A 53,695-nucleotide genomic window follows, 5' to 3' on the forward strand; every position below is an offset into this window, starting at 1 on the left:
TGACCCCGCTCCCGAACCCGCACCCGCTCCCAACCAGCAGCGCCAAAAACAGCACCCGCGAAATAGGCAACTGACATGGCCCATCTCTCCTACGTCAACGTATTCGCAAAAGACGTCGTCGCCCTCAGCGGCTTCTACCAGCGCGTGTTCGGCTTCCCCGAAATCGAGGCCATCCGCTCGCCCATTTTTCGCGGACTCGACACCGGCAAATCGAGCCTCGGCTTCAACGCGCTCGATGCCTACGAGCTGCTGCAGCTTGCCGAGTATTCAGACACGCGCGGCGTCAAGTTCCTGCTCAACATCGATGTCGACAGCCAGGCCGATGTCGACCGCATGGTGCCCGTGGCGCTCGAGGCCGGCGCCACGCTCGTCAAGTCGCCCTACGTCACTTACTACAACTGGTACCAGTCCGTGCTGCTCGACCCGGAGGGCAATGTGTTCCGCATCAACTTCATGATGAAGTGACGCGCGCACACGGCACCCGGCCCCGCTCGTTTCCTTCATCCCGCATTTCCTTCCTTCTCATGCCTCTCACGAAAGGTTGCTTCACCATGTCGCTGCGCACTCTCACTCCCGGCTTCGGCCTTGCCTTGACGCTTGCAGCGGGCGGCGCGTCGTTCGCGCTGCCGGCCATGGCGGCCGATGGGTTCACGCTCAAGGACAAGCCGAAGATCGCGATGCTCTACTTCGGACCGAAGAACGACGGCGGCTGGACACAGGCCTTCGACGAGGCCCGCATCAAGATCGAGAAAGAAATCGGCCAGAAGATCCAGTTCGTCGAGAACGTGCCCGAAGACGCCTCGGCCATCAAGCCCGCGGCCGAGAAGTTCATCCAGCGTGGCGCCAACATCGTCATCGGCACCGCCTTCGGCTACTCCGACAGCTTCAAGGACCTGGCCGCCAAGTACCCCGACGTGGCCTTCCTGAACGGCTCGGGCACCACAAACGGCAGCAACCTCGAATCGTTCTACGGCCGCACCTACGAGAGCCAGTACCTGTGCGGCATGGCCGCCGGCGCGGCATCGAAGACCGGCAAGCTCGGCTTCGTCGCGGCCAACCCCTTCGGCGTGGTGAACTGGACCATCAACGCCTTTGCGCTGGGGGCGCAAAAAGTGAACCCCAACGCCACCGTCAACGTGATCTACACCGGCGCATGGAACGACCCCATCAAGGAACGCGCCGCCGCCGCCGCGCTGATCGACCAGGGCGCCGACGTCATCGGCCAGCACGTCGACAGCCCGACGCCGCAGATCGTGGCGCAGGAGCGCGGCGTGTACGGCACCGGCCACCACCGCGACCTGCGCCAGTTCGCGCCCAAGGCCACGCTGTGCTCGTCGGTGTGGGTGTGGGACCGCTTCCTGGCTCCCGAGCTGAAGAAGATCATGGCCGGCGGCTGGAAGCCCTCGCAATACGGCGCCTTCATCGAGATGAAGGACGGCGGCACCGACATCGCGGGCTTCGGCCCCGCGGTGCCCAAGGACAAGGCCACGCTGATCACGGCCGAACGCGAAGCGATCCTCAAGGGCAGGCAGATCTATGCCGGCCCGCTGGCCGACCGCGACGGCAAGGAGCGCGTGGCCAAGGGCGCGGTGCTGTCCGATGCCGACCTCTGGAAGATGGACTGGTTCGTCAAGGGCGTGGTCACGCAGAAATAAGCAAAGTCTCCATGCCCAACGCGCTCGAACTCACCGGCATCCGCAAGTCCTTCGACGGCTTCGCGGCACTGACCGACGCCCACTTTGCCGCGCGCTGGGGCGAGGTGCATGCGCTGCTCGGCGAGAACGGCGCCGGCAAGTCGTCGCTGATGAACATCGCGGCCGGGCTCTATGCGCCGGAGGCGGGGCAACTGCTGGTGGACGACAACGCGGTGCGCTTCAGCGGGCCGCGCGATGCGGCGCGGCACCGCATCGGCATGGTCCACCAGCACTTCAAGCTGGTGCGGCCGTTCACGGTGGCGCAGAACATATTGCTCACCGCGCCGCCGCCGGCCGAGTTCCAGAGCCATGGCGAACGGCTGCGCGAGATCGAACGCGACATCCGCAACAAGGCCTCGGAGCTGGGCTTCGAGATCGATCCGTCGAAGCGCATCGACGCCCTTTCCATCGCCGAGCAGCAGCGCGTGGAAATCCTCAAGGTGCTGCTGGCGGGCGCGCGCATCCTGATCCTCGACGAGCCCACCGCCGTGCTGACCGACCAGGAGGCCGCGCGCCTGCTGCAAACCGTGCAGGGCCTGGCGCGCGCGGGCGCCGCCGTGGTGCTGGTCACCCACAAGATGGCCGACGTGAAAACCTATGCCGACCGCGTGACGGTGATGCGCGGCGGGCGCACGGTGGCCACGCTGGAGCCTGGCGCCACATCGGTGAGCGAACTGGTGAAGCTGACGGTGGGCGAATCGGTCGCGGCCGCATCGGGCTTCCAGCCCGCGAAGGCCGCGCGCGGCCCGGTGCGCCTGTCGGTGCGCGGGCTGCGCTCGCCGGCTTCGCCGCAAGGCCGGCGCGTGCTCGATGGTGTCGACCTCGAACTGCACGCCGGCGAAATCTACGGCCTTGCCGGCGTCGGCGGCAACGGACAGGGCGAACTGGCCGGCGCCATCATGGGCCTGCCGGGCGAAGCCACCGAAGGCGAGATCCGGCTCGAAGGCCATGGCGACCTGAAGACGATGCCCGCACCGGCGCGGCGCGGGCTCGGCATTGCCGCGATTCCGGCCGACCGCTACGGGCTCGCGCTGGCAGGCGGGCTGTCGGTGGCCGAGAACTACGCCATCGGGCAGGTGCACAGCGGGCGCTATGGCCCGGTGTGGCATCTGCGCCGTGGCCGCATCCAGAGCGAGACGCAAGAGGCCGTGCGCGCCTTCGATGTGCTGGGCGTGCGCTCGGTCGCACAGAAGGCCGCGCTGCTGTCGGGCGGCAACGCGCAGAAGCTGGTGCTGGCGCGGGAGTTCGGCAAGTCGCCCACGCTGGTGCTGGCACACAGCCCCAGCCGCGGGCTCGACGTGCGTGCCAGTGCCGAGGTGCATGCGCGGCTGCGCGCCGCGCGCGACGGCGGCGCCGCGGTGCTGCTCATCAGCGAAGACCTCGACGAAGTATTGCAACTGGCCGACCGCGTGGGCGTGATGACGCGCGGGCGCATTGCCGGCGAGTTCGCGCAGCCCGCCGACCGTCAGGCCATCGGACAGGCGATGGTGGACCATGGCTGACGCATCGCTGGCCGCCGACATGGCCCCCTCCCCTCAGGCAAAGCCCGCCATGCATGACGGCACCCGAACGGCCCAGCCGCTGGCCGGCCGCCGCTACGCGCTGGAGATTCGCCAGCACATGGCCTGGCGCTGGCAGGCGCTGATCCTTGCCGCCGCGCTGGCGCTCGGCTTCGCGATCTCCGCGGCCATCCTCGTGGCCGCGGGCGTGCCCGCCGACGAGCTTGCCAACGAGTTCGTGACGCAGACCTTCTTCGACGGCCAGAACTTTCGCGCCGTGCTGTTCCAGGCCGCGCCGATGATCCTCGTGGGCCTGGCGGGCTCGATGGCGTTTCGCGCACGCTTCTGGAACCTCGGCCTCGAAGGCCAGATGGTGTGGGGCGCCATCGGCGCGACCGCCGTCTCGATGTGGCAGATCGGCCCCGAGAACCTGCGCCTGCCGCTGATGTTCGTGGCCGCCGTGGGCTGCGGCCTGCTCTGGGTGCTGGGCCCGGCGTGGCTCAAGCTGAAGCTGGGCGTGAACGAGATCATCTCGACGCTGATGCTCAACTACATGGCGGCCAACTTCCTGCTGCACCTGGTGTACGGCAGCTGGAAAGACCCGAAGGACAACTTTCCCTACTCGCCGCAGTTCCGCGCTTTCGAGCGGCTGCCCGAACTGGGCGCCGGCGTGGGCAGCGCGATCCTGCTGGCGGGCATCGTGGCGCTGCTGGCGTGGTGGCTGGTGGGCGTGAGCCGCGTGGGCCTGTACCTGCGCTTCGTCGATGCCAACCCGCGCGTGGCGCATGCCAACGGCGTGCCGGTGCGGCGCACCATCTACGGCGCTGTGCTGCTGTCGGGCGCGATGGCCGGGCTCGCGGGCTTTGCGGTGGCCGCGGGGCAGGAAGGGCGGCTCACGCAGGCCTTCTACCAGGGCTATGGCTTCTCGGGCATCCTCATCGCCTTTCTCGCGCGCAACAACCCGCTGGCGGCCACCGTGGTGGCGCTGCTGGTGGCGGCGCTGTTCGTCACCGGGCGCAGCCTGCAGGTGTTCTACCAGGTGCCGTTCTCGATGGTTCAGCTGATCCAGGCGGTGATCGTGGTGTGCGTGGCGGCCAGCGACTTCTTCATTCGACACCGGCTGCGCCGCGTGGGTGGGGAGGCTGCGCAATGAGCGGCGGCGTCATCCTGAACTGGCTGGCCAGCACGCCCGACTTCGCGGTGCCTTATGCATTGGCAGCGCTCGGCCTCATCATCTGCGAGCGCGCGGGCGTGCTCTCGCTCGGCGCCGAAGGGCTGATGCTGGTCGGCGCGCTGGCCGGCATCGGCGCGCAACTGGCGCTCGGCCAGCCGGCGGTGTCGCTGGTGCTGGCGATGCTCGCGGCCAGCCTGGTCTCGGTGCTGTTCGCGGTCATGGTGATCTGGCTGCGCGTGAACCAGGTGATCGCCGGGCTCGCGCTGGTGTTCTTCTGCCAGGGGCTCACGTCGCTGGTCGGCACCATGGCCGACTGGACCAACCACGCCACCGAAGGCATCGGCGCCATGGCGCTGTGGCCGCTGTCGCTGCTGCCGGGCGTGGGCAGGTTGTTCGAGCAGAACCCGATGGTGTGGCTCACGCTGCCGATCTTCGGTGCCGTCGCCTGGTTCTTCGCGCGCACCTCCACCGGCCTGCGGCTGCGCGCCGTGGGCGAGAACCCGCAGGCGGCCGACGCCGCCGGCATTCGGGTCACGGCATGGCGCTTCGCGGCGGTGCTCGCGGGCTCGGCGCTGGTGGGGCTGGCGGGTGCGTACATCTCGGTGGTCAGCACCAAGCTGTGGATCGCGGGCATGACCGGCGGGCGCGGCTGGATCGCGGTGGGCCTGGTGATCTTCGCGCGCTGGTCGCCGTGGAAGGCACTGGTGGGCGCACTGCTGTTCGGCTGCATCGAGGCGCTCATTCCGCAACTGGCCGCCGCCGGTGTGCAACTGCCGCAGTACTTCGTGATGATGACGCCCTATGCGGTAACGCTGGGCGTGATGGTCTGGGTCGCGCTCTCGCGGCGCGGTGCCGACGAAGAGCCCGGCGCGCTGGGCCAGCCCTATGTGCGGGAGGAACGGCGATGAAGGCCTGGGTCTATGGCGAGCAACGCGCGCTCGACAACGCGCAGTTTGCCGACTACCTCGATCCGGCCACCACCGCCGTGCTGTCGATCGACATGCACCGCGGCCACCTGGACGACAGCCCCGATTGCCCCTGCCCCGCGCCGCGCGCACGGGACGTGGTGGCGCCCATCGACGGCTTCCATGACCAGGCCCGCGGGCTGGGCGTGCGCATCGTGCACATCAAGTCGGTGCTGCGGCCCGATGGCGTGGACGACATCCACGGTATTCCCGCCGCCTGGCGCCGCACGTTCCCGCTGCACGTGGGTGCCATTCCGAATGCCGATGCGCATGCGCTCGAAGGCTCGCGCTGGACCGAGTGGGTGACGCGCGTCGCGCCCGGCGACATGCGCGTGGAAAACAAGCGCCGGCTGTCGGCCTTCTACCCGACCGACCTCGACTTTTTGCTGCGCAACCAGCGCATACAGACGGTGGTGCTGAACGGCGGCTTCACCGATTGCTGCGTGCTGAACACGGCCTTCGATGCCAACAACCACAACTACCGCGTGATCGTGCTGCGCGACCTGGTGCGCGGCACCGATGCGCACCTGGAAGGCGCGGCGCTGGCGATGGTGTCGCTGCACCTCGGGCTGGTGGTCGACTCGGCGGAGCTGCTGCGCCAGTGGCGCGACTGAACTGAAAAGGTCAGCCCGGCAGGCCGAGCCAGCGCTGCGCCACCGAGCGCATTTCCGTGCCCTGCGCGGCCTGCCACACCAGCTCCGGTGCGGCCACGTGCACGCCTTCCGGCGCGATGCGCAGCGCCAGGTCGACCAGCTCCGCCACCTTCGACGCGCGCACCGGCTGCTCGCTGCTGGGCACCATGAAGCGCACCACGGACAGCATCCACGCGGCCAGCCGCTCGGCCGGGTTCGCGAACTTCGCGTTCAGCGGCTTGCGCGCCGAGCGCACGAGAACCACGCGCTCGAAGCCATTGGCCACCACCGCCTGCTCGTCGAGGCTGGCAAGGCCGCGCTTCAGCGCCTCTGGCAGCCGGCCCTGGTCGTGCGGCTGCACGATGGCCAGCGTGCGCACGCCGCAGGCCCGCAGCCAGCGCGCGAGCTCCGGCAGGTCGGACGGCTCGGGCACCCACAGCGCGCGCTCGCGGTCGTGGTAGAGCCGGGGCGGGTCGAAGGCGATGACGGCGGTGTCGGCCGAAGTGAGCGGCCATTGCGCAATGGGCAGGCCGGGGCTCAGGTAGGTCTCTACACCGCGCAGCCCGTCGCGAATGGGCTCGCGCGCCAGCACGCGGGCGTGCGCAAAACGGTGGCTGCCCGCCAGCCGGCGCAGCAGTTCCTGCCCCAGGGCGCCGGTGGCGCCGGCAATGAGCAGCGTGCCGTCGGTGGTTGCGGCGGCGGGCGGCGCCGCGCTGTTGGCGGCTTGCAGAGCCTGCAGGGGATCGAGGGGCATGGTGCCACCTATGCTACCTTCCGCATCTTCTGCGGAGGTAATGCAAATGATGATGAAGCGTTGGCTATTGATTCTCGTGGCGGTCGTGTCCCTGAGCGGCTGCGGCTACAACCAGTTCCAGGCCCTCGACGAGGCCAGCAAGTCGGCATGGAGCGAAGTGCTCAACCAATACCAGCGGCGCGCCGACCTCGTGCCCAACATCGTCGCCACCGTGAAGGGCGAAGCCAGCTTCGAGCAGGACACGCTCACCAAGGTGATCGAGGCACGCGCCAAGGCCACCTCGATCCAGGTGACGCCCGAGACGCTCAACAACCCCGAGGCCTTCAACAAGTTCCAGCAGGCGCAGGGCGAGCTCTCGTCGGCGCTGTCGCGGCTGATGGTGGTGTCGGAACGCTACCCCGACCTGAAGGCCAACCAGGCCTTCAAGGACCTGCGCGTGACGCTCGAGGGCACCGAGAACCGCATCACCGTGGCGCGCAACCGCTACATCGAGAGCGTGCAGGAGTACAACGTGCTGGCGCGCAGCTTCCCGACCAACCTCACCGCCAAGATCTTCAGCTACGCGCCGAAGCCCAACTTCTCGGTGCAGAACGAGGCGCAGATTTCGGCGCCGCCTACCGTCGACTTCAGCGCTCCCAAGAAGTAAGCCGCGCCCGATGGCCATTGCTGTTGCACTGTTCCGTCGCGCGCTGGCCGCGGTCTTCTTCCTGACGGCCCTGGCCTGGGCCGGGCTGCCGGTGCAGGCCATGGCGCAGCAAGGCCTGGTGCCGGTGCCCGCGCTCACGGCGCGGGTGATCGACCAGACCGGCACGCTCGACGCCGCGCAGCGCAACGGCCTCGACACCAAGCTCGCGGCCTTCGAGCAGCGCAAGGGCTCGCAGATCGTGGTGCTGATGGTGCCGACCACCGGGCCCGAGGACATCGCGGCCTACACCCAGCGCGTGGGCGATGCCTGGAAGATCGGCCGCAAGAACGTCGGCGACGGCCTGCTGGTGGTGGTGGCCAAGGACGATCGCAAGATGCGCATCGCGCCGGCCAAGACGCTCGAGGGCGTGGTGCCCGACCTTGCGGCTATCCGCATCATCGACCAGGAGATGAAGCCGCGCTTTCGCAGCAACGACTTCGCGGGCGGACTGAACGCGGCGGTCGACCGGCTGATCGGCCTGGTCGATGGCGAGCCGTTGCCCGAGCCCTCGCGCGACAACGGGGGCTCTGGCGGCTCCGGTGGCGGCAACGGTGGCTTCGACTGGGAGAACCTTGTGATCTTCCTGTTCGTCGGCGTCTTCATCGGCGCGCCGGTCGCGCGCGCCGTGCTGGGCAAGAAGCTCGGCACGATGGTGGTGGGCGGCGGCGTGGGCGTGGTCGTGTTCTTCCTGACTACCAGCATCGCCATCGCGGTGATCGCCGGGCTGGTCGCGCTCGTCATCTCGCTCGTCGCGGGCGCCGGCCGGATGGGCGGCTTCGGCGGCGGCGGTGGTGGCGGATGGAGCTCCGGCGGTGGCGGCTGGGGCGGCGGCGGTGGGGGTGGGGGTGGCGGAGGCGGATTCAGCTCCGGCGGTGGTGGCAATTTCGGCGGCGGCGGCGCGTCGGGGGACTGGTGAACACGATGACGACCGAAGCGACATTCTTCTCGAAGCTGGGCCGCATCTGGCGCCACCGCTGGATCGACGAAGCCGAGGTGCGGCGCGCGCTGCCCGCATCGGCGATGGAGCGCCTTGCGGGCCGCGTGGCCGCCAGCGAGCGCCGGCACAGCGGCGAGATCCGCATCTGCGTCGAAGCCGGCCTGCCGATGTCCTACCTGTGGCGCCATGCGCCGGCTCGTGAGCGCGCCGTGATGCTGTTCGGCAAGCTGCGCGTGTGGGACACCGAGCACAACAACGGCGTGCTGGTCTATTTGCTGCTGGCCGAGCACGCCATCGAGATCGTGGCCGACCGCGGCATCGATTCGCGCGTCGATGCCGCCGAGTGGGCCGCGATGACGCAACGCATGAGCACCGCGTTCCGCGAAGGCCATTTCGAGGACGGGATCACGCAGGCGCTGGAAGAGATTTCGGCATTGCTGGTCGAGCACTTTCCGTTGGGTGAAGGCGAAGCCGATGCCAACGAACTGCCAGACGAGCCGGTAGTGCTCTGAGCCCGGACTTTTTCTCTTTTCTTTCTCCCTCCCCTCCCGGGGGAGGGTCGGGGTGGGGGCCAGCGGCGTCACCATGGGGCACGCTCTGCCCGCACCCATCCCAGCCTTCCCCCGAAGGGGAAGGAGCAAGACTCCTCAATCCGGTGAAGGCACGGCCCACACCGACGCGCCGCCCACCGCATGGAAGCGCCGCTCCGGCGCCTGCGGCACCAGCCACCCGCCCGTGAATTCGCCAAAGGCCGGCAGTACGGCCTGCCGCGCCTCGCTCACGAAGCAGGGCAGGCGCACGCTGTCGCGCCCCGGTCCGTAGAGCCGGCATACCGGATGCAAATGGCCCGCGAGCACGAAGTGCGTCGCATGCGATTGCGGATGGTGGCAACAGGCGAACGGGCCGAGCAGAAAGGGCTCATCGACCACCTCGATGCCTAGCGTGTCCGGCGGATCGCCCGCGCGGCTGTCGTGGTTGCCGCGCACCAGCGTCATCGCAAGGCCCGGATGGCGTGCACGCCAGTTCTCCACGGTGTCGAGCACCGTGCGCGCCTGCGCCGCATGCAGGAAGTCGCCCAGGAACACGATGCGCCGCGGCGCGTGCCGCTCGATCAGCGCATCGAGCCGCGCCAGGTTTTCTCCCGTGGTGCCGCCCGGCACCGGCTGGCCCAGCGCGCGATAGGTTGCGGCCTTGCCCAGGTGCAGGTCGGCCACGAAGAGCACGCGCGCCTCGGGCCACCAGAGCGCGCGCTCGGGCAGCAGGTGCAGCGATTCGCCGGCCCAGCGGACCGGGAACTGCGATGCGGAAGAAGGCGCGAAGGTCACAAGCTCGAAGTGTCGCAAAAGACGCGCGTGGCGGCGGCCGACTTGCAATTGGCCCCGGCGGCCCCCAGTTCTTGCGCATGACCGAATCGCCCCCGCTGCACATCGTCTGTCCGCACTGCCACACGACCAACCGCGTGCGCGCGGCACAGCTGGGCAGCGCGCCCGACTGCGGCAGCTGCCACCGCCCGCTGTTCGCCGGCCACTCGACCGCGCTGCCCGACGAAGCCACCTTCAACCGCCACATTTCGCGCAACGAGATCCCGGTGCTGGTCGACTTCTGGGCGCCCTGGTGCGGCCCCTGCCGCCAGATGGCGCCGGGCTACGAGCAGGCCGCCGCCCAGCTCGAACCGCATGTGCGGCTGGCCAAGGTCGACACCGAAGCCGTGCAGTCGCTGGGGGCGCGCTTCAACATCCGCAGCATCCCCACGCTGGCATTGTTCCGAGGTGGCCGCGAGGTGGCACGGCAGGCCGGTGCCATGGGCGCGGCGGACATCGTGCGATGGGTGAAGGCGCACGGCGCCGGCTGAAGCAACACGGCTCACAGCGGCGGCAAGGGCCGTGACGGCCGCCGACGTTCGCGCCGTGGCCTCGCAGGCCTGGGTGGCTTGCCCGGCCCTTCCTGGCCAAACGCCAGCGTGCCCTTCACGCGCTCCACGCCACCGGCCGTGAGCACGCCGCCCGTGGCTTTTTCGAGCTGCTCGACCATGCGCGCGATGCGGTCGGCCACGTTCTCGTTCGACAGCTTCTCGCGGAACAACTCGACCATCAGCGGGAACGAAAACGGCGTCGGCCGTGCGAGCGGCTTCAGCACCAACTGCTGCGTGGCCATGCGCGCGAGGCTGGTACGCAGGCGCCCAATTTCCAGCTCCTGCGCCAGCAACTCCTGCTCGGCCTGCTGCAGCAGCCTGTTGCCCGGGTCGTACTTGCGGAACACCTCCCAGAAGAGCGACGACGAGGCTTGCAGCTGCTTGCTGCTGCGCTTCTCGCCCGGATAGCCCTGGAAGATCAGCCCCGACACGCGGGCGATTTCGCGGAAGCGGCGTTGCGCCAGTTCGCCCGCGTTGAGCGAGGCCAGCACTTCATGCAGCAGTGCTTCATGCGCGCCGTCGCCGCCGCCGTCGCCGTCGCCGTCGCTTTTGCTCTTGCTTTCGGGCAGGCCCAGCACCTGAGGCAACAGCACCGCCCAATCGACCTCGGTGGCGCTGAGCAGTTCGAAGCCATAGTCGTTGACCGCGATCGAGAAGGTGCGTGCCTCGTGCTGCGCAATGCGCCAGGCCAGCAGGCTCGCCAGGCCCAGGTGCACATGCCGGCCCGCGAACGGATACAGGAACAGGTGCGAGCCCTCGCGCGTGCTCAGCGTTTCGGCCAGCAGCGTCTGCGGCGTCGGCAGCGCGGACCATTGCTGCTGGATTTCGAGCAGCGGCCGCACGCACCGCAGCTCGGGCGAGTCGTAGCGCCCTTCGCCCGCCAGCGCCAGCTGCTGCACCACCGCATCGGCCAGCGTGTTCGACAGCGGCATGCGCCCGCCGCTCCAGCGCGGCACCGCCGGCCGCTTGCCGGTGGCGCGCCGCACCCAGGCCGTCATGTCGTGGATGCGCACCAGCTCGAGCAGCCGGCCGCCGAACAGGAAGCAGTCGCCGGGCTTCATGCGCGCGACGAAACTCTCTTCGACGTTGCCGATCTTCGAGCCGCCCAGGTACTGCACCGCCATGCTCGCGTCGCTCACGATGGTGCCGATGTTCATGCGATGCCGCCGCGCAAGCCGCGCATCGGGCACGCGCCACACGCCGTCCGCGTCGGGCACGGCGCGCCTGTAGTCCGGGTAGGCCGAGAGCGAAGGGCCGCCCTGCGAAACGAAGTCCAGGCACCACTGCCAGCTCTCGCGCGCAAGGCCTTCGTAGGCTGCCGTGCCGCGCACTTCGTCGTACAGGTCGTCGGGCACGAAGCCGCCGCCGAGCGCCACCGTCACCAGGTGCTGCACCAGCACGTCGAGCGGCTGGTCGGGTGAATGACGCGCCTCGATGTGGCCCGCCGCAATGGCCGTGCGCGCGGCGGAACCTTCGACCATCTCGATGCTGTGCGTGGGCACGAGCGTGATGCGCGACGGCCGCCCCGGCGCATGGCCCGAACGCCCCGCGCGTTGCAGCAGCCGCGCCACGCCCTTGGGCGAGCCGATCTGCAGCACGCGCTCGACCGGCAAAAAATCAACGCCGAGGTCGAGGCTCGACGTGCACACCACCGCTTTCAGCTCGCCGCTCTTCAAGCCCCGCTCGACCCACTCGCGCACTTCGCGGTCGAGCGAGCCGTGGTGCAGCGCGATGACGCCCGCCCATTCGGGCCTGGCCTCCAGCATCGCCTGGTACCAGATCTCCGACTGCGAACGCGTGTTGGTGAACACCAGCGTGGTCTTGCTCGCGGCGATCTCGTCGATCACCTGCGGCAGCATCGTGAGGCCGAGGTGGCCACCCCACGGAAAGCGCTCGGCACGGCCGGGCAGCAGCGAATCGATGACCAGCTTCTTGGGCACCTGGCCCTGCACGAGTACGCCGTCTTCGTGGCCCAGCAGCGCGTGCATCGCCTCGTGCAGGTTGCCCAGCGTGGCCGACATGCCCCAGATGGCGAGGTCTGCATTCCAACGCCTGAGCCGCGCCAACGCGAGTTGCACCTGCACGCCGCGCTTGTTGCCGAGCAGCTCGTGCCATTCGTCGACCACCGCCATCTGGACGTGGCCGAGCACGTCGCGCGCATCGGCACGGGCCAGCAGCAGCGAGAGGCTTTCGGGCGTGGTGACCAGCACGCTCGGCAGCCGCGTGTTCTGCGCGCTGCGCTCGGCCGACGAGGTGTCGCCGCTGCGTGCGCCGGCGCTCCACGGGTGGACTTCGGCGCCGAGGATTTCGAGCGGCTGCTGCAGGGCGCGCAAGGTGTCGGCCGCCAGTGCGCGCATGGGCGTGAGCCAGAGCACGGTGAGCGGCATCGGTGTCGGCATCTGTGCCGATTTGATCGCGCTCTGCTTGCGTGCCCTGGAGAAAGCCAGCAACGCGCCGAGCCACACCGCATAGGTCTTGCCCGCGCCTGTGGTGGCATGCAGCAGGCCGGACTGCCCCTGCGCGATGGCCTTCCAGACCTCGCGCTGGAACTTGAAGGGCTTCCAGCCGCGCGAGGCGAACCACGCGTCGAGCGCCGCCTTGACTCCCTTGACTCTGGATTGGCTCCTTCCCCTCCCGGGGGAAGGCTGGGATGGGGGCAGGCGGCCTTCGACAAGCGGCTGGCTCCGCATACGCCGCCGGCCCCCACCCCGGCCCTCCCCCGGGAGGGGAGGGAGAAATTCGGGAGGCGGCGACGTGCTCATGCGGGCAGCAACGCAGCGAGCGTCTGCAAGGTGTCGGCCTCTTCCACCGGCTTGTCTTCCCGCCACCGCAGCATGCGCGGAAAACGCACCGCGATGCCGCTCTTGTGCCGCGTGCTGCGCGCAATGCCTTCGAATCCCAGCTCGAACACCAGCGTGGGCTTGACGCTCTTCACCGGTCCGAAGCTCTCGATGGTGGTCTTGCGGATGACGGCGTCCACGCGCGCCATCTCGGCATCGGTCAGGCCCGAGTAGGCCTTGGCGAAGGGCACGAGCTTGCGGTCTTCCTGCCCTGGCGGTCCGTCCCACACGGCGAAGGTGTAGTCGCTGAAGAGGCTCGCCCTGCGGCCATGCCCGCGCTGTGCGTAGATCAGCACCGCATCGATGCTGAGCGGATCGATCTTCCACTTCCACCACACGCCCACGTCCTTGGTGCGGCCCACGCCGTACTGCGCGTCGCGGCGCTTGAGCATCATTCCTTCGACGCCCATGGTGCGCGCGGCTTCGCGCTGGCGTGCAAGATCGGTCCAGTCGGTGCCGGTGAGCATCGGGCTGGGCAGCAGCGACGGGTGCCGCATGCGCGTGACGAGTTCATCGAGCAGCACGCGGCGTTCCGATTGCGGCAGCGCGCGCAGGTCTTGTCCTTCCCACTCGAGGATGTCGTAGGCCAGCAGCACCACCGGAATGTCGCGCAGCAATTTGGCGCCGAGCGTCTTGCGGCCGATGCGTTTCTGCAGCTCGGCAAAGGGCTGTACCTTGCCTTCGCCGTCCGGTGAGGCCTCGTCCTTGCGCCATACGGCAATCTCGCCATCGAGCACCGTGCCGTCGGGCAGCGCCTCGCCCAGCACAGCGAGTTCGGGGAATCGCTCGGTCACCAGCTCTTCGCCGCGCGACCACACCCACACCACGCCCGCGCGCTTCACCAGCTGCGCGCGAATGCCGTCCCACTTCCACTCGACGATCCAGTCGGCTGGAGTGCCCAGCACCGCATCGAACTGTTCGAGCGGAGTGTTGAAGGGATGCGCGAGGAAGAACGGATACGGCTGCCCGCTGGTCTTCTGCACCTGCTCGGCACCCGACTCCGGCGCGATGAGCAACTGGTAGTCACCAGGCTGGGGCCGCGCGCCGATGTGGGTGTAGCCCATGAGCCGCTGCGCGACGCGCTTGGCATCGATGCCGCCCACGGCCGCGAGCGCCTGCGTCACCTGCAGCTTCGACACGCCCACGCGGAATGCGCCGGTGATGAGCTTGAAGTACACCAGCCGTTCTTCTGCCGCGAGTTGCTGCCACTGCGCGCGCAACCGGTCGGCGAGTTGGTCGGGCGCCGTTTTCGCGGCATCGCGCAGAGGCAGCAGGTGCTGCTCGACCCAGGCTGCGAGCCCGAGATCGTGTGTCTCGCTCGGCGGCGGCAACAGCAGCGCGATGGTCTCGGCGAGGTCGCCCACGGCGTCGTAGCTTTCGTCGAACAACCACTCTGGCAGGCCCGCCGCTTCCTGTGCGAGCAGGCGCAGCAGCTTGGTCGGCACGAGCTGGCGCGGCTTTCCGCCGGCGAGAAAGTAGACGGCCCATGCGGCATCGGCCGGCGTGGCGTCGCGCAGATAGCGCTGCAGCGCGGCCTGCTTGGCAAGGCTCGATGTGCTCGCATCGAGGTCGCGATACAGCGCAGCGAAGTCCTTCATGTGCCGGCTCCTTCCCCTTCCGGGGGAAGGCCGGGATGGGGGCCGGCAGCGTCCCCATCGAGCGCCGCTTGCCCCCTCACCTGCCCTCCCTCAGCAGGAGAGGGAGCCTCTTGATCGTCTTCATCCCCGTACTCTGTCTTGAAGCCCTGAGCCTCGAGTCCGTTCTCGGTGATCCATCGCACCATCACCTGCACGCTGCCATGCGTGACGAACACGCGCTCGGCGCCGGTCCCGGCAATCGCCTGTTGCAACCCGGGCCAGTCGGCGTGATCGGACATCACGAAGCCGCGGTCCACGCCACGGCGGCGGCGCGTGCCGCGCAACTGCATCCAGCCGCTCGCGAACGCATCGGCGTAGTTGCCGAAGCGCTTCATCCACGGCGTGCCCTGCGCAGACGGCGGCGCCAGCACCAGCGCATGCTTCAGCAGTGCCGCGTCCACGCCCGGATCGGTCACGCGCAAGGTCTCGGGCAGTGCCACGCCGGCGGCGCGGTAGACGGCATTGAGCGGCTCGACCGCGCCGTGCACGACGACGGGCCCGATGCTCGCATCCACACCATGCAGGATGCGCTGCGCCTTGCCGAAGGCATAGCAGAACAGCACCGACGCACGGCCCGCCTGTGCATTGGCGCGCCACCACGCATCGATCTCGGCGAACAGCACGGCCTGCGTGGGCCAACGGTAGATCGGCAGGCCGAAGGTCGACTCGGTGATGAAGGTGTCGCAGGGCACGGGCTCGAAGGGCGCGCAGGTGCCGTCGGGCTCGGTCTTGTAGTCGCCCGAAGCCACCCACACGCGGCCACCGTGTTCGAGCCGCACCTGCGCCGAACCCAGCACATGGCCGGCCGGATGCAGCGAGACACGCACACCGTGGTGCTCGATGGCTTCGCCATAGGGCAGCGTCTGCAAATTGATGTCGGCGCCGAGCCGGGTGCGCAGCGTGCCGGCGCTGTCGGTGTGGGCCAGGTAGTGCGCGTGGCCGACACGGGCATGGTCGGAATGCGCGTGCGTGATGATGGCGCGCGCCACCGGCCGCCACGGGTCGATGTAGAAATCGCCGGGCGGACAGTACAGGCCCTCGGGCCGGGCGATGACGAGGTTCTCGAGGTCTTCCTTGGCGGGCATGGCACGCCATCGTAGGGGCAGCGCGGTTTTCGCGTTGCCGAACGGGAAGCGCGAAGCGCTGTGGGCCAGGGCCTACTTTTTCTTTTCTATTTCTTGCCGCGCGCGCCCGCCATCTCGAGCACGTTCATCTTCATGCCGTTGCCCATGACCATGTCGCCGGGCTTCTGGTCGGGCTTGCAGGGGCCGATCCACCTGGCTTCGATCACGGCGGTGCCCTCGGTGCGCCCCATCAGCGGCGGGCTGTAGCTCGACTTGCTTTCCATGCGGTAGGTCGAGCTGAAGTCGCCCGTCATCACGGCGTGCGAGGTGGCGACGGTGTTGCCGATCTTGCAGACCGAGTCCATGACCAGCTTGCCGCTTTCGAGCTTCAGTTCCTGCTTGGAGCACAGGTCCTTGCCCATGCCCTGCCCCATCTCGCGCAGGGCCTTGTCGCTGGCCGCGTCGATGCACTGCTGCATGGTGTGGCCGGCGGACTTGCCGGCGGCGCCTTCACCGCTGCCGCCGCCGGTCTGGATTTCCCACAGCCCGGGCTTGCGCGCGGGAAAGTCGACGGCCAGGGCAGGCAGGGCAACGGCGGCTGCCATGCAGGCCATGACGGCGGACAGGCGTAGGTTCATGGCGGGCTCCGCATCGATGGATGGACAACGAAAGCCCCGGTTGTACCTTGCGCGCGGGCCCGGCGGAATACCGCAATCGGCCTACGCCGGACGTGCGTTCGCCGGGGCTGCCGTGGCCTCGCCGCGCTGGCGCGTGGCAACGCCGAAGACCACGCCCAGCGCGAACCCGCCGAGCACGTCGATCAGCACATGCTGCCGCACGGCCATCGTCGAATAGACGATGCCCGCGGCCCACACCACATTGGCGACACGCAGCCATGCGGGCGCGCCCACGTCGCGCAACTGCCGCGCCAGCACCACGCAGGCGAACACCGAGAACGACACGTGCAGCGACGGAAAGGCATTGCCGGCCGAATCGACCGTCTTCAGGAAGTGCAGCGAGCTGCCCGGCGTCGCGTCGATGGCGAAGTTGGGTATGGCCGTGGGCATGAACCAGAACACCAGCAGCGCAATGCCGGTCATGGCCGCGCAGCCGAACGAAAAGCCCAGCAGCTCGCGCTTGTCCTTGGCCAGCAGCACCGGCAGTGCGATGTAACCCCACAACGAAAGATAGACCGGCAGCAGCAGCGGCCAGAACGCGATGAGGCGGTCGAAGGCCGTGAGCGGCAGCACCCAGGCCTGGCCCGCGTTCTTCATGATCCAGAAATACAGCGGAAAGAAGCCGAGCGTCGCGACGGTGTTGCCCACCAGCTTCAGCGGAAACAGCGTGGTGCAGCGCAGCCACAGCGCGCGCAGCCATCGCGCCGAAGAAGGGGAAGACGTTCCGCTGGAAGAAGAAGAAAAGGTCATGGATGCCTGTGGTCGCGCAATGCGGCCTCGCGGGTGCGAGGCCGACGCGCTACCAGGGCGTCCACTTTAATTCGCTTTTTGCCGAAGCCACCGTGCGCTCGATGAAGCGCACGCCGCGCGCGCCGTCTTCCACGCGCGGATAGTCGGCTGCCAGCGGGTCGGCCACCTGGCCGGCGAGCCGGGCGCGGATGTCCGCCGCCACGCCCGCATAGACGTTCGCAAACGCCTCGATGAAGCCTTCAGGATGGCCGGCAGGCAGGCGGCTTGCACGCCGCGCGGCCTCGCACAGCCAGGGTGCGCCACGCGTCAGGGTGCGCCTGGGGCCGTCGTGCGGAAAGTGCAGCAACTGGCTCGGCTGCTCCTGGTGCCATTCGAGCGTGCCCAGCGTGCCGGACACGCGCAGGCGCAAATCGTTCTCGAGGCCCGTGCTGATCTGCGAGGCGATGAGCACGCCGCGCGCGCCACCCTTGAAGCGCAGCAGCAGGCTGCCGTCGTCGTCGAGCATGCGGCCCGGCACCAGCGAGCTCAGGTCGGCACACAGGCTCTCGATGCGCAGGCCGGTGACGCTGGCCACGAGGTTCTCGGCATGCGAGCCGATGTCGCCGATGGCGCCGGCCGCGCCGCTGCGCGCGGGGTCGGTGCGCCAGTCGGCCTGCTTGTTGGTTCCGCTGGCTTCGACATGGCTGGCAAGCCAGCCCTGGTTGTATTCGACGACGACCTTGCGGACCTCCCCGATGTCGCCTGCGCGCACCATCTCGCGCGCCTGCCGCACCATGGGGTAGCCGGTGTAGTTGTAGGTGACGCCGAACACCGTGCCCTGCTTGGCCACGGTGGCGACCAGCGCATCGGCCTGTTCGCGCGTGTGCACCAGCGGCTTGTCGCACACCACGTGAAAGCCCGCTTCGGCAAAGGCCTGCGCCACCGGAAAGTGCACGTGATTCGGCGTGACGATCGAGACGAAGTCGATGCGTTCGCTGGCGGGCCGCTTCAGTTCGTCGGCCAGCAGCGTCTGCCAGTCGCCATGGTTGCGCTCGTCGGCCAGGCCCAGGTCGCGGCCCGAGGCGCGCGCCTTGTCGGGGCTCGACGAAAGCGCGCCGGCCACGAGCTCGATCTGGCCGTCGAGCGCCATGGCCTTGCGGTGCACGGCGCCGATGAAGGCGTCGCGGCCACCGCCGACCATGGCGTAGCGCAGCTTGCGAAGAGGTGTATCGCTCATCAATCTTCTCGGTGTTCCTGACTTGGTAACTGTTCCCTCTCCCTCTGGGAGAGGGCCAGGGTGAGGGCATCGGCCTTTGTAAGCGCACAGCCTTGCCAGTACCGCTGCCCTCACCCCGACCCTCTCCCCAAGGGGAGAGGGAGTGAAGCGATCGGCCACGCGGCCGATGGCATTCAGAACGGCGAGTTCGGGTGGTAGAAGTCCTTCGCGTTCTCCTTGGTGATCAGTACCGAAGGAATGATCGTCGTCGCGGGCAGCTTCTCGCCCTTCAGGCGCGCTTCGGCCGTCAGCTTGATCGCGTCGTAGATGAACTTGGGCGAGTAGCTCACGTCGGCACCGATGCGCTTGTCCTTGCCGTCCATGATGGTCTTGACCATGTCCTTGGCGCCGGCGCCGCCGAACACGATCTTGATGTCGTCGCGCTTGGCCTGTGCAATGGCCTTGAGCACGCCCACGGCCATGTCGTCGTCGGCGGCCCAGATGGCGTCGATCTGCTTGAAGCGCGTCAGGTAGTCCTGCGTGACCTTGAAGGCATCGTCGCGGTTCCAGTTGGCGTACTTGGCGTCGAGCAGCTTGATGTCGGGGCTGCCCTTGAGCACGGCGTTGAATGCGTCCATGCGCTCGTTGTCGAGCGTGGTGGCAATGCCGCGCAGCGCAACCACGTTGCCCTTGCCGCCCAGCTGCTTCACGATGTACTCGGCCGGGATCTTGCCGAAAGCGGTGTTGTCGCCGGCCACGTAGGCATCCTGCGCGCTGGTGTCCGTGAGGCCGCGGTCGACCACGGTGACGTAGGCGCCCTTGGCCTTGACCTGCGCGACCGGCTTGGTCAGCGCGGCCGATTCGAACGGGAACACGACCAGCGCGTTGATCTTGGTGACGGTCGACAGGTCTTGCAGCTGGTTGGCCTGCTCGGGTGCGTTGGCGGCCGTCTTGATGGTGATCTTCAGGTCCTTGTGTTCCTTCTCCAGGTCCTTCTTCGCCTGGTTGGCCCAGTAGTTGATGCCGCCCATGAAGCTGTGCGTGGCCGCGGGAATCGAAACGCCGAGATTGACCTTTTCCGCGGCGAGCGCGGGCAGGCTGATGGCAAACGCTGCCGCGGCGGCAACGGCCGTGAGTGCGATGCGTCGTGTGAAAGTCGTCATGCTGGATGTCTCCTCTTTGGTGGATGGAACGAACGTACGAACGGGAACAACGAGAAACGGCCTATCGCCTGCCGCGCTGCAGGAACGCGACGATGATGATCACGAAGCCCTGCACCACGGCATTCAGGTACACGCTGATGATGCTGGTGAGGTTCAATATGTTGCTGATGACCGAGAGCAGGATCGCGCCCACCACGGTGCCGGTGATGCTGCCCGCGCCGCCCTTGAGCGCGGTGCCGCCGACGATCACCGCCGCGATGGCTTCGAGCTCCCACAGCAGGCCGGTGGTCGGCGAGGCCGAGCCCAGGCGCGGCACGTACAGCAGCGTGGCAATGCCCACGCACACGCCGAGCAGCACGTAGGTCATGATCTTCACGCGGTCGACATCGACCGCCGCATAGCGCGCCACCTGCTCGTTGGAGCCGATGGCCTGCACGTAGCGCCCGTAGGCCGTGCGGTTCAATATGACGCCGCCGATGATCGCCACGATCACGAACACCCACACCGGCACCGGAATGCCCGCGAGGCTGGCGTAGTACACCGGCGCATAGAGGTCCGACAGGTCGTTGTCGAGCGTGAGCGCGCCGCCATCCGCAAAGTACGTGAGGTACGCGCGGAAGATGCCGAGCGTGCCCAGCGTCACGATGAAGGGCTCGATGCGGCCCTTGGTAATGAGCAGGCCGTGCGCCAGGCCGAACAGTGCGCCGAGCACCACCGCCAGCACCGCGCCCATCACCACCGCGAGCAGCGGCGAGCCCGAGGCCGGGCCGGCCCAGTTGATGAACATGATCACGCTGCCCGCAATGAGCGCGGCCATCGAGCCCACCGACAGGTCGATGCCGCCCGAGATGATCACGAAGCACATGCCCACCGCGATGATGCCGATGAAGGCCGTGCGCGTGAGCACGTTCATGGCGTTGTCGACGGTCGCGAAGTCGCCGTTGAGCATGGTGCCCGCGATGCACAGCAGCACGAGGCCGATGACCGGGCCCAGGCCATGCAGGCGCTCGGTCCAGCGTGGCCCGGCCTCGCTGCGGTGCGCTGCCGCAGCCGCGGCTTCAGGCTGCGGTTGCGGTGTGGGTGTCTGCTGTTCCGGTGGCATGCGCGATGAGCTCCTCTTCTGTCAAATGGCCTGCATCGAGCGAGGCGACGAGCTTGCCGGCGCGCATCACCGCGACGCGGTGGCACAGGCCGATCAACTCCATCAGCTCGGACGAGACGACGATCACCGCGAGCCCTTCGCGGGCGAGTCGCTGGACCAGGAAATAGATGTCGCGCTTGGCGCCCACGTCGACGCCGCGCGTGGGCTCGTCGAGCACCACCACTTTCGGCCGCGGCTGCAGCACCTTGGCGAGCGCGAGCTTCTGCTGGTTGCCGCCCGAGAGCGACGAAGCCTTGACGTCGAGCGAGCCGGTGCGAATCCCGTAGTCCTTCACGGCCTCGGCCAGCGCGCCGCGTTCGGCCTCGGGCTTGAGCCAGGGTTGCGCATAGCGCTCGAGCGCCATCAGCGTGAGGTTCTGGCGCAGGCCGAAGTTGACGTGCAGGCCCTTGCCCTTGCGGTCTTCGCTGAGGTACGTGAGGCCGTGCTTGGCGGCATCGCGCGGATTGCGCCAGCCCTTGCCGCCGGGCACGGTCTGGCCGAGCATCTCGACGCTGCCGCTCGCGGGGCGCAGGCCGAGCAGGCCCTCGAAGAGTTCGGTGCGGCCCGCGCCGACGAGGCCCGCGAAGCCGAGAATTTCGCCGGGGCGCACCTCGAAGCTGGCGTCCTGCGCCCAACCGGGCACGTTGAAGTTGCGCACGCGCATGGCGGGCGCATCGGCCGCCACCACCACGTCGCGCGGCGGGTACAGGTCGGCCAGCTCGCGGCCCACCATGAGGTTCGCCATCTGCTGGCGCGTGACGTCGGGCGTGGGCGCACGGGCCACGAAGCGGCCGTCGCGCATGACGATCACTTCGTCGGTGACCTGCTCCACTTCGTCGAGCTTGTGCGAGATGTAGACGATGGTCACGCCATCCGCGCGCAGCTGGGCAATGAGCTTGAACAGACGCTCGGTCTCGCCCGGCGTGAGCGTCGCTGTGGGCTCGTCCATGATGAGCAGGCGCGCGCGGCGGGCGATGGCCTTGGCGATTTCGACGAGCTGCTTCTCGGCGACGATGAGCTTTCGCACCTTGGTGCGTGGATCGACCTGCAGGCCGACCGCGGCAAGGGCTGCTGCGGCATCGCGCTCCATCGAGGCATCGTCGAGCAGCCAGCCCTTCTTCTTTTCGTGGCCCAGGAAGATGTTCTGCGCCACGCTCAGGTCTTCCGCCAGATTGAATTCCTGGTGGATCAGCACGATGCCAAGTGCTTCGGCATCGCGCGAGCTCGCGAACTGCTGCGGCTGGCCGTTGATGCGCAGGGCGCCGCCGGTCAGTTGCTCGTAGCCGGCAAGGATTTTCATCAGCGTGGACTTGCCCGCGCCGTTCTCGCCGAGCAGGCCGTACACGCGGCCGGGGACGAGTGCAAAGCTCACGCCGTGCAGCACCTGCACCGGGCCGAAGGCCTTCACCACGCTGTCGAATTCGACGGCCACGCTGCCCCTGGTTTCAGCTGCGTTCATGGCGCCACTCCGCGGACCTTGAGGGTTTCGTGCATCGCGAGCACACCGGCACCGACCAGGCCGCCCTGCATGCCCAGCGGCGTGTACTGGATCTCCAGGTGCCGCGTCGACAGCGCCAGCGAGCGCTGGTACACGCTCTGCCGCACGGCCGCGAGAAACAGCGGCCCGATCCGCGTGATGCCGCCGCCGATGAACACATGCGATGGGTTGAAGAAGTTCACCACCGACGCGAGCATCTGGCCGATGAGGCTGCCGGCGCGCTGGATGATGCCGTTGGCCGCGGTGTCGCCGCCGCGGCTGGCCTGGCCCACGTCGATCGCATCGATACGGCCGTGGACGCGCAGGCATTCGGCCAGCGCCTCGCTTTCGCCGGCCTCGGCAGCCTGCACGGCCATGCGCGTGATCGCGGGGCCGGCGGCCATGGCTTCGACGCAGCCGAGGTTGCCGCAATGGCAGCGCGGGCCTTCCTGGTCGACGCAGATGTGGCCCACGTCGCCGGCCGAACCGGCGGCGCCGCGGTACACCTCGCCATGGCAGACGATGCCGCAGCCAATGCCGGTGCCGATCTTGATGACGAGGAAATTGTTGAGCGACCGCTTGAGGCGCCAGAGCTCGCCGAGCGCCATGAGGTTCACGTCGTTGTCGACGAAGACCGGCGCGGCATAGTCTTCGCGCAGGTAGTCGCGGATCGAGAAGCCGTCCCAGGCCGGCATGAGCGGCGGGTTCACGAGCTGGCCGATCTCGAAGTTGACGGGTCCGGGCACACCGATGCCGATGCCCAGCACGTTCCTGGCGGTGCAGCCGCAGCGGGCCAGCAGTTCGCGCATGAGGATGCGCACGCGCGCCAGCACGACGGTGGGGCCTTCGCGCACGTCGGCGGGTTCTTCGTGCTGCGCAAGCACGGTGAGGTCGGGGCGCAGCACGGCGACGTCGAGGCTGGTGGCGCCGATGTCGATGCCCACGAGCACGCCAAGGCCGGCATGAAGCTGGAGGTTTTCGGCGCGGCGGCCGCCCGAGGAGCGTTGCAGGCCGGCTTCGGCCAGCAGGCCCTGCTCGACGAGGCCGGCGATCAGGCCGTTGGCCTTGCTCTTGGAAAAGCCGAGCTGTTCGGCCATGGCATGGCGCGAGCCGCCGGCCGACCAGAAGGTCGTTTCCAGCAACCGCATTTCATCGGTCGTGATGCCGCTCCAGGGTGCCACGCGTTTTGTCTCCGGTGTTCTTGTCGTTGCCGCCCGAGCCTTCAGCCCTGGGCGAAGGCGAATACTAGGGGCAGGGCTTCAGCCGGACAAGGCTGAACTTCGACCAAATTCAGATCGAAGATGGATGCGCGTGACCACCGGACGGCCAGACGCAAAAAAGCCGCCCGGAGGCGGCTTTTTCTGGGAAGAGCCTGGGCTCTTGCTTGCTTACTTCTTCTGGCGGTACTTGCGCAGCGCCGCGATCTGGGCAGCCATCACGGCCAGCTCCGACTGCGCCATCGCGATGTCGATGTCGCTCTTCGCGTTCTTCAGCGCTTCTTCGGCGGCAGCCTTGGCCTGGTTGGCCTTCTCGTCGTCGAGGTCCTTGCCGCGGATCGCGGTGTCGGACAGCACGGTGACGGCGTTGGGCTGCACTTCGAGAATGCCACCGGCCACGAAGACGAACTCTTCGCCGCCGTCGGCCGTTTCGATACGCACGGCACCCGGGCGGATGCGCGTGATCAGCGGGGTATGGCGCGGATAGATGCCGAGCTCACCGGCTTCACCGGGCAGCGCGACGAACCTGGCTTCGCCCGAGAAGATCGACTCTTCCGCGCTGACCACGTCGACGTGAATGGTGTTTGCCATCTGAGTTCCTATGCGGCCGCCTTAAGCGACCTTCTTGGCTTTTTCGAACGCTTCGTCGATGCTGCCCACCATGTAGAACGCTTGTTCCGGCAGGTGGTCGGCTTCGCCGTTCACGATCATCTTGAAACCACGGATGGTTTCAGCCAGCGGCACGTACTTGCCGGGCGAGCCCGTGAACACTTCGGCCACGTGGAACGGCTGCGACAGGAAACGCTGGATCTTGCGGGCGCGGGCCACGGCGAGCTTGTCGTCGGGAGCCAGTTCGTCCATGCCCAGAATCGCGATGATGTCGCGCAGTTCCTTGTAGCGCTGCAGCGTGCCTTGCACGGCGCGGGCCACGTTGTAGTGCTCTTCGCCGACCACGTTCGGGTCGAGCTGGCGCGAGGTCGAGTCCAGCGGGTCCACGGCGGGGTAGATACCGAGCGAAGCGATGTCACGCGACAGCACCACGGTCGAGTCCAAGTGGGCGAAGGTGGTGGCGGGCGACGGGTCGGTCAAGTCGTCGGCTGGCACGTACACGGCCTGGATCGAGGTGATCGAGCCGACCTTGGTCGACGTGATCCGCTCTTGCAGACGGCCCATTTCTTCGGCCAGCGTCGGCTGGTAGCCCACGGCGGAAGGCATGCGGCCCAGCAGAGCCGACACTTCGGTACCGGCCAGCGTGTAGCGGTAGATGTTGTCCACGAAGAACAGAACGTCACGGCCTTCGTCGCGGAACGACTCGGCGATGGTCAGGCCGGTCAGCGCCACGCGCAGACGGTTGCCCGGGGGTTCGTTCATCTGGCCGTAGACCATGGCGACCTTCGAGTCCTCGAGCTTGTCGAGGTTCACGACGCCGGAGTCGGCCATCTCGTGATAGAAGTCGTTGCCTTCGCGGGTACGTTCACCCACACCGGCGAACACCGACAGACCCGAGTGAGCCTTGGCGATGTTGTTGATGAGTTCCATCATGTTCACGGTCTTGCCCACGCCGGCGCCACCGAACAGGCCCACCTTGCCGCCCTTGGCGAACGGGCACACCAGGTCGATCACCTTTATGCCGGTTTCCAGCAGGTCTTGCGAAGGCGACAGTTCGTCGTACGCGGGAGCCTTGCGGTGGATCGAAGCGGTGAGGTCCTGGCTGACAGGGCCGCGTTCGTCGATGGGCGAACCCAGCACGTCCATGATGCGGCCGAGCGTGGCCTTGCCGACGGGCACCGTGATGGGTGCGCCGGTGTTCTTGACGATGATGCCGCGGCGCAGGCCGTCGGACGAGCCGAGTGCAATCGTGCGCACCACGCCGTCGCCGAGCTGCTGCTGGACTTCGAGGGTCAGCGCGCTGCCTTCGAACTTCAGTGCGTCGTAGATCTTCGGCATCTGGTCACGCGGGAACTCCACGTCGACCACGGCGCCGATACATTGGACAATTTTTCCTTCAGCCATGACGTTTCCTTCTGGATGGATCTCTAAATAATTGCGACAGGTTCTTGCAGAAGCGTCCTGGTGCCAGTACGGGCCGCTTTTGCAAGAATGCCGGACGGGCCGGCACCCTTGAATGGTTCAGATCAGCACTTCATTGCCGTGGCTTGCGCGGCGAAGGCATCCGAAGCTGCCTTGCAGGCTTGGCCCAGAGCGGCCTTGTCGCCACCCATCGAGGCCCAGGCGGCCTTGGTCTGGTCCATGCTGGACTTCATTGCGTCAGCTGCGGCACCGCTTTGTGCGGAAACGCATGCCGAAACCTTGGCCAGGTAGTCATTGCACTCTTGCGGCAGGTCCGCGGCCGATGCCGTCGGAGCTGCTGCGGGCGCTGCTGCCGGTGCCGGCGCTGCTGCGGGTGCAGGAGCGGGCGCTGCTGCGGCAGGAGCCGGTGCGGGCGCGGGCGCTTCTTCCTTCTTGGAGCAAGCAGTCAGAGCGGCAGCGATGGCCACCAGAGCGAGAATTTTCTTCATTTGCGCAAAGTCCCTAAAAAGTAGGCCTTGGGTTACCGGGCGCGCAGAGCGCGCCCGATCAGCAATGTGGCCCGTTGCATTGCCTCGATCAGACGCCTGCGGCCGCGGCCGCGCCGGACACGATTTCAGACAATTCCTTCGTGATGCCGGCCTGGCGGGTCTTGTTGTAGACCAGCTTCAGCTCGTCGATCACGTTGCCCGCGTTGTCGGTGGCGGCCTTCATGGCCACCATGCGCGCGGAGTGCTCGGAAGCCATGTTCTCAGCCACGGCCTGGTACACCAGCGATTCCACGTAGCGCACCAGCAGTTCGTCGATCACGCTTTGCGCGTCGGGCTCGTAGATGTAGTCCCACGAGTGATGACCCGACTCGGTCTGCAGCGTCTCGGCCTTCAGCGGCAACAGTTGCTCCACCATCGGCTCTTGCTTGATGGTGTTGATGAACTTCGTGTAGCACAGGTACACGGCCGACAGCTTGCCTTCCGCATAAGCGTCGAGCAGCGTCTTGACAGGCCCGATGAGCTTGTCGAGATGCGGCGTATCGCCCAGGTGCGTCACATGGGCCACCACGCGGGCGCCGATGCGGTTCAGGAAGCCCAGACCCTTGCTGCCGATGGCGACCGACTCGACCACGTTGCCCGCTGCCTGCGCTTCGCGCAGCTTGCCGGTGACGGCACGCAACAGGTTGGTGTTCAAGCCGCCGCACAGGCCCTTGTCGCTGGTCACGATGATGAAACCGACGCCCTTGGCCTCGGTCGTCTTCATGAACGCGTGGGTGTACTCCGGGTTCGCCTTGCCGAGATTCGCAGCGATGTTGCGGATCTTTTCGCTGTAGGGGCGAGCGGCGCGCATGCGTTCCTGCGCCTTGCGCATCTTGGAAACCGAGACCATTTCCATGGCCTTGGTGATCTTCTTGGTGTTCTCCACCGATTTGATCTTGCCGCGGATTTCCTTACCAGCTGCCATGAGAGCTCCTTCTTGCGTCGATCAAGGCGTCGATCAGGCGAACGACTTCTTGAACGAAGTGGCGGCGGCCAGCAGTTCGGCTTCCGCGTCCTGGCAGACCTTCTTGAAAGCCTTCTTTTCTTCGCTGTCGTCAGCCTTCGCAGGCTTCGGATCCCACTTGGCGCCGTTCTTTTCCATCGTGGCCAGCAGGGGTGCGTGGCTCGACTTCAGGAACTGGTGGAAGCCGTGTTCGAACGCGAGAACCTTCTTGACCTCGATGTCGTCCATGAAGCCCTTGTTCACCGCGAACAGCGTGGCGCTCATCAGCGAGATGGGCAGCGGGCTGTACTGGGTCTGCTTGAGCAGTTCGGTCACGCGGGCACCGCGGTCGAGCTGCTTGCGGGTGGCTTCGTCCAGGTCGGAGGCGAACTGGGCGAAGGCCGCGAGTTCGCGGTACTGCGCCAAGTCGGTACGGATACCGCCGGACTGGTTCTTCACCAGGTTGGTCTGAGCCGACGAGCCCACGCGCGACACCGAGATACCGGCGTTGATGGCGGGACGGATACCGGCGTTGAACAGGTTGGTTTCCAGGAAGATCTGGCCGTCGGTGATCGAGATCACGTTGGTCGGAACGAAAGCGGACACGTCGCCGGCTTGCGTTTCGATGATCGGCAGTGCGGTCAGCGAACCGGTCTTGCCCTTGACTTCACCCTTGGTGAAGGCTTCGACGTAGTCGGCGTTCACGCGGGCTGCGCGTTCGAGCAGACGGCTGTGGAGATAGAACACGTCGCCGGGGTAGGCTTCGCGGCCTGGCGGGCGGCGCAGCAGCAGCGAGACCTGGCGGTAGGCCACGGCTTGCTTGGACAGGTCGTCATAGACGATCAGTGCGTCCTGGCCGCGGTCGCGGAAGTATTCGCCCATCGTGCAGCCCGAGTAGGCCGACACGTATTGCATGGCCGCCGATTCGGAGGCCGATGCCGCCACCACGATGGTGTAGTCCATCGCGCCGGCTTGTTCGAGTGCGCGCACCACGTTCTTGATCGACGAAGCCTTCTGGCCGATCGCAACGTAGACGCAGGTCATGTTCTGACCCTTCTGGTTGATGATCGCGTCGATCGCCACGGCGGTCTTGCCGGTCTGGCGGTCACCGATGATCAGCTCGCGCTGGCCACGGCCGACGGGCACCATCGAGTCGACGGACTTCAGGCCGGTCTGCATCGGCTGGTCGACGGACTTGCGTGCAATAACGCCGGGAGCGACCTTTTCGATCACGTCGGTCATCTTGGCGTTGATCGGACCCTTGCCGTCGATCGGCTGGCCCAGGGCATTCACCACGCGGCCGATGAGTTCGGGGCCGACCGGCACTTCCAGAATGCGGCCCGTGCACTTGACGGTGTCGCCTTCGGAGATGTGCTCGTACTCGCCCAGAATCACGGCGCCGACCGAGTCGCGCTCGAGGTTCAGCGCCAGGCCGAACGACGGCGTGCCGTCAGCGCTCGGCGGGAACTCGAGCATTTCGCCCTGCATCGCGTCGGACAGGCCGTGCACGCGCACGATGCCGTCGGTCACCGAGACCACGGTGCCCTCGTTGCGGATGTTGGCGCTGACCCCAAGGCCCTCGATGCGGCTCTTGATCAGTTCGGAAATTTCTGCGGGATTGAGTTGCATGACTCTTTCCTTCTTTCTTTGAGGCTACAAGTAGAGGGCTGGAAACCGATCAGGCCGCCAGCGCAACTTTCATTTGTTCAAGGCGCGCTTTGACGGAGGTGTCGAGCACCTCGTCGCCGACCACCACGCGAATGCCACCGATCAGTTCCGGCTCTTGCTGGACCGTGACCTGGAGCTTGCGACCGAAACGCTTTTCGAGCGCGGCTGCCACATTGGCCAGGGCCGCGGCATCGATCGGGAAGGCGCTGTAGACCACGGCGTCGGACGAGCCGCTCTTCGCGTTGGCCAGTGCCCGGAACTGCTTCGCAATTTCCGGCAGCACCGAGAAACGTCCGTTCTCGAGCAGCGCACCCAGAAAGTTCTGGGCATGCGCAGCCAAAGGCGCACCGAATGCACCGGCGATCACACCGAGAACCTGTTCGGCCGTGGCCTTGGGGTTGTCGGCGAACTGCTGGAGCTCCGGATTGGCCGCGATGGCGGCAACCTTTTCGAGCCAGGCGCTGGTAGCGGCAACGTCGGACGACGAGGCCTTGAAAAGCGCCTCGGCGTAGGGGCGTGCGATGGTGGCGAGTTCTGCCATGGCTTCGATCAGAGTTCGGTCTGCAGACGGGCGAGCAAATCGGCGTGGACGCCTGCATTCACTTCCTTGCGCAGAATCTGCTCTGCGCCCTTGACGGCCAGTGCGGCAACCTGCTCGCGCAGGGCTTCACGGGCCTTCAGTGCCTGCTGGTCGGCTTCGACGCGAGCAGCTGCAACGATCTTGTTGCCTTCTTCGGTCGCGCGGGCCTTGGCCTCTTCAACGATGGCCTGGGCGCGACGTTCGGCGTCGGCAAGACGTTGTGCGGACTCGTTGCGTGCCTGGCCGAGTTCGGCTTCCACGCGCTTGTTGGCGGCGGACAGCTCGGACTTGGCCTTGTCGGCGGCAGCGAGGCCTTCGGCGATCTTCGCAGCGCGGTCGTCCAGCGCCTTCGCGATCGGCGGCCACACGAACTTCATCGTGAACCCGACCAGGATCAGGAACACGATCATCTGAACGATCAGGGTACCGGTAATGCTCACTTTTCACCCTCTCTTTGGGATTGAATGCGAAGCCATTCCACAGGCGGGAACGACGACACGGGTCCTACGAGAAAGACTTACTTCGGCAGGTTGGCGATTTGCGCCAGGAACGGGTTGGCCGTTGCGAACCACAGAGCGATACCGGTGCCGATAATGAAAGCAGCGTCGATCAGACCAGCCAGCAGGAACATCTTGGTTTGGAGTTCGCCCATGAGTTCAGGCTGACGTGCGGCCGACTCGAGGTACTTGCTGCCCATGATGCCGATGCCGATACATGCGCCCACAGCGCCCAGACCGATGATCAGGCCGGCGGCCAGTGCAACAAAGCTAATAACTTCCATGATGACTCCTAGAGGACTTTGGTTGAAGAGAAAACAAAAAACAAAAACGAAACCGAATGATCAGTGGTGATCGTGGGCCTGGCCGATGTAGACCAGCGTCAGCATCATGAACACGAAGGCTTGCAACGTGATGATCAGGATGTGGAAGATGGCCCAGGCCGTGCCCGCGATGATGTGGCCGATGGCCAGGCCGATGCCCGTGGCCGACAGCGTGAATGCGCCACCCATCAGGGCGATCAGCAGGAAGATCAGTTCGCCGGCGTACATGTTGCCGAACAGCCGCATGCCGTGCGAGACCGTCTTGGCGACGAACTCGATCATTTGCATGGCGAAGTTGAACGGGTACAGCGCCCAGTGGTTGCCGAAGGGTGCGGTGAACAGCTCGTGGATCCAGCCGCCGGCGCCCTTGATCTTGATGTTGTAGTAGATGCAGATCAGCAGCACGGCCACCGACATGCCCATGGTCACCGAGAGGTCGGCGGTGGGCACGACGCGCAGGTAGGCGTGGTGCGGGTCATGGCCGGCGATGCCGAAGATCTTGGCCCAGATTGCCGGGAACAAATCGACCGGGAACAAGTCCATTGCGTTGAGCAGGAAGATCCAGACGAAGATGGTCAGGGCCAGCGGTGCAACGAACTTGCGGCTCGTGGCGTTGTGCACGATGCCCTTGGCTTGCTGGTCGACCATTTCGACGAGCAGCTCGACTGCCGCCTGGAAACGACCCGGAACACCCGAAGTCGCCTTGCGCGCGGCCAGCCACAGCAACCAGCAGCCCAGGATGCCCAGAGCGATGGAGAAAAACAGCGAATCGAAGTTGAAGACCGAAAGATCGGCCACACCTGCAGGCTTGGAGCTTTGCAGATGAGTCAAGTGGTGAACGATGTATTCACCAGCGGTCTGACCTTGTTCCGCAGCGTTTTCAGCAGCCATTCCGTTACTCGTCTCTATGTTTCGGGCGCCTGGGCGTGAGCATCACCGCCAACCAGGCCGCCTTCATTGTCACCACCAAGCCGACCAGCATTGCAGGCCAGCTCAGCGCCGTTATCAGCCTTGGTGCAGCGATAAGCATCGCCACGGACAAGGCCATCTTGACCATTTCCCAGAGGAAGAATCCGAACACCGCAGTGCCTGGATTCAGGGAAGAAAACCTGCCGGTCAGCCCGCGTGCAAAGACCGCCGATGGAATCACCACCGCGATCGCACCGTAAGCGGCGGACCAACCCAGATTTTGCCTCCCCGTCAGTCCCCAGATGGCCAAAGCCACCACCAGACCGACAACCAACTGACCCGCGACCACCCGCCATGGGGAGACCGAGGGATTCTTCGCACGCAGTTCACGCGCCTCATCGGCGGTCAACGGCTTGAATTCTGCGTCGAGGTCTTCAGCGACCTCCGTGTCTTCTTGTCGGGCGATTGTTTTCATTTCGAATGAAGCCCGGATGACGACCCAGAATTTCTACAAAGCCATTGATTATAAGTAAAAACCCAACCCATCCCGCCACTCCGCGTGTCGCGCATGCAAATCTGTCGCCTCATTCCCTGACGCGAGCCCGACGTGGCGCACGCAACCATAATTCCTTCATGCACCCTATCACCGACGCCTTGCCCGCCACGCTTTGTTACCTCGATGGCGAGTACACCGCCCTGCGCGACGCGAAGATCAGCGTACTGGACCGGGGCTTCATTTTCGGCGACGGCATCTACGAAGTCGTTCCCGTCTATGACGGCCAGCCCTTCTGCTTCGAAGAGCACATGGCACGCCTTGACCGTTCGCTTGCCGAGTTGCAGATCGCCAACCCGCTTTCGCTTGCGCAGTGGCGCGAGATTGTCGCCCGCCTCACCGCGCCGGGCGGCAATGCCCCTCAGTCCGTGTACTTTCAATTGACACGCGGCGTTGCGCCACGCGACCACTCGATGGTTCGCGGCCTGCGGCCCACGGTGTTCGTCATGGTCAACCCGCTGCCGCCCGTGGCCGATGCGATCCGCGCCAGGGGCGTGGCCTGCGTCACCGCGGCCGACTTCCGCTGGCAGAAGGCCCACATCAAGAGCACCAGCCTGCTGGGCGCGGTGCTCGCACGGCAGATCAGCGTGGAAGCCGGCGCCACCGAAACCATCATGTTCCGCGACGAATGGCTCAGCGAGGCCTCGTCGAGCAATGTGTGGATCGTGAAGGACGGCACGCTCATCGGCCCGCCGAAGGACAACCTCGTGCTGACCGGCATCCGCTACGGCCTGCTCGAGCGGCTGTGCGAAGAGCACGGCGTTCCTTTCGCGCTGCGGCGCATTTCGCGCGAGGAAGTGTTCGCGGCCGACGAGCTGCTCATTTCCTCGGCCACCAAGGAAGTGCTGCCTGTGGTGTCGCTGGACGGCAAGACCATTGGCAACGGCCATCCCGGCCCCATCTACAAGAGCTTGTATGCGGCCTACCAGCAGGCCAAGCAACGCAACGCACAGAAGCAAGGAGCCCCGGCATGACCGACGACAACACCACGCCTCCCACCGAGACCGCACCGATTCCCGACCCGCGCAAGGAGTCGCTGATCGAGTACCCCTCGCAGTTCCCGATCAAGGTCATGGGCGCCAAGACCGACGGCCTGGTGCATGCCATCACGCAGATCGCCGAGCGCTTCGACCCGGCCTTCGACGCCACCACGGTCGAGCTGCGCGACAGCAAGGCCGGCAACTACCTGGGCGTGACCATCACCGTCACGGCCACCAGCCGCGAACAGCTCGACGACCTCTATCGCGCGCTGTCGTCGCATCCGTCGGTCAAGGTCGTTCTCTGACCCTTTGATGTCGACGACTGCAGACCACCCGACAAGCCTCGCCATTGCGCCGCAATGGCCGGGCCGCGTCGACTACGCCGAGACCTTCGCGGCGATGAAGCAGTTCACGCAGGAGCGCACGCCGGAAACACCCGATGCGCTATGGATTTGCGAGCATGCACCGGTCTTCACCCAAGGCATTGCCGGCAGGCAGGACCACATCCTCGCGCCCGGCGACATCCCCGTGGTGCAGACCGACCGCGGCGGCCAGGTCACCTTCCATGGTCCCGGCCAGGTGGTGGCCTACCCGCTGATCGACCTGCGGCGCGCGGGCTACTACGTCAAGGAATACGTCTACCGCATCGAGGAATCGGTGCTGCGCACGCTGGCCCATTTCGGCGTGACCGGCCACCGCGTGGCGGGTGCGCCGGGCATCTACGTGCGGCTGGACGACCCGTTCTCCCACGCCGCGCTGACTGGCCCGATGCCCGCCAGCGACCCGTTCCGCGGCCTCGGCAAGATCGCCGCGCTGGGCATCAAGGTCAGCCGCCACGCCACCTACCACGGCGTGGCGCTCAATGTCGCCATGGACCTCGAACCCTTCTCGCGCATCAACCCTTGCGGCTATGCCGGGCTGCAAACCGTCGACCTTTCTACAATCGGCATCCAAACCACATGGGAAGAAGCTGCCCGGGTCCTGAGCCAAAAGCTCACCACCTACCTGGCGCCCTGACACTCCAATGAGCACCACCGAAGTCGTCCGCGACGCGCAAAGCGCCGAAAACTACAACCCGCTGGCCAAGCAGAAGGCTGCGGCCAAGCTCTCGCGCATCCCCGTCAAGGTGGTCCAGACCGGCGAAATCCTGAAGAAGCCCGAGTGGATCCGCGTGAAGGCGGGCAGCCCCACTACGCGCTTCTACGAAATCAAGCAGATCCTGCGCGAAAGCAACCTGCACACGGTCTGCGAAGAAGCCTCGTGCCCGAACATCGGCGAATGCTTCGGCAACGGCACGGCCACCTTCATGATCATGGGCGACAAGTGCACGCGCCGCTGCCCGTTCTGCGACGTGGGCCATGGCCGCCCCGACCCGCTCGACAAAGACGAGCCGCTCAACCTGGCCAAGACCATCGCCAAGCTGCGCCTGAAGTACGTGGTGATCACCAGCGTCGACCGCGACGACCTGCGCGACGGCGGCAGCCAGCACTTCGTCGATTGCATCGCCAACATCCGCGAGCTCTCGCCGATGACGCAGATCGAAATTCTGGTGCCCGACTTCCGCGGCCGCGACGACCGCGCCCTCGAGATCCTCAAGGCCGCGCCGCCCGACGTGATGAACCACAACCTGGAAACCGCGCCGCGCCTCTACAAGGAAGCGCGCCCCGGCAGCGACTACCAGTTCAGCCTGAACCTGCTGAAGAAGTTCAAGGCGCTGCACCCCAACGTGCCGACCAAGAGCGGCATCATGGTCGGCCTGGGCGAGACCGACGAAGAGATCCTGCAGGTCATGCGCGACATGCGCGCCCACGACATCGACATGCTGACCATCGGCCAGTACCTGTCGCCGTCGGGCTCGCACCTGCCGGTGCGCCGCTACGTGCATCCCGACACCTTCAAGATGTTCGAGGAAGAGGCCTACAAGATGGGCTTCAGCCACGCGGCCGTGGGCGCCATGGTGCGTTCGAGCTACCACGCCGACCAGCAAGCGCACGCCGCCGGCGTGTAATCCGGGGAAGGCCGGAGAGCACTCCGGCCATTCCTGCCTTTTCCCGCGGGACACACCCGCCCTCCCCTCTTCAGACAAGCCCGCTCGTCGGAGGCGTCGCCTGACGTCGCGTCGGCTCCGCCTCAATGGTTGCAAAACACAACCAGTTCAAGTACAACGTTGATGGTTTCAATATGAAACCAATCCACCGCCATCTTGAAAGAGGTATCCATGACCCACTCCGACGACACATTCAGCGGCAGCTTTCCGTTCGCGCCGCACTTCACCGACGCTCCCGGCTTCCAAATGCACTACGTCGACGAAGGCCTGCGCGGGGCCGATGTGGTGCTCTGCCTGCACGGCGAACCGACTTGGGGTTATCTGTTCCGCCACCTGGTTCCGGCACTGAGCAACGTTCACCGCGTGGTCGTGCCCGATCACATGGGCTTCGGCAAGAGCGCGACGCCGCAAGGCCGCAGCTACTGGCTGCAGGACCACATCGACAACCTGGAGCGCTTCGTCCTCGCGCTCGACCTGCGCCGCATCACTCTCGTGATGCACGACTTCGGCGGCCCTGTCGGCATGGGCCTGGCCGCGCGGCACCCAGACCGCATTCTGCGCATCATCTCGACCAACGGGCCGACCCCGTTCGGCCAGCCGGACCTGGCCGATCGCCTGACGTCGAACGTCGGCGTATCGCCCTGGTTCCAGTGGGTCGTGAAAGCCGAGAAAGATGGGAGCCTCGAAGCCGTGCTGGGCCAGCTCGGCTTCAACATACTGAGCACGCTGAAGCTGAATGGTTTCGAGAACCATGCGGTGATTACCGACAGCTGGCTTCGCGCCTACGGTTCGCGCTTCGCGAGCCCCGCGGACTGCCTCGGTGTCATCGGTTGGGCCAAGGGCTTCGCGACCGGGGCCCACCGATTCGAGACGCCCGACGCGGCGGCCGAGCGCGCGATCCGCGCCAAGCCGGCCCTCGCCATCTGGGGCATGGCCGACCGGACGCTGGATGCGGAACACCTGCTTCCGCTGTTCAGCGCGCTCTTCCCGACGGCCCCCATCCATCGGCTGGCCGGGGTCGGGCACTACTGCCTCGAAGATGCGCCGGACGACATCGCGGCGCTCATCGTGCGGTTCATCCGGCAGACACAGGCAGCGGCGACATGAACCCCGCGCGCCGCCTGCGGAAAACGCTCACCCGCGCGTGGCGTTCTCTTTCATCTTCGCCAGCGCAATGGCCAGCGCCGCGCCGCCCAGTGTCTTGATCAGCCCCGAGTGCTGTGCATAGAACTGGCTCACCTCGTCGATCACGCCCGCATGCTGCTGCTCGGCATGCGCGGCGATCTCGGTCACCTGCGCGGGTGACAGCTGCGAGGCCTGGTCGGGCGTGACCTGCGTCTGCCCCGGCTGCAGCACGCGCCCGAGCACGCCGCCTGCCAGTGCCGATGCGGCCGCCGGCCCGAGCGTGGCCAATATCTGGTTGAGCACGCCGGCCTGCTGCGTGGGCGAAGACTGGCCGAACAGCTGTCCGACCATGTTGCCGAACGGCGGCGTCTGGTCGGACCGCATGGCCGCCGCGAGCCCCGCGCCGATCTCTTCGGTGGACGCATGCTGCGTGACCTGGTCGATGTGGTTCGCATGGTCATCGGCGTTGCCGCCGCCGATGGCTTGCTGAAGGATGTCGAGTAGACCCATGTTGAAGCTCCTTGCGTGAATGTCGAAGTGGCCCGGCCGGGGTGGTTTACTTGGAGACGAGGTGCCAGGCCCCGAGGATCACGACGGCGCCGATCACCGACGCAATGAAGCCGGCGGCACCGCCAGCGGCGTAGAGCCCCAGCGCCTGCCCCGCATAGGTGGCGACCAGCGAGCCGGCAATGCAGAGCACCACCGTCAGGATGAAGCCCAGCGAGTTGTTGCCGGGCAGGATGGCGCGGGCAATCAGCCCCGCGATGAAACCGATCACGATCGTCCAGATGATGTGCATAGCAAACTCCCGTTTTTCAGAATGTGCGCCGAAGGACTCTTCGGCGCCACGCCGTGTTCCAGTGTCCCGGCGCGTCGGGATCGTGGCTCCGCGAGCCTGAGCGCCAACTGACGCCGCACGCCACCCTGTGCCCGCACCCTGCCCCGGTCGCCAAAGTGCTGGCGGCCGCCCCGCAGTTCGCTATCCTGAGGGCTGGCCAAGATGAAGGATTGATTTTGCAAACGCACCCCGCCATCCAGGCGTCGATGGAACGTGATTTCGGCGCCATTGCCGACCTGGTCCGCCTCCACGCCCAACACACGCCCGACCGCCCCGCCCTCGCGGACACCACGCACGCGCTGGACTACCGCGCGCTCGACGCCCTGATGGACCGCGTCGCGGCCAGCCTGCAGCGCGACGGCCTGAAGGCCGGCGACGCCATCGCGATCTGCGCGGCCTCGTCGGTGAACTACGCAGCGGTGTTCCTGGGCGCGCTGCGCGCGGGTGTCGCGGTGGCACCGCTGGCCCCCGGCTCCACGCCTTCCAGCCTGGCCCGCATGATCCAGGACGCCGATGCGCGCATCCTGTTCACCGATGCATCGGCGGCCGATGTGGTCGGCCCGGCGAAGGAGGGCGACATTGCCCGCGTGGCGCTCGACGGCTCGGCCGTGGGGCGCGGCCTCGATGCTTGGCTCGCGCCGGCCGGCGCGAAGCCCGCGCCCGTCGAAGTGCAGCCCTCGTGGGCCTTCAACATCATCTATTCGTCGGGCACCACCGGCGAGCCCAAGGGCATCGTGCAGGGCCACGGCATGCGCTGGGCCCACGTGCAGCGCGGCGCCAAGTACGAGTACAGCCCCGACACCGTCACGCTGCTGTCGACGCCGCTGTACTCCAACACCACGCTGGTGGTGTTCTTCCCCACCATCGCCTTCGGCGGCTGCGTGCTGCTGATGTCCAAGTTCGATGCACTCGGCTACCTCAAGCTGGCCCAGGAACGCCGCGTGACCCACACCATGCTGGTGCCGGTGCAGTACCAGCGTCTCATGGCACACCCCGAGTTCGACGCGCACGACCTCTCGTCGTACCGGTACAAGTTCAGCACCAGCGCGCCGTTCAACGCAGCGCTCAAAGCCGACGTGCTCAAGCGCTGGCCCGGCGGGCTGATCGAGTTCTACGGCATGACCGAGGGCGGCGGCACCTGCATCCTCGAAGCGCACCTGCACCCGACCAAGCTGCACACCGTGGGCCAGGCCGCCGAAGGCAGCGACATCCGGCTGATCGACGAAGAGGGCAACGAGCTGCCGCGCAACAACACCGAGGTGGCCGGCGAGGTCGTGGGCCACTCGGGCGGCATGATGACCGGCTACCACCGCCAGCCCGAGAAGACACGCGAGGCCGAATGGTTCGACGCCACCGGCAAGCGCTTCATTCGCACGGGCGACGTGGGCCGCTTCGACGCCGATGGCTTCCTCACGCTGTTCGACCGCAAGAAGGACATGATCATCAGCGGCGGCTTCAACATCTATCCGAGCGACCTCGAAGCCGTGCTGCGCGGCCATGCGGCCGTGGCCGACGTGGCCGTGGTCGGCGTGCCGTCGGAGCAATGGGGCGAGACGCCGGTGGCCTTCGTGGTGCGCCGCCAGGGCGACGCCACCACCGACGACGCGCTGCTGCAATGGACCAACGCCCAGCTCGGCAAGACGCAGCGACTGGCGCGCCTGCACTTCATCGACGAGCTGCCGCGCAGCGCGATCGGCAAAGTGCTCAAGCGCGAGCTGCGCGATCTTGTCGGCCGCTGACACTCCGGCCGCGACCACGCCGCCCCCCGACGAGCACGGCGGTGGCGGCAACGGCCTGCTGTGGGTGCTTGTCGCGGTCGCGGTGCTGTTCGCGTTCCTGCGCCCGCGCGCGCCGATGGACTGGCTGAAGCTGGTCGACTGGCAGACCGTGGGCGCGCTCGCGGGGCTGCTGGCCATCACGCAGGGCGTCGAGAAAAGCGGCATGCTGCAGGCCGCCGCGCAGCGCCTGCTGGCGCGCACCCACAACCAGCGCAGCCTGGCGCTGCTGCTGACCGCCAGCGCGGCCTTTCTTTCCGCGCTGGTAACCAACGACGTGAGCCTGTTCCTGCTGGTGCCGCTGACGCGCGTGCTGGCCAGCCAGGCGCACCTGCCGCTGGCACGGCTGGTGGTGCTGGAGGCGCTGGCCGTCAATGCGGGATCGGCGCTCACGCCCATCGGCAACCCGCAGAACCTCTACCTGTGGCACCGCTCGGGCGAGAGCTTCTTCGCCTTCATGGGAATGATGGGGCCGACGGTGGCCGTCATGCTGTTCTGGCTGTTCGTCGCGGTGTGGCTGCTGGTGAAACCCACGCCCATCGCGCTCAAGCCCGCGGCCGAAGCGGCGCCGGTGCAGCCCCGGCTGCTGGCGCTGGCCGGCGTGCTGTTCATCGGCTTCGTGGTCGCGCTCGACCGGCACTGGCTGCTGGCGGGCCTGGGCGTGGTGTTCGGCGTGTTCCTGGTCACGTACCCGCGCGTGCTGCGCGGCATCGACTGGGCGCTGCTGGCCATCATCGCGCTGATGTTCGTGGACCTGCGGCAGCTGGCCGAGCTGCCCACCATTGCCGCGCTGCTGGGCCATTGGCCCATCACCGAAGGCTGGCGCGCCTACCTTGCGGCCATCGTCACTTCGCAGTTCATCAGCAACGTGCCTGCGGCAATCCTGCTGGACAGCCACGTGCGCGACCTGCCCGCGCTGGCGGCCGGCGTGAGCGTGGGCGGCTTCGGCTGCGTGCTCGGCTCGCTGGCCAACCTGATCGCGCTGCGGCTCGCGAAACTGCCGAACGGCCTGCGCGAATTCCACCGCATCAGCTTCCCGTTCCTGCTGGTGTGCGCGGCCTCGGCGCTGCTGCTGCGGCTGGGGTGACAAGCGCCGGGCGCGGCAGGACAATCTCTTTCAGCCGCCCATGTACACGCTTACCGCGCCCACCCCGCCCGCCACGCACACCCTTTCGCTGCGCGACTACGCCGACGCGCACGGCAGCCATGCGCACGACCATTTCCAGGTGCTGATCGGGCTCGACGGCGTGCTCGATATCGAGGTCGAAGGCCGCGGTGCCGGCATCGGCGTCGGCGAAGCGCAGGTGGTCGCACCCGGCGACCGGCACGATTTCCAGGCGCGCGACAACAGCAGCGTGTGCCTCGTGCTCGACACCACCCATGCTTCATGGGCCCGCTGCCTCGAGCGCGCACCGCCCAGTGCGCTGCAACTGCACACGCTGGCGCGCTACCTGGCGCAATGCATGGCGCGGCCCGACCAATCGGCGCTGGCCTTGCAGTGCGGTCCCGCGCTGCTGCTCGAAGCCTGGGGCCCCAGCCCTGCGCATGCGTCTTCCGATGCGCGCCGCCGCCGCATCGACTGGCCCCTGCTCGCCGAATGGGCGCGGGCCCGCTGGCATGCGCCGCTGGGCGTGGCCGACCTGGCCGACGTGGCCTGCCTGAGCCCGAGCCAGTTCGCGCAGCGCTGCCGCGACGAACAGGGCATGAGCGCGATGCACTGGCTGCGAACGCTGCGGCTGACCCATGCGCGCGAGCTCCGGCTGGGCGGCATGGGCGTGGCGGAAACGGCGCGCCGCACGGGCTACCGCTCGCCCTCGGCGCTCACGGCCGCGCTGCGCCGGTCCGGCGCCTAGCAAACCATCGTTGCGCGACGACGGACCGGCGTTGCGCGACGACCGGCCGGCTTAGCCTCGGCGCTCATGTCGCCCACCTTCCACGCCCTGCTCGCCATCGCGCTCTGGGCCACGCTCGCCTCGCTCGGCACCGCCCTTTCGCACCTGCCGCCCTTCCTGCTGACCGGGCTCGCGCTGGTCATCGGCAGCGTGCCGAGCTGGCCGCTGGTGCTGCACGACCGCAACGCGTGGCGCGTGCCGCTTTGCACGCTGGCGCTGGGCATCTACGGCCTGTTCGGCTTTCACTTCCTGCTGTTCATCGCGCTGCGGCACGCGCCACCGGTCGAGGCAAACCTCGTCAACTACCTGTGGCCGCTGCTCATGGTGGTGCTGGCGCCGGTGCTGCTGCCGGGCATGACGCTGCGACCGCTGCACCTGGTGGCCGGCCTGCTGGGCTTCGTGGGCGCGGCGGTGGCGATTCTCGGCACGCGCAATGCCGCCATGACAACGGCCACGGCCGCCCCGGGGGACTGGGGCTACTGGGGCTTCCTGCCCGCGCTGGCCTCGGCCTTCGTGTGGGCCAGCTATTCGCTCTGGACGCAACGCGTCGCGGCATTCCCGACTTCCGCCGTCGGCCTGTTCGGGCTGGTCTCGGGCGTTCTGTCGCTGGCCTGCCACGCGCTGCTCGAACCATCCGTGGCGTTGTCGGGGCAAGACTGGCTGCTGGTCGTGCTGTGCGGCCTGGGCCCGCTCGGCGCGGCTTTCTTCGTGTGGGACATGGCGCTCAAGCGCGGCGACGCGCGGCGCATCGGCATCCTGAGCTACCTCACGCCCCTGGGCTCGACCGCGTTGCTGCTGCTCGTGACGGGCCGGCCGCTGACGTGGACCATCGTGCTGGCCGCCTGGCTCATCGTCTCGGCAGCATTGATGGGCACTCGCGCACGCTGAAGCGCCCGCGTCCGACGGGCCGGGGCCATTTTTCTGGCTAGAGTGGAGGCTCAGGAAAAAAAGGAGCCCCTCATGGATCAGAAGAACAAGAACGACGATTTCGAGATCACGCCCAAGCTGGTGTTCGACCTGAACCTGGCGCTGTACCTCGACCTGGTGGCCGCGCTCGAAGGCGCCGGCGCCATCACCTACCGGCAGATGGCGGCCCGCGTCCTGAACATCAGCCTGGACGCCCGCGACGACGGCGAAGCCGGCCTGTCGACGGTGCTGGAAGGTGTTGCCAAGGGTTTCGCGGGCCAGAGCGACGGCCTGTCGATCGAACTGCTGAAGGCCGCGCGCGGCCTGCGCGAGGACGACGCCATGGGCGACATCCCGATGCGCCCCGCCGCGGACTGAGCCGCTCTGGCAGCCCGGGGGATGGCCTCCCCCGGTTCGTTCGCGCTTCGCTTCTTAAGCGCTGGCCACCTGCAGCACCAGCTTGCCGAAGTTCTGCCCCGCGAACAGCTTGTTCAGCGATTCGGGGAAGGTGTCGAGGCCCTGCACCACATCTTCCTTGCTCTTCATGCGCCCGTCTTTCAGGTAGCCGGCCAGCTCGGCGATGGCAATCGGGTAGCGGTCGGCGTAGTCGAACACCACAATGCCTTCCATGCGCGCGCGGTTCACCAGCAGGCTCAGGTAGTTGCGCGGCCCGGCGGCCGGCATGCTGTTGGCGTTGTTGTACTGGCTGATGGCGCCGCAGATGATGATGCGGGCCTTGCGCGCCAGCTTGGCCAGCACCTGGTCGAGAATTTCGCCGCCGACGTTGTCGAAGTAGATGTCCACGCCCTTGGGGCAGTGTTCCTTCAGGCCCGCGCGCACCGCGCCCTCGCCGGCCTTGTAGTCGATGCAGGCGTCGAAGCCCAGCTCGTCGACCACCCACTTGCACTTGGCTTCGCCGCCGGCGATGCCTACCACGCGGCAGCCCTTGATCTTGGCGAGCTGGCCCACGGTCTGGCCGACCGCGCCGGCCGCGCCCGACACCACCACCGTTTCGCCGGGCTTGGGCTGGCCCACGTCCATCAGGCCGAAGTAGCCGGTCATGCCGGGCATGCCGAGCACGTTGAGCCACTGGCCGATGGTGCCCACATTCAGGTCGACCTTCACCAGGCCGTTGCGCTTGACCTGGTCCTGCGCAATGACGATGTATTCCTGCACGCCGAGCGTGCCGTATACCGTGTCGCCCACCGCGAACTGCGGATTCCTCGAGGCGATGACGCGGCCGATGCCGCCGGCGCGCATCACTTCGTCGATGGCCACGGGCGGGATGTAGCTCTTGGCGTCGTTGAGCCAGCCACGCATGGCCGGGTCGAGCGACAGCGACAGCGTCTTGACCAGCACGCCGCCCTCTTCGGGCTCGCCGACGGGCTCGGTGGTGAAGCGCCAGTGTTCGCGGGTGGCCGTGCCTTCGGGGCGCTTGGCGAGGCGGACCTGGTGGTTGGTGAGAGGGCTGCTCATGATGTCTCCTTGGTTGACGGCTGGCACGCAGGCGCATCGTAGCCGCGCGCTACCGGCAGGCTGGTAGCGCAGGCGACAGCACCGCGGCGGCCCGCAAGAGGCTCCGCCCCATCGGGTGATTCACCTCGGCCACGTACTGGCCGCCGGCAAGCACGCAACTCAGCCGAGCCGCGCGATGATCTGCAGGCCCGGATGCGCATTGCGCACCGTGAGCGCGCCACCGTGCGCCTCGGCGATCAGCCGGCACAGGTACATGCCGAGGCCCACGCCACCGGTGGCGCGCGCGCGGGCGCCGTCGGTGCGATAGAAGGGCTCTGTCAGCCGCTCGAGCTGTGCCTCGTCGACACCGGGGCCGTGGTCGCGCACCTCGATCTCGACGCCCTGCTTCTGGCCGTCCAGCACTGCACGCAGCGACACGCAGGGCGGCCGGGGCGCGTCGGCGCTGTAGCGCAAGGCGTTGTCGAGCAGGTTGCGCACCAGCAGGCGAACGCGCATGCGGTCGACGCCGTGCGCCGGCAGGCCTTCGGCCAGGTCGAGGTGCACGTCCTGCGCGCCGGGCAACTCGGCCACGGTCTCGCGAATCAGCACCGCCAGGTCGACCGGCTCGCGCTGCAACGCCACGTGCGGGCTTGCCAGGCGCTCGCTTTCGAGCAGGTCGCTGATCAGGTCGCGCATCTCGTTCAGGTCGCGCAGCAGCGCCTCGCGCTCGGCCTGGCCTTCGGGCGTGTTGGGCAGCAACTCGGCATTGAGCCGGGCCCGCGTGAGCGGCGAACGCAGCTCGTGGCTCAGTGCCAGCAGCAGGCCGCGCTTGGCATCGAGCATGGCCTGGATGTCGTTGGCCATGGTGTTGATGTGCTGCGCAAGGTCGCCAAGGTCGTCGTTGCGGCGGATCGGAATGGGCTGCTTGAACTCGCCGCGGCCGAAGCGCTGTGCGCCTTCGCGAATGTCGATCAGCGGCCGCAGCAGGCGGCTCACGAAGGTATAGGCCAGTATCACCAGCAGCAGCAGCACGCAGAGCGTGGCCCACCCGGCGGTGCGCGGCGCGAACTGCCAGAGCCTGGGCGCCCAGCCGAAGATCACGCGGTGGCCATCGGCCGTGGGACGGATGAACCACCTGTCGTTGCCCTGCCGCTCCTCGTCGCGGTCGTGCATCCAGCCGCCGGGGCTGTTCATGCCGCCGGGGTTCGAGTCCCAGTTGACGGTCGGCCCGACGATGCGAATGGTGATGGGCAAGCGGTTCACCAGCGCCTGCGCGCGTGCCACGTCGGGCGGCGTGCCGAGCTCTGCGACGAGCCGGTCGGCATAGTCCACCAGCATCGGCTGCGCGGCCTCGGCCCAGCCGGTGGAAAAAGACTTCTTCATGCCCGCCATGAACACCGCCGCCATCACCAGCGCCAGCATGACGAACATCATGACCAGCCGCATGCGCAGCGACCGGCGCCAGCGGCGCTTGCCCTGCACTTTTTCGTGCCACTGCGCGTGCCACTGCTTGCGCATTTCCTCGCGGCGGCACGCCATCTCGCGCCATGCCTGGCGGTGGTCTCTGCGGCGCAGGTTCATGCGGGCTCGCTGCGCGCCACGGCCAGCGCATAGCCGGCATTGCGCAGCGTCTTGATGCAGTCCAGCGGCTCCAGTTTCTTGCGCAGGCGGCTCACCACGATGTCGACCGCGCGCGTGTACAGCTCGGCCTCGTGGCCGCGCAGCCGGTTCAGGATGTCGTCGCGGCTGAACACCTTGCCGGGCTCGGCCGCCAGCAGCGCCAGCAGCTCGAACTCGGTGCCGGTGAGCTCGACGCGCTCGCCGTGGCGCAGCACCTGGCGCCGGTCGAGGTCGATCGACAGGCCGTCGAACACGCGGTGCTGCGCGCCGCTGTTGTTGTTGCCGTTGCCATTGCCGTTCCCCGCGGGCGGCGTGTTGCGCTGGCGCCGCAGGATGGTCTGCACGCGCGCCACCAGCTCGCGCGGCTCGAAGGGCTTGGGCACGTAGTCGTCGGCGCCCAGTTCGAGGCCGACCACGCGGTCCATCACTTCGCCGCGGGCGGTGAGCATCACGATGGGAATGTCGCTTTCCTTGCGGATCTCGCGGCACAGCTCGAAGCCGTCCATCTCGGGCAGCATCACGTCGAGGATGGCCGCGTCGTAGTGGCCCGCGCGCAGCTTGGCCAGGCCTTCGCTGGGGCGCACGGCGCTTTCGAGCGTGCAGCCGAAGCGTGCGAAATAGGTGGTCAGCGGCGCGGCGAGGTGTTCGTCGTCGTCGATCAGCAGGATGCGCGGCATGGCGGGATTGTGCCTTCTGGCCAGGAAATGGCGGATGACTTCGCTCACCATCAAACCGGCCGGCATCGCACCGCCCAGGTCAGGCCCGCTGCAAGCAGGGCGAGCAACAGCGCGTGATAGATCACGTCGGGCACCGTGCGCGGGCCGATGCCCGCGACGATGGTGGCCAGGCCGACCAGCGTGCCGAGCAGCGCAAAGCCCTGCCCGAAAATCGCGGCGCGGCGTGCATCGCCCGGGCGCAGCCAGGTCTCGACCGAGGCGAGCACCAGCACCACGGCGATCACCGCTTCGGCCGTGCGGGCCTGCGCATGCGCAAAGCCCGGCACGAGCCGGCCGGCGTGCACCATGGATGCGGTGCCGAGCGCCAGCGCTTCGGTCAGCATCCAGGTGCGCGCGACCGAAGGGCGCAGCGTGCGGACGGCGCCGCTCACCACGGATCGGCCCGGCCGATGCGGCCCAGGTGCGTGAGGTTGAAGCCCGAGGCGTACTTCAGGCCGTAGCCGAGCATGCGGTCGAGCCCGATGTGGACGGACCATATCAGGCCGCCGGCCACGGCCCACGGCATCGCGGCCAGAACGCCGATGGCCAGCAACGCCACCGCACCGAGGTACGAGTGCGCGGCGTTGTACAGCGCCGCGCCCACGCGCGGACCGGCCAGGTAGCCGAGAAAGGCGAGGTCGGGCACCAGCAGCCAGAGCGCGAACACGCCCCAGCCTGCGCCGAACTGCGCGTAGGCCGCCAGCGACGCGGCCAGCACCACCGCGCCTTCGAGCCGCAGTATCGTGCGCACGCCACCGGCGGCGGCGTTGGTTTCGGTCGCGGAAGACTTCAGGCGGGAGACCCACGAAGCCGATGAAACCGACGACACCCGTGGCGCGGGCACCGGGCCGCGCCGCGGCACGTGCGCAAGTGCGGAGAACGACTCAGCCATGACGGCCCCAGCGGCGGCCGCCGCGGTCCATGAAGTCGCGCACCTTCTGTTGCTGTGCCGCGTTCAGGTTGTCGAAGAAGTCGGCCGCCGCGGCGATGACTTCGGGGCTGCCGCTGCGTACCACGGCCGCCTTCTCTTCGACGAACCGCGAGGCACCCGCCTGGTCGAGCTTGTTGCCGGCGAACAGTGCCTTGAACTGCGAGCGCGGGTCGCCCGAGCCGCCAGCGCCGCGCATCGCTTCACGCTGTGCCTGCAGCTTCTCGGCCAGCACGGTGAGCTTCTGCTTTTGCGCGGCATCGAGTTCGAGCTTGCTGCCCACGCGTTCGACCATCTTGGCGCGGAACTCGGCGCTGTCGCCGCCCCAGCCATGGCGTTGGCCGGCACAGCCGGCAATGCTGCCGGCCACGACGGCGGCGCCGGCGAAACCGAAGAGAGTGCGTTTGATCCAGTGCTTCATATCAAGTCCTTGGTGTTGTCTTGTGAGGAGAAAGCTCGATGGTGCGTTGGGCACCGGGCCAAGTCCTCTCGCCGCGGTATCGGCGTGTTTCGGTTTATTGCGGCGCGAAGGCGGCAACGAACCCGTGCCGTTTACAGGCGGCTGCTCTTGGCGTTGGCTGCCGCGGCGCGGGCGTCGACGGGGTTCTGCAGGGTCGAGATGACCTTGCTGTTCACGCGCGAGCCCGAAGACACGTTCTGGTCGGGCGCGGCCGCGGTGCGCACGGCTTCGGCGACCACGCTGGCGCGGTCGGTCGACACGGCCATGGTCTCGGCGCCGCGCGAACCGCGCACGACGTTCTGGTTCGGTGCCGATGCGGTGCGCACGGCTTCGGCGCTGACCTCGGTGCGGCTCTTGGCCGACACGAGTGCTTGCACGCCTTCATAGCTTTCGGCCTTGGCGCCGGCAGCGGCGAGCATGGCGAAGGAGCCGACGGCAACGATCTGGGTGAAGGAGAGGGAGGAAAGAGATTTCACGATGCAGGCCTTTCAGGGAGTGAATGAGGAGGCCTGATCGTGCTTGCGCACTGGTCGCAAGTCCTTTCGCCGCGGTATCGGCGTGTTTCGTTTTATTGCAGCGCTATTGCTTTCGCAGTAGTTGCCGCGATGCGCCGAAGGCGCGCTCAGCCCGCGAGCGCGGCGCCGGGGTCGTCCTGCTCGAGCACGCCCTTGGCCCAGGCTTCGAGCTTGCCGGTGTCGGCCCGCAGCACTTCCTGCTTGACCGCGAGGATGCGCGAAGGGTGCATGGAGAAGCTGCGCAGCCCCAGGCCCAGCAACAGGCGCGTGAAGGCCACGTCGCCGGCCATTTCGCCGCACACCGACACGCCCTTGCCCTGGCGCCGGCACTCGGCGATGGTGTCGGCCACCAGCTTCAACACGGCTGGGTGCGCGGGGTCGTACAGGTGCGCCACCGACTCGTCGGCCCGGTCGATGGCCAGCGTGTACTGGATCAGATCGTTGGTGCCGATGGAAAGAAAATCGAAGTGCTTGAGGAAGATGCGCAGGGTGAGCGCGGCCGCCGGTATCTCGATCATGGCGCCGAGCTTCACGTGGCCGTACACCGCGCCGCGGTTGTCGAGTTCGGCGCGCGCGAAGTCGATCAGCGAGAGCGTCTGGCGGATCTCGCTGGCGTGCGCGAGCATGGGAATCAGCAGGTGGATTTCACCGTGCGCCGCCGCGCGAAGAATGGCGCGCAGCTGCGTGAGGAACATGGCGGGGTCGGCCAGGCTCCAGCGAATGGCGCGCAGGCCGAGCGCGGGGTTCAGGTGCTCCTGCTTGTTGGCCGACTTGCTGTCGAGCGGCTTGTCGGCGCCCACGTCGATGGTGCGGATGGTGACGGGCATGCCCTGCATGCCCTCGACCGCGCGCTTGTAGGCCTGGTACTGCTCTTCCTCGTCGGGCAGGCGGGTCTGGCGTGCCGACGACTCGCGGCCCATGAAGAGAAATTCGCTGCGGAACAGGCCCACGCCCACGGCACCGGCCTTGACGGCGCCCACGGTGTCTTCGGGCATCTCGATGTTGGCGAGCAGCTCGACGCGCTGGCCGTCGAGCGTGACGGCCGGCTTGTGGCGCAGCCGTGCAAGGCGCCCGCGTTCGAGATCGCCCTGGCGCTGCTTGAAGCCGTACTCGGCCAGGATGATCGGCGAGGGGTCGATGATCATCACGCCGGCATCGCCGTCGATGATGACCCAGTCGTCCTGGCGCACCAGCTGGCTCGCGGTGCGCGCACCGACGATGGCCGGGATGTCCATGCTGCGCGCGACGATGGCGGTGTGCGAGGTGCGTCCGCCCACGTCGGTCACGAAGCCGGCGAACACGCTCTTCTTGAACTGCAGCATGTCGGCCGGCGAGAGGTCGTGCGCAATCAGCACCAGCGGCACGTCGATGCCGTCGCCCGCGGTGGGGTCGTCGTCTTCGTCGGTGTGGGCGGCGCGCTTGCGGCGCGGCGGGCTCGGCGCCAGCACGGCGGCGGTGCCCTTCATGCGGTGCAGGATGCGCTCGACCACCTGCTCGAGGTCGGCCTTGCGCTCGCGCAGGTACTCGTCCTCCATCTCGTCGAACTGGCGCGCGATGATTTCGAGCTGCGTGGTCAGCGCCCATTCGGCGTTGTACAGGCGCTCGCTGATCCAGTGCTTGACGCCGCCGCTCAAGGCTTCGTCTTGCAGGAGCATCTGGTGCACTTCAAGCAGGGCCGCAAGCTCGTGCGGCGCGTCGTTCGGGCCCATCTGCGCAACGCTGGCCTGCAGCTTGATGAGCTCGTCGGCCACCGCATTGCGCGCGGTGCGCACGCGGTCGATTTCGGTGTCGATCTCTTCGGGCTTGATGAAGTAGTGGGCCACGTCGATGCGGCTGGACACCACCAGCACCGCGCGCCCGATGGCAATGCCACGGGCGACTGGGAGGCCGTGGACTGCAAAGGTCATGGGTCTGCCTTATTCGCCTTCGCCGAACTTGTCGTCCATGAGCTGGACGATGGCGTTCATGGCTTCTTCTTCCTGCTGGCCGTTGGTTTCGAGCTCGACGGTGGAGCCCAGGCCGGCGGCCAGCATCATGACGCCCATGATGCTCTTGGCATTGATGCGGCGGTCGCCGCGCGAGAGCCACACCTCGCAGGGAAAGCTGCCTGCGAGCTTGGTCAGCTTGGCCGATGCGCGTGCGTGCAGGCCCAGCTTATTGCTGATGGTCACGGATTTCTTGATCACTGTGCTTTCTTTTTGCCTGGTTCTGGGGAGCCGCCACGGCGACTTGCATGACACCCGCGGTGCCGCCCGCAATGGCGCGCTGCACGAGCGTGTCGAGCGGTTCGTGGCGGTAGGTGACGGCGCGCAGCAGCATCGGCAGGTTGACGCCCGCCACCAGCCGCGAACGCACGCCATCGACCAGCTTCTGCGCCACGTTGCAGGGCGTGGCGCCAAACACATCGGCCAGCACCAGCACCTGCGAGCGCGGCGCATGCAGCTGCTGCGCGAGCGTGATGCGGGCGGCGGCCAGCGTTTCTTCGGGCGACACGTTGGGCAGCACGTCGAGCGCGATGACGGCCTGCTCGCAGTCGGGAAACACATGCAGCGCGCACTGCCGCAGCGCCTGCGCGAACGGTGAGTGGGCGATGATGAGAATGCTGTTCATGCGGGACGAAGGACGACGCGTCGATTATGCGGGGGCGCCCAGAGGAAGTAGATATACGACACAACGCAGCAGCCCAGAAAAACGGACATTGCCGCACGGAAGGCGGCCACCGTGTCGAGCCCGCCGCCGATGAAAAGATCGATCAGCAGGCCGATGCCCCACTGCACCACGAAGACCCCGGCGAACACCACAAGGTTGTAGGCCGACAGCGCCCGGCCCGCAAGCGCCGGAGGCAAAGCCATGGCGACCGCCGGCTGGGCCAGCGTGACCACCGTCGAGACGCACAAAAAGAAGGCCCATGCACCCGTGCCCGCTGCGGGTCCCGCTATCAAAATGGCAGCAAACACGGCCATCGCGGCGGGCAGGCACCAGGCCATGAGGCGAGCCGCCGGAATGCCGCGCTGCGCGAGCCACGGGTTGGCCACGCCCCAGAGCCAGTAGGTGCCGAGCAGCGCGATGCTGATCCAGAACAGCGCATTGGCCGCGTCGTACGGCGCGTAGCCCGCCACGCGCGTGAGCCAGGGCACGGCCCAGAGCGTCTGCATGGCGACGAAGCCGCCGTAGTTGAAGAAGCCGATGGGCGCGAGCTTGCGGAAGAAGGGGTCGCGCCACACGGCGGCGTAGCCTGCGCCGGCCGGGGCCGTGTCGGGAGCGGCATCGTCCGGCGCGTCGGCGGCCAGGTTGTGGCGCCACGCCGGCGCGGTCCACGCGATCAAGGCCATAGACACCACCACGCCCGCCGCCAGCAACCAGAACAGCGGCCGCCAGCCCAGGTACGGCATCAGCCAGTGCACCGGCAGCGTGGCGCCGACCAGGCCGAACGAACCGACCATCAGCATCCACGAGTTGCTGCGCAGTTGCATCGGCGGCGCCAGCCAGCGCCTGTAGCCGGTGAGCGGCGCCATCAGGCAGGCGCTGACGCCGATGCCCGTGAGCACGCGCGCAGCCAGCAGCAGCGAGAAATGCGTGGCCACCGAGAACAGCAGGCAACCGACCACCGCGACGCAAAGAAAACTGACGACCACGCGCTTGGGGCCATGGCGGTCGAGCCAGGTGCCCATGGGCAATTGGGTAAAGGCGAAGCCGAGGAAGTAGCCGCCCGCGAGCAGGCCGAGGTCGCGCGCCTCGAGTTCGAATTCGGCGGTGAGCGTGGGCGACAGCGTGGCCGTGATGGCGCGCACCAGCGTCGAGAGGAAATACGCGAAGGCAAAGGCCAGGAACACGGTGGCGATCTGCCGCCGCCCGACCAGCATGCCGCCGCTCATGGGAGGCGCAGGCCCTCGAAGAAGATCTTGGCGGCTTCGGGCGACGAGGGCTTGCCCAGCACGGTGGCCTGGTAGAGCGCCACGGAGCCGTCTTTCTGCGACTGGGCGAACCAGAGCACCTGGACGGGTGCGGCGCCCTGCTGTGGCGATGGCTGCGCGTCGAGGCGCAGCGGCGCGGGCACGGCGGTGGCGCGCTGCAGGGCAGCGGGCGATTCGGCTACCTGCGCCTCGGCCAGCTGGCTGCGTGTGGCGGCACGCCAGGCATTGAGCCATGCCTCGGCCTGCACGGGGCTGTTGGCGGCGGCGTGGGCAATGGCGAAGGTGGCGCCGCCGGTCTCGCAGCCGGTCATGTCGACCTTCACGGATTCGGCGCCCAACGGCAGGGCGCGGTTGGCGCGGTCGGGCTTGCAGGGCAGCAGTGCGACGAGGCCCGATTCGGCGATCGGCACTTCGCGCCAGTTGAAGGTGGGGCTGCAAGCTGCGAGCACGGCCGCCGCGGCCAGCACGAGCCAGGAATGAAGAGCGGGCAACGAGGGCGGCTGCATGGGGACGCGATTATCGGCCGCCCCGGGGCCTGCGCAGCGCCTGCCAGCACGATCCGGCGGGCGGAACTAAAATCGCGCCGCCCTTCTCTCTACGCTGCCATGAAAAAATACATCGCTGCCGCTGCCGTCGCTCTTGCATTGGCCGTCGGCGTGGGCGTGTACCTCGGCTCCGGCACCACGGCAGCGCCGGCCTCGACCTTCGTGCTGCTCGACGGCACGCAAAAGAGCACCGCCGACATGAAGGGCAAGGTCACGCTGGTCAACTTCTGGGCCACCAGCTGCGTGACCTGCGTGGGCGAGATGCCCAAGGTCATCGCAACCTACGACAAGTACAAGTCACAGGGCTACGACACGCTGGCGGTGGCCATGAGCTACGACCCGCCGAGCTATGTCGTCAATTTTGCCGAAACGCGCAAGCTGCCGTTCAAGGTGGCGATCGACAACACCGGCAGCGTGGCGCAGGCCTGGGGCGACGTGAAGCTCACGCCGACCACCTACCTGGTCAACAAGCGCGGCGAGATCGTGAAGCGCTATGTGGGCGAGCCCGACTTTGCCGAGCTGCACAAGCTGATCGAGAAGCTGCTGGCCGAAGCCTGATTCCTGGCCTCGCCCAAACGCAAAAAGGCGCTCCCGGAAGAGCGCCTTTTGTTCTTGGAGCCGGCCTGAAGCCGAAGCCGCTTACTGGTTGCGGAAGCTATCGTGGCAGGCCTTGCAGCTCGCGGCGGTCGGGCCGAACTGGGCCTTGAGCGCATCGAGGTTGCCAGCCTTGGCAGCCGTTACCAGCTTGCCGGTTTCCTCGATCAGCTTCTGCTGGCGTTCCTTGAACTTCGCGTCTTCCTTCCAGATTTCAGGCTTGGCCTTGCCGCCCTCGGTGCCGGGGCCGAAAGCCGCCCAGGGCAGCTTCGCCATGTCGGCCACGATCTCGGCATTGGCCGCGGCGGCCGCTGCGTCGTAGGGTGCGCGGCCATTGGCCATGGCGCCCAGGCGGGTGAAGTGCTGGCCCATCACGAACAACGCGCTCTGGCGGTACTTGATGGCGTCCTCGGGCTTGGCGAACTGGGCCGCGGCGGGCAGGGCCGTCGCAGCGCAGGCGGCTGCAAGGGCGAGTGAAGCAAATCGGTTCATCGTGGATTCTTCCTCGTATGTGGGGACAAAACGCCGTCGAACGCGGCGCTGCGGCCGAGTGTAGGGGCACGCCGTGTCGTGCGCATAGCAACAACCCGAAGCAGGGTGGGGCCCGGACTTTGCTAATCTGCGCCTTCCGCAGCATCGCGCCCCGCGCCCTTTTTCGATGACCGATTCCTCCGTGGCAGCCGTCCACGCGCGCTCAAGCAGCGAAGCGCGCACACGTGTCTGGGACCTGCCGACGCGCCTCTTCCACTGGGCGCTTGCCGTCGCCGTGCTCGGGCTTATCGGCACCGGCCTGAACGGCATCATGGAATGGCACTTCCGCCTCGGGTACACGGTGCTCGCCCTGCTGCTGTTCCGCCTGCTCTGGGGCTTCGTGGGCGGACGCTGGTCGCGCTTTGCGTCTTTCTTCTACGGACCCGGCTCCGTGGTGGCCTACCTGCGCGGACGGGCCCATCCAGACCACCTGATCGGCCACACGCCGCTGGGGGCGCTGTCGGTTTTCGCTGTGCTGGCCATTCTTGCGCTGCAGGTCGCCACCGGGCTGATGGCGGACGACGAAATTTCGGCCTCGGGGCCGCTCACGCGCTTCGTGTCCGGCGAGGTGGTGAGCTTTGCCACGGGTTGGCACAAGGCGCAGGGCAAGTGGATCGTGATTGCGCTCGCCAGCCTGCATGTGCTGGCCGTGCTGTTCTATGTGCTCGTGAAGCGGCATCGCCTGGTGCGGCCGATGGTGACGGGCGACAAGCAGGTCTCGGCCGCGAACGGAAATGTTGCGCCGAGCCGTGACGATGCGGCATCGCGCTGGCTGGCGCTGGTGCTGTTCGTGCTGTGCGCGGGCGTGGCTTACTGGGTGGCGTCGTTGCGCTTATGAGCTCTTCCGTTTCACGTCCCCTGCCGCTGTCGGACATGCCGGCCGTCGTGCTGCTCACGCCTGAAGAGGCCCACGAAATCGATGCCACGCGCGCGATCTTCCGCGACTATGCGGCGTCGCTGGGCATCGACCTGGACTTCCAGGATTTCGACGGTGAATTGGCCGAGCTGCCCGGCGAATACGCCGAGCCGCGCGGGCACCTGCTGCTGGCGCTGGTCGATCCGGCCAACGTCAAGGAGGAAGCCGGCCGCCGCTCCCCGACGCTGCGGCGCGCCGACGGCACGCTGGCGCACATTGCGGGCTGCTGCGCGTTGCGCCCGCTCGACAGCGTCGACTACGCCAATGCGGCGGAAATGAAGCGGCTGTACGTTCGCCCCGGTTTTCGCGGGCTGGGCCTGGGCCGCCAGTTGGCCGAGGCCACGCTCGATGCCGCCCGCGGCGCGGGCTATGCCTGCGTGCTGCTCGACACGCTCGACGACATGGAGTCCGCGCGGGCACTCTACGAAGACCTGGGCTTCGCGGAAGTGCCGCCCTACTATCACAACCCCGTTGCCGGGGCGCACTACCTGAAG

Annotated in this window: 59 protein-coding genes (1 of these 59 cut by a window edge); 23 read left to right on the top strand and 36 right to left on the bottom strand. The window is 67.4% G+C overall.

The features are described from left to right. Positions 1-75: 75 nt before the first annotated feature. From DBV14_RS12450 to DBV14_RS12475, 6 genes are all read left to right on the top strand, one after another. The gene (locus DBV14_RS12450) at positions 76-465 is read left to right on the top strand and encodes a VOC family protein (protein ID WP_124459499.1); all 390 of its coding nucleotides are present in this window, start codon (positions 76-78) and stop codon (positions 463-465) included. An 86-nt stretch (positions 466-551) separates the two neighbouring features. Next, entirely contained in the window at positions 552-1,655 is a 1,104-nt protein-coding gene (locus DBV14_RS12455) for a BMP family ABC transporter substrate-binding protein (protein WP_124459500.1), read from the top strand. A gap of 11 nt (positions 1,656-1,666) precedes the next feature. Beyond that, positions 1,667-3,196 (top strand): ABC transporter ATP-binding protein, encoded by a 1,530-nt coding sequence (locus DBV14_RS12460; RefSeq protein WP_124459501.1) that lies wholly within the window; start codon positions 1,667-1,669, stop codon positions 3,194-3,196. Further along, positions 3,189-4,346, top strand: a complete 1,158-nt coding sequence (locus DBV14_RS12465) for an ABC transporter permease (RefSeq protein WP_221621886.1) — start codon at positions 3,189-3,191, stop codon at positions 4,344-4,346. The genes DBV14_RS12460 and DBV14_RS12465 overlap by 8 nt, the downstream gene beginning before the upstream one ends. After that, positions 4,343-5,275 carry an ABC transporter permease gene (locus tag DBV14_RS12470; protein ID WP_124459502.1) on the top strand — a complete coding sequence of 311 codons (933 nt, stop codon included), beginning with the start codon at positions 4,343-4,345 and terminating at the stop codon, positions 5,273-5,275. The genes DBV14_RS12465 and DBV14_RS12470 overlap by 4 nt, the downstream gene beginning before the upstream one ends. Then, positions 5,272-5,946, top strand: coding sequence for a cysteine hydrolase family protein (locus tag DBV14_RS12475; protein WP_124459503.1), 675 nt, complete (start codon positions 5,272-5,274; stop codon positions 5,944-5,946). The genes DBV14_RS12470 and DBV14_RS12475 overlap by 4 nt, the downstream gene beginning before the upstream one ends. A 10-nt stretch (positions 5,947-5,956) precedes the next feature. Here the strand turns inward: DBV14_RS12475 and DBV14_RS12480 are convergent, their stop codons facing one another. Next, positions 5,957-6,718 (bottom strand): hypothetical protein, encoded by a 762-nt coding sequence (locus DBV14_RS12480; protein WP_124459504.1) that lies wholly within the window; start codon positions 6,716-6,718, stop codon positions 5,957-5,959. A 52-nt stretch (positions 6,719-6,770) separates the two neighbouring features. Here DBV14_RS12480 and DBV14_RS12485 point away from each other — a divergent pair, with 52 nt between their 5' ends. The 3 genes from DBV14_RS12485 to DBV14_RS12495 are packed head-to-tail and all read left to right on the top strand — an operon-like array spanning position 6,771 to position 8,852. Beyond that, the gene (locus tag DBV14_RS12485) at positions 6,771-7,364 is read left to right on the top strand and encodes a LemA family protein (protein ID WP_124459553.1); all 594 of its coding nucleotides are present in this window, start codon (positions 6,771-6,773) and stop codon (positions 7,362-7,364) included. A 16-nt stretch (positions 7,365-7,380) separates the two neighbouring features. After that, complete coding sequence (locus DBV14_RS12490; RefSeq protein ID WP_260397009.1) at positions 7,381-8,319, top strand: YgcG family protein; 939 nt, start codon at positions 7,381-7,383, stop codon at positions 8,317-8,319. A 5-nt stretch (positions 8,320-8,324) separates the two neighbouring features. Next, on the top strand, positions 8,325-8,852 hold the full coding sequence (locus tag DBV14_RS12495; RefSeq protein ID WP_124459506.1) for a TPM domain-containing protein: 528 nt from the start codon (positions 8,325-8,327) through the stop codon (positions 8,850-8,852). 135 nt (positions 8,853-8,987) lie between these two features. Here the strand turns inward: DBV14_RS12495 and pdeM are convergent, their stop codons facing one another. Beyond that, positions 8,988-9,665, bottom strand: a complete 678-nt coding sequence (pdeM, locus tag DBV14_RS12500) for a ligase-associated DNA damage response endonuclease PdeM (RefSeq protein WP_124459507.1) — start codon at positions 9,663-9,665, stop codon at positions 8,988-8,990. Positions 9,666-9,742: 77 nt separating this feature from the next. Between pdeM and trxC the strand changes: the two genes are divergently transcribed. Beyond that, a complete protein-coding gene (trxC, locus tag DBV14_RS12505) occupies positions 9,743-10,192 on the top strand; it encodes a thioredoxin TrxC (protein ID WP_124459508.1) in 450 nt (149 codons plus the stop codon). Between the two features lie 11 nt (positions 10,193-10,203). Here trxC and DBV14_RS12510 read toward each other — a convergent pair whose 3' ends face one another. The 19 genes from DBV14_RS12510 to DBV14_RS12605 form a co-directional block, all read right to left on the bottom strand. Further along, on the bottom strand, positions 10,204-12,942 hold the full coding sequence (locus DBV14_RS12510; protein ID WP_311732800.1) for a ligase-associated DNA damage response DEXH box helicase: 2,739 nt from the start codon (positions 12,940-12,942) through the stop codon (positions 10,204-10,206). A gap of 68 nt (positions 12,943-13,010) precedes the next feature. After that, a complete protein-coding gene (locus DBV14_RS12515; protein ID WP_124459510.1) occupies positions 13,011-14,690 on the bottom strand; it encodes an ATP-dependent DNA ligase in 1,680 nt (559 codons plus the stop codon). Beyond that, positions 14,687-15,814, bottom strand: a complete 1,128-nt coding sequence (locus DBV14_RS12520) for a ligase-associated DNA damage response exonuclease (RefSeq protein WP_124459511.1) — start codon at positions 15,812-15,814, stop codon at positions 14,687-14,689. Before DBV14_RS12520 ends, DBV14_RS12515 begins: the two co-directional genes overlap by 4 nt. A gap of 86 nt (positions 15,815-15,900) precedes the next feature. Next, positions 15,901-16,431 (bottom strand): DUF3617 family protein, encoded by a 531-nt coding sequence (locus tag DBV14_RS12525; RefSeq protein WP_124459512.1) that lies wholly within the window; start codon positions 16,429-16,431, stop codon positions 15,901-15,903. A gap of 81 nt (positions 16,432-16,512) precedes the next feature. Then, positions 16,513-17,220: a phosphatase PAP2 family protein gene (locus DBV14_RS12530; protein ID WP_124459513.1), complete on the bottom strand. Its 708-nt coding sequence runs from the start codon at positions 17,218-17,220 to the stop codon at positions 16,513-16,515. A 49-nt stretch (positions 17,221-17,269) separates the two neighbouring features. Beyond that, positions 17,270-18,436, bottom strand: coding sequence for a Gfo/Idh/MocA family protein (locus DBV14_RS12535; RefSeq protein ID WP_124459514.1), 1,167 nt, complete (start codon positions 18,434-18,436; stop codon positions 17,270-17,272). A 173-nt stretch (positions 18,437-18,609) separates the two neighbouring features. Next, positions 18,610-19,578 (bottom strand): substrate-binding domain-containing protein, encoded by a 969-nt coding sequence (locus DBV14_RS12540; protein ID WP_124459515.1) that lies wholly within the window; start codon positions 19,576-19,578, stop codon positions 18,610-18,612. Between the two features lie 61 nt (positions 19,579-19,639). Beyond that, on the bottom strand, positions 19,640-20,680 hold the full coding sequence (locus DBV14_RS12545; protein WP_124459516.1) for an ABC transporter permease: 1,041 nt from the start codon (positions 20,678-20,680) through the stop codon (positions 19,640-19,642). Continuing rightward, on the bottom strand, positions 20,637-22,178 hold the full coding sequence (locus tag DBV14_RS12550; RefSeq protein ID WP_124459517.1) for a sugar ABC transporter ATP-binding protein: 1,542 nt from the start codon (positions 22,176-22,178) through the stop codon (positions 20,637-20,639). Before DBV14_RS12550 ends, DBV14_RS12545 begins: the two co-directional genes overlap by 44 nt. Beyond that, positions 22,175-23,344 carry an ROK family protein gene (locus DBV14_RS12555; protein WP_124459554.1) on the bottom strand — a complete coding sequence of 390 codons (1,170 nt, stop codon included), beginning with the start codon at positions 23,342-23,344 and terminating at the stop codon, positions 22,175-22,177. The genes DBV14_RS12550 and DBV14_RS12555 overlap by 4 nt, the downstream gene beginning before the upstream one ends. A gap of 240 nt (positions 23,345-23,584) precedes the next feature. Then, on the bottom strand, positions 23,585-24,004 hold the full coding sequence (locus DBV14_RS12560) for a F0F1 ATP synthase subunit epsilon (protein ID WP_124459518.1): 420 nt from the start codon (positions 24,002-24,004) through the stop codon (positions 23,585-23,587). Between the two features lie 21 nt (positions 24,005-24,025). Then, positions 24,026-25,426: a F0F1 ATP synthase subunit beta gene (gene atpD, locus DBV14_RS12565; protein WP_124459519.1), complete on the bottom strand. Its 1,401-nt coding sequence runs from the start codon at positions 25,424-25,426 to the stop codon at positions 24,026-24,028. A 594-nt stretch (positions 25,427-26,020) separates the two neighbouring features. Continuing rightward, the gene (gene atpG, locus DBV14_RS12575; RefSeq protein WP_124459521.1) at positions 26,021-26,896 is read right to left on the bottom strand and encodes a F0F1 ATP synthase subunit gamma; all 876 of its coding nucleotides are present in this window, start codon (positions 26,894-26,896) and stop codon (positions 26,021-26,023) included. A 33-nt stretch (positions 26,897-26,929) separates the two neighbouring features. Continuing rightward, complete coding sequence (gene atpA / locus DBV14_RS12580; RefSeq protein WP_124459522.1) at positions 26,930-28,543, bottom strand: F0F1 ATP synthase subunit alpha; 1,614 nt, start codon at positions 28,541-28,543, stop codon at positions 26,930-26,932. A gap of 49 nt (positions 28,544-28,592) precedes the next feature. Continuing rightward, entirely contained in the window at positions 28,593-29,123 is a 531-nt protein-coding gene (locus tag DBV14_RS12585; RefSeq protein ID WP_124459523.1) for a F0F1 ATP synthase subunit delta, read from the bottom strand. 8 nt (positions 29,124-29,131) lie between these two features. Beyond that, the gene (locus tag DBV14_RS12590) at positions 29,132-29,602 is read right to left on the bottom strand and encodes a F0F1 ATP synthase subunit B (RefSeq protein ID WP_007830193.1); all 471 of its coding nucleotides are present in this window, start codon (positions 29,600-29,602) and stop codon (positions 29,132-29,134) included. Positions 29,603-29,679: 77 nt separating this feature from the next. Beyond that, entirely contained in the window at positions 29,680-29,946 is a 267-nt protein-coding gene (atpE, locus tag DBV14_RS12595) for a F0F1 ATP synthase subunit C (protein ID WP_172672154.1), read from the bottom strand. A gap of 57 nt (positions 29,947-30,003) precedes the next feature. Further along, on the bottom strand, positions 30,004-30,873 hold the full coding sequence (gene atpB / locus DBV14_RS12600) for a F0F1 ATP synthase subunit A (protein ID WP_124459524.1): 870 nt from the start codon (positions 30,871-30,873) through the stop codon (positions 30,004-30,006). Positions 30,874-30,877: 4 nt separating this feature from the next. Further along, positions 30,878-31,366, bottom strand: a complete 489-nt coding sequence (locus tag DBV14_RS12605; RefSeq protein WP_124459525.1) for an ATP synthase subunit I — start codon at positions 31,364-31,366, stop codon at positions 30,878-30,880. Positions 31,367-31,524: 158 nt separating this feature from the next. On the opposite strand from DBV14_RS12605, the gene DBV14_RS12610 reads away from it, so the two are divergent. The 5 genes from DBV14_RS12610 to DBV14_RS12630 all read left to right on the top strand — a co-directional run bounded on the left by DBV14_RS12610 (position 31,525) and on the right by DBV14_RS12630 (position 35,578). Next, on the top strand, positions 31,525-32,418 hold the full coding sequence (locus tag DBV14_RS12610; protein ID WP_124459526.1) for a D-amino acid aminotransferase: 894 nt from the start codon (positions 31,525-31,527) through the stop codon (positions 32,416-32,418). Next, the gene (locus DBV14_RS12615; protein WP_124459527.1) at positions 32,415-32,729 is read left to right on the top strand and encodes a YbeD family protein; all 315 of its coding nucleotides are present in this window, start codon (positions 32,415-32,417) and stop codon (positions 32,727-32,729) included. Before DBV14_RS12610 ends, DBV14_RS12615 begins: the two co-directional genes overlap by 4 nt. 7 nt (positions 32,730-32,736) lie before the next feature. Further along, complete coding sequence (lipB, locus tag DBV14_RS12620; protein WP_185546002.1) at positions 32,737-33,441, top strand: lipoyl(octanoyl) transferase LipB; 705 nt, start codon at positions 32,737-32,739, stop codon at positions 33,439-33,441. 7 nt (positions 33,442-33,448) lie between these two features. Continuing rightward, entirely contained in the window at positions 33,449-34,432 is a 984-nt protein-coding gene (gene lipA / locus DBV14_RS12625; protein ID WP_124459528.1) for a lipoyl synthase, read from the top strand. A 210-nt stretch (positions 34,433-34,642) separates the two neighbouring features. Beyond that, the gene (locus DBV14_RS12630; RefSeq protein ID WP_124459529.1) at positions 34,643-35,578 is read left to right on the top strand and encodes an alpha/beta fold hydrolase; all 936 of its coding nucleotides are present in this window, start codon (positions 34,643-34,645) and stop codon (positions 35,576-35,578) included. A gap of 27 nt (positions 35,579-35,605) precedes the next feature. Here DBV14_RS12630 and DBV14_RS12635 read toward each other — a convergent pair whose 3' ends face one another. Together DBV14_RS12635 and DBV14_RS12640 are read right to left on the bottom strand one after the other, a co-directional pair. Next, complete coding sequence (locus tag DBV14_RS12635) at positions 35,606-36,106, bottom strand: hypothetical protein (RefSeq protein ID WP_124459530.1); 501 nt, start codon at positions 36,104-36,106, stop codon at positions 35,606-35,608. A 46-nt stretch (positions 36,107-36,152) separates the two neighbouring features. Beyond that, positions 36,153-36,395 (bottom strand): GlsB/YeaQ/YmgE family stress response membrane protein, encoded by a 243-nt coding sequence (locus tag DBV14_RS12640; RefSeq protein ID WP_124459531.1) that lies wholly within the window; start codon positions 36,393-36,395, stop codon positions 36,153-36,155. 245 nt (positions 36,396-36,640) lie between these two features. On the opposite strand from DBV14_RS12640, the gene DBV14_RS12645 reads away from it, so the two are divergent. From DBV14_RS12645 to DBV14_RS12665, 5 genes are all read left to right on the top strand, one after another. Next, positions 36,641-38,173, top strand: coding sequence for a class I adenylate-forming enzyme family protein (locus DBV14_RS12645; protein ID WP_124459557.1), 1,533 nt, complete (start codon positions 36,641-36,643; stop codon positions 38,171-38,173). Further along, positions 38,160-39,296 carry an SLC13 family permease gene (locus tag DBV14_RS12650; protein WP_260397007.1) on the top strand — a complete coding sequence of 379 codons (1,137 nt, stop codon included), beginning with the start codon at positions 38,160-38,162 and terminating at the stop codon, positions 39,294-39,296. Before DBV14_RS12645 ends, DBV14_RS12650 begins: the two co-directional genes overlap by 14 nt. Before the next feature lie 40 nt (positions 39,297-39,336). Beyond that, a complete protein-coding gene (locus DBV14_RS12655) occupies positions 39,337-40,062 on the top strand; it encodes an AraC family transcriptional regulator (RefSeq protein WP_124459532.1) in 726 nt (241 codons plus the stop codon). 66 nt (positions 40,063-40,128) lie between these two features. Beyond that, complete coding sequence (locus DBV14_RS12660; protein ID WP_124459533.1) at positions 40,129-40,989, top strand: DMT family transporter; 861 nt, start codon at positions 40,129-40,131, stop codon at positions 40,987-40,989. A 72-nt stretch (positions 40,990-41,061) separates the two neighbouring features. Continuing rightward, a complete protein-coding gene (locus DBV14_RS12665) occupies positions 41,062-41,385 on the top strand; it encodes a hypothetical protein (protein ID WP_124459534.1) in 324 nt (107 codons plus the stop codon). Positions 41,386-41,439: 54 nt separating this feature from the next. Here DBV14_RS12665 and DBV14_RS12670 read toward each other — a convergent pair whose 3' ends face one another. The 12 genes from DBV14_RS12670 to DBV14_RS12725 all read right to left on the bottom strand — a co-directional run bounded on the left by DBV14_RS12670 (position 41,440) and on the right by DBV14_RS12725 (position 51,121). Continuing rightward, the gene (locus tag DBV14_RS12670; protein ID WP_124459535.1) at positions 41,440-42,483 is read right to left on the bottom strand and encodes an NADP-dependent oxidoreductase; all 1,044 of its coding nucleotides are present in this window, start codon (positions 42,481-42,483) and stop codon (positions 41,440-41,442) included. 159 nt (positions 42,484-42,642) lie between these two features. Continuing rightward, positions 42,643-44,043, bottom strand: coding sequence for a HAMP domain-containing sensor histidine kinase (locus DBV14_RS12675; RefSeq protein WP_124459536.1), 1,401 nt, complete (start codon positions 44,041-44,043; stop codon positions 42,643-42,645). Further along, positions 44,040-44,759, bottom strand: coding sequence for a response regulator transcription factor (locus DBV14_RS12680; RefSeq protein ID WP_185546003.1), 720 nt, complete (start codon positions 44,757-44,759; stop codon positions 44,040-44,042). The genes DBV14_RS12675 and DBV14_RS12680 overlap by 4 nt, the downstream gene beginning before the upstream one ends. Positions 44,760-44,809: 50 nt before the next feature. Beyond that, a complete protein-coding gene (locus DBV14_RS12685) occupies positions 44,810-45,190 on the bottom strand; it encodes a hypothetical protein (protein WP_260397008.1) in 381 nt (126 codons plus the stop codon). Continuing rightward, positions 45,187-45,690, bottom strand: a complete 504-nt coding sequence (locus DBV14_RS12690; protein ID WP_124459537.1) for a DUF4260 domain-containing protein — start codon at positions 45,688-45,690, stop codon at positions 45,187-45,189. The genes DBV14_RS12685 and DBV14_RS12690 overlap by 4 nt, the downstream gene beginning before the upstream one ends. Then, positions 45,683-46,147 carry a Spy/CpxP family protein refolding chaperone gene (locus DBV14_RS12695; protein WP_124459538.1) on the bottom strand — a complete coding sequence of 155 codons (465 nt, stop codon included), beginning with the start codon at positions 46,145-46,147 and terminating at the stop codon, positions 45,683-45,685. Before DBV14_RS12695 ends, DBV14_RS12690 begins: the two co-directional genes overlap by 8 nt. Positions 46,148-46,278: 131 nt before the next feature. Next, on the bottom strand, positions 46,279-46,605 hold the full coding sequence (locus DBV14_RS12700) for a DUF4148 domain-containing protein (protein WP_124459560.1): 327 nt from the start codon (positions 46,603-46,605) through the stop codon (positions 46,279-46,281). A 203-nt stretch (positions 46,606-46,808) separates the two neighbouring features. After that, positions 46,809-48,608, bottom strand: a complete 1,800-nt coding sequence (ptsP, locus tag DBV14_RS12705; protein ID WP_124459539.1) for a phosphoenolpyruvate--protein phosphotransferase — start codon at positions 48,606-48,608, stop codon at positions 46,809-46,811. Positions 48,609-48,617: 9 nt separating this feature from the next. Continuing rightward, complete coding sequence (locus DBV14_RS12710) at positions 48,618-48,887, bottom strand: HPr family phosphocarrier protein (RefSeq protein ID WP_124459540.1); 270 nt, start codon at positions 48,885-48,887, stop codon at positions 48,618-48,620. After that, entirely contained in the window at positions 48,856-49,311 is a 456-nt protein-coding gene (locus tag DBV14_RS12715; protein ID WP_093247285.1) for a PTS sugar transporter subunit IIA, read from the bottom strand. Before DBV14_RS12715 ends, DBV14_RS12710 begins: the two co-directional genes overlap by 32 nt. After that, entirely contained in the window at positions 49,308-50,576 is a 1,269-nt protein-coding gene (locus DBV14_RS12720) for an MFS transporter (RefSeq protein WP_124459541.1), read from the bottom strand. The genes DBV14_RS12715 and DBV14_RS12720 overlap by 4 nt, the downstream gene beginning before the upstream one ends. Further along, a complete protein-coding gene (locus tag DBV14_RS12725) occupies positions 50,573-51,121 on the bottom strand; it encodes a hypothetical protein (protein WP_124459542.1) in 549 nt (182 codons plus the stop codon). Before DBV14_RS12725 ends, DBV14_RS12720 begins: the two co-directional genes overlap by 4 nt. 99 nt (positions 51,122-51,220) lie before the next feature. Here DBV14_RS12725 and DBV14_RS12730 point away from each other — a divergent pair, with 99 nt between their 5' ends. After that, positions 51,221-51,718: a TlpA disulfide reductase family protein gene (locus tag DBV14_RS12730; RefSeq protein WP_124459543.1), complete on the top strand. Its 498-nt coding sequence runs from the start codon at positions 51,221-51,223 to the stop codon at positions 51,716-51,718. An 81-nt stretch (positions 51,719-51,799) separates the two neighbouring features. Here DBV14_RS12730 and DBV14_RS12735 read toward each other — a convergent pair whose 3' ends face one another. Next, complete coding sequence (locus DBV14_RS12735; protein ID WP_124459544.1) at positions 51,800-52,246, bottom strand: cytochrome c; 447 nt, start codon at positions 52,244-52,246, stop codon at positions 51,800-51,802. A gap of 166 nt (positions 52,247-52,412) precedes the next feature. Between DBV14_RS12735 and DBV14_RS12740 the strand changes: the two genes are divergently transcribed. Together DBV14_RS12740 and DBV14_RS12745 are read left to right on the top strand one after the other, a co-directional pair. Continuing rightward, positions 52,413-53,123 carry a cytochrome b/b6 domain-containing protein gene (locus tag DBV14_RS12740; protein WP_124459545.1) on the top strand — a complete coding sequence of 237 codons (711 nt, stop codon included), beginning with the start codon at positions 52,413-52,415 and terminating at the stop codon, positions 53,121-53,123. Next, positions 53,120-53,695: the 5' portion of a GNAT family N-acetyltransferase gene (locus DBV14_RS12745; protein WP_124459546.1), read on the top strand. 12 nt of this gene lie beyond the right edge of the window; 576 of the gene's 588 nt are visible here — the first part of the coding sequence; its start codon is at positions 53,120-53,122; its stop codon lies off the right edge, out of view. Before DBV14_RS12740 ends, DBV14_RS12745 begins: the two co-directional genes overlap by 4 nt.

The sequence above is a fragment of the Variovorax sp. KBW07 genome, from assembly GCF_003852515.1.
In the GTDB taxonomy this organism is placed as follows: domain Bacteria; phylum Pseudomonadota; class Gammaproteobacteria; order Burkholderiales; family Burkholderiaceae_C; genus Variovorax.

What these genes read in the sequence shown, in the direction of transcription:
- DBV14_RS12530 (WP_124459513.1), bottom strand. Translation starts at nt 17,220, where the DNA reads ATGACCTTTTCTTCTTCTTCCAGCGGAACGTCTTCCCCTTCTTCGGCG.
- ptsP (WP_124459539.1), bottom strand. Translation starts at nt 48,608, where the DNA reads ATGACCTTTGCAGTCCACGGCCTCCCAGTCGCCCGTGGCATTGCCATC.
- DBV14_RS12715 (WP_093247285.1), bottom strand. Translation starts at nt 49,311, where the DNA reads ATGAACAGCATTCTCATCATCGCCCACTCACCGTTCGCGCAGGCGCTG.
- DBV14_RS12450 (WP_124459499.1), top strand. Translation starts at nt 76, where the DNA reads ATGGCCCATCTCTCCTACGTCAACGTATTCGCAAAAGACGTCGTCGCC.
- DBV14_RS12480 (WP_124459504.1), bottom strand. Translation starts at nt 6,718, where the DNA reads ATGCCCCTCGATCCCCTGCAGGCTCTGCAAGCCGCCAACAGCGCGGCG.
- DBV14_RS12605 (WP_124459525.1), bottom strand. Translation starts at nt 31,366, where the DNA reads ATGAAAACAATCGCCCGACAAGAAGACACGGAGGTCGCTGAAGACCTC.
- DBV14_RS12585 (WP_124459523.1), bottom strand. Translation starts at nt 29,123, where the DNA reads ATGGCAGAACTCGCCACCATCGCACGCCCCTACGCCGAGGCGCTTTTC.
- DBV14_RS12555 (WP_124459554.1), bottom strand. Translation starts at nt 23,344, where the DNA reads ATGCGGTTGCTGGAAACGACCTTCTGGTCGGCCGGCGGCTCGCGCCAT.
- DBV14_RS12730 (WP_124459543.1), top strand. Translation starts at nt 51,221, where the DNA reads ATGAAAAAATACATCGCTGCCGCTGCCGTCGCTCTTGCATTGGCCGTC.
- DBV14_RS12470 (WP_124459502.1), top strand. Translation starts at nt 4,343, where the DNA reads ATGAGCGGCGGCGTCATCCTGAACTGGCTGGCCAGCACGCCCGACTTC.
- DBV14_RS12485 (WP_124459553.1), top strand. Translation starts at nt 6,771, where the DNA reads ATGAAGCGTTGGCTATTGATTCTCGTGGCGGTCGTGTCCCTGAGCGGC.
- DBV14_RS12615 (WP_124459527.1), top strand. Translation starts at nt 32,415, where the DNA reads ATGACCGACGACAACACCACGCCTCCCACCGAGACCGCACCGATTCCC.
- DBV14_RS12610 (WP_124459526.1), top strand. Translation starts at nt 31,525, where the DNA reads ATGCACCCTATCACCGACGCCTTGCCCGCCACGCTTTGTTACCTCGAT.
- DBV14_RS12670 (WP_124459535.1), bottom strand. Translation starts at nt 42,483, where the DNA reads ATGAGCAGCCCTCTCACCAACCACCAGGTCCGCCTCGCCAAGCGCCCC.
- atpB (WP_124459524.1), bottom strand. Translation starts at nt 30,873, where the DNA reads ATGGCTGCTGAAAACGCTGCGGAACAAGGTCAGACCGCTGGTGAATAC.
- DBV14_RS12740 (WP_124459545.1), top strand. Translation starts at nt 52,413, where the DNA reads ATGACCGATTCCTCCGTGGCAGCCGTCCACGCGCGCTCAAGCAGCGAA.
- DBV14_RS12695 (WP_124459538.1), bottom strand. Translation starts at nt 46,147, where the DNA reads ATGAAGCACTGGATCAAACGCACTCTCTTCGGTTTCGCCGGCGCCGCC.
- DBV14_RS12495 (WP_124459506.1), top strand. Translation starts at nt 8,325, where the DNA reads ATGACGACCGAAGCGACATTCTTCTCGAAGCTGGGCCGCATCTGGCGC.
- DBV14_RS12655 (WP_124459532.1), top strand. Translation starts at nt 39,337, where the DNA reads ATGTACACGCTTACCGCGCCCACCCCGCCCGCCACGCACACCCTTTCG.
- DBV14_RS12640 (WP_124459531.1), bottom strand. Translation starts at nt 36,395, where the DNA reads ATGCACATCATCTGGACGATCGTGATCGGTTTCATCGCGGGGCTGATT.
- DBV14_RS12550 (WP_124459517.1), bottom strand. Translation starts at nt 22,178, where the DNA reads ATGAACGCAGCTGAAACCAGGGGCAGCGTGGCCGTCGAATTCGACAGC.
- lipA (WP_124459528.1), top strand. Translation starts at nt 33,449, where the DNA reads ATGAGCACCACCGAAGTCGTCCGCGACGCGCAAAGCGCCGAAAACTAC.
- DBV14_RS12665 (WP_124459534.1), top strand. Translation starts at nt 41,062, where the DNA reads ATGGATCAGAAGAACAAGAACGACGATTTCGAGATCACGCCCAAGCTG.
- DBV14_RS12475 (WP_124459503.1), top strand. Translation starts at nt 5,272, where the DNA reads ATGAAGGCCTGGGTCTATGGCGAGCAACGCGCGCTCGACAACGCGCAG.
- DBV14_RS12515 (WP_124459510.1), bottom strand. Translation starts at nt 14,690, where the DNA reads ATGAAGGACTTCGCTGCGCTGTATCGCGACCTCGATGCGAGCACATCG.
- DBV14_RS12465 (WP_221621886.1), top strand. Translation starts at nt 3,189, where the DNA reads ATGGCTGACGCATCGCTGGCCGCCGACATGGCCCCCTCCCCTCAGGCA.
- DBV14_RS12545 (WP_124459516.1), bottom strand. Translation starts at nt 20,680, where the DNA reads ATGCCACCGGAACAGCAGACACCCACACCGCAACCGCAGCCTGAAGCC.
- atpA (WP_124459522.1), bottom strand. Translation starts at nt 28,543, where the DNA reads ATGCAACTCAATCCCGCAGAAATTTCCGAACTGATCAAGAGCCGCATC.
- DBV14_RS12455 (WP_124459500.1), top strand. Translation starts at nt 552, where the DNA reads ATGTCGCTGCGCACTCTCACTCCCGGCTTCGGCCTTGCCTTGACGCTT.
- DBV14_RS12535 (WP_124459514.1), bottom strand. Translation starts at nt 18,436, where the DNA reads ATGAGCGATACACCTCTTCGCAAGCTGCGCTACGCCATGGTCGGCGGT.
- DBV14_RS12645 (WP_124459557.1), top strand. Translation starts at nt 36,641, where the DNA reads ATGGAACGTGATTTCGGCGCCATTGCCGACCTGGTCCGCCTCCACGCC.
- DBV14_RS12635 (WP_124459530.1), bottom strand. Translation starts at nt 36,106, where the DNA reads ATGGGTCTACTCGACATCCTTCAGCAAGCCATCGGCGGCGGCAACGCC.
- DBV14_RS12700 (WP_124459560.1), bottom strand. Translation starts at nt 46,605, where the DNA reads ATGCTCGCCGCTGCCGGCGCCAAGGCCGAAAGCTATGAAGGCGTGCAA.
- DBV14_RS12520 (WP_124459511.1), bottom strand. Translation starts at nt 15,814, where the DNA reads ATGCCCGCCAAGGAAGACCTCGAGAACCTCGTCATCGCCCGGCCCGAG.
- DBV14_RS12680 (WP_185546003.1), bottom strand. Translation starts at nt 44,759, where the DNA reads ATGCCGCGCATCCTGCTGATCGACGACGACGAACACCTCGCCGCGCCG.
- DBV14_RS12560 (WP_124459518.1), bottom strand. Translation starts at nt 24,004, where the DNA reads ATGGCAAACACCATTCACGTCGACGTGGTCAGCGCGGAAGAGTCGATC.
- atpG (WP_124459521.1), bottom strand. Translation starts at nt 26,896, where the DNA reads ATGGCAGCTGGTAAGGAAATCCGCGGCAAGATCAAATCGGTGGAGAAC.
- lipB (WP_185546002.1), top strand. Translation starts at nt 32,737, where the DNA reads ATGTCGACGACTGCAGACCACCCGACAAGCCTCGCCATTGCGCCGCAA.
- DBV14_RS12675 (WP_124459536.1), bottom strand. Translation starts at nt 44,043, where the DNA reads ATGAACCTGCGCCGCAGAGACCACCGCCAGGCATGGCGCGAGATGGCG.
- DBV14_RS12720 (WP_124459541.1), bottom strand. Translation starts at nt 50,576, where the DNA reads ATGAGCGGCGGCATGCTGGTCGGGCGGCGGCAGATCGCCACCGTGTTC.
- DBV14_RS12525 (WP_124459512.1), bottom strand. Translation starts at nt 16,431, where the DNA reads ATGAACCTACGCCTGTCCGCCGTCATGGCCTGCATGGCAGCCGCCGTT.
- DBV14_RS12630 (WP_124459529.1), top strand. Translation starts at nt 34,643, where the DNA reads ATGACCCACTCCGACGACACATTCAGCGGCAGCTTTCCGTTCGCGCCG.
- DBV14_RS12660 (WP_124459533.1), top strand. Translation starts at nt 40,129, where the DNA reads ATGTCGCCCACCTTCCACGCCCTGCTCGCCATCGCGCTCTGGGCCACG.
- DBV14_RS12460 (WP_124459501.1), top strand. Translation starts at nt 1,667, where the DNA reads ATGCCCAACGCGCTCGAACTCACCGGCATCCGCAAGTCCTTCGACGGC.
- DBV14_RS12735 (WP_124459544.1), bottom strand. Translation starts at nt 52,246, where the DNA reads ATGAACCGATTTGCTTCACTCGCCCTTGCAGCCGCCTGCGCTGCGACG.
- trxC (WP_124459508.1), top strand. Translation starts at nt 9,743, where the DNA reads ATGACCGAATCGCCCCCGCTGCACATCGTCTGTCCGCACTGCCACACG.
- DBV14_RS12540 (WP_124459515.1), bottom strand. Translation starts at nt 19,578, where the DNA reads ATGACGACTTTCACACGACGCATCGCACTCACGGCCGTTGCCGCCGCG.
- atpD (WP_124459519.1), bottom strand. Translation starts at nt 25,426, where the DNA reads ATGGCTGAAGGAAAAATTGTCCAATGTATCGGCGCCGTGGTCGACGTG.
- DBV14_RS12510 (WP_311732800.1), bottom strand. Translation starts at nt 12,942, where the DNA reads ATGCGGAGCCAGCCGCTTGTCGAAGGCCGCCTGCCCCCATCCCAGCCT.
- DBV14_RS12725 (WP_124459542.1), bottom strand. Translation starts at nt 51,121, where the DNA reads ATGCAGCCGCCCTCGTTGCCCGCTCTTCATTCCTGGCTCGTGCTGGCC.
- DBV14_RS12690 (WP_124459537.1), bottom strand. Translation starts at nt 45,690, where the DNA reads ATGGCTGAGTCGTTCTCCGCACTTGCGCACGTGCCGCGGCGCGGCCCG.